Here is a 55802-nt window from a genome sequence, read left to right on the forward strand (position 1 = left end):
GGCCGCGGCCCCCGGAAAAGGTAGGCGGGCCAATAGATTTCGATCCGGAGCTCTTCGGTCTTGCGCGCCGGATTGGAGCCCGCCGTGATCACCTTGCCGTCGGGAGTGAGCAGCGCGATGGAATGGTAGAGCCGGGGCACGCGGCACGGTGCGGTGTGCATCCACATCCCGGTGGCGGGGTCGAAGATCTCGGCGTGCGCCGGTGCGGCGTGCGCCATTTCCTCCATGCCCGAACCGCCGGTGGCCAGTACCGTGCGATCGGGCAGCAGCACGGCGCTCAGGTGCATGCGGGCATGGTCCATCGGCGGCGCGGCCACGTATTCCGGGTGCGCGGCGGTGGTATCGACGATCCGGGCGTCGGCGAGAGCCGGTGCGGGACTGTGCATGTCGAATCCGCCGCCGCCGAGCAACATGACCCGCTGATCCTGCGCGGGCGGCAGCAGCACACTGGCGGCTTGATTGCGGGACCCCGGATCGGTGAGGCCGCCGACCTCGGTGGTGGCCCCGGTGACCGGATCCCAGATGGACGGCCGCATACCGTTATTGCCGCCGTACTGGCCGCCGGTGTAGAACAGCCGTCCGTCGGCGAGCAGCACCAGATGGCCGTACATGGGTATGGGTCCGGGCACCGGCAGCGTGGACCAGGTCCGGGTCTCCGGATCGAACAGCTCCGGCACCACCGACAGGAAATTGTCGGCGCCGAGCCCGGACACCGCCACCACCTTGCCGTCCGGCAGTGCCGCCAGCGACGGATACCACCGCCCGAATGCCATGTCCGGCACCCGATTCCAGGTCAGGTCGGCCGGATCGAAGATGAGGGCGTCGCGCAGGCCGTAGAACGGGTCGTAGCGTTCTGTGCCGCCCGCCGCGAGCAGCCGGCCGTCGGGCAGGAAGGCCTGGCCGACACAGAACAGGTCGATGGGCGTGCTCGGCGCGTCCAGCCCCGGGTGCGGGTAATGCCAGACCCGCGTACGGAATTCGTGCGCCTCGTGCCGGTCCGGATCGTTCCCGGAGCCCGCGAAGAACAGCACGTCGCCGGTGTGCAGCAGAGCGGCGTGCACCGGATTGATCTCGGTGTTGAAGTCGAGGATCCGCCACACCCCCAGATGCGCGGCGTGCGTGAGATCGGTTTCCAGTTCGAGGACCCGCAGATATCCGGCATTGCGTCCCTCGGGCGCGTCGATGGTGCACACCACCAGTTCCGGTTGTGCCCCGCCGGTGTCGAGCAGAGCCGTTGCCGCGCCCTGGTTTTCGGTGAACTCCCACGGCAGCACCGTCCAGGCGCTCCAGCCGTCGAGCGCGTGCCCGGACCCGTCCAGTCCCCAGCCGATGGTGTACACCCCGGAATTGGCGCCGCCGGGATTGTCGACGCCGAACACCACCAGTTCGGGCCGGCCGTCACCGTCGAGGTCGGCGGCCGTGATGCCCGCGCCCTGGTTCTCCCACCCGTACCAGTCCGGCACCGCCACCCACGGCGTCCACGCGCCGACGGTCCCGTCCGCCCGGATGCCTTTGGCCAGCCGGAATTGCCCGGAGTTCGGTCCGGGCGGATTGTCGACGGTCAGCACCACCAGCACGTCCTGCCCGTCGATCCGGGTCAGGCAGATATCCGCGCCCTGGTTCTCCCAGCCGAACCAGTCGGGCACCGCGAGCCACGGCGTCCAGCCGCCGGTCACGGTGCCGTCCGCGGCCAGATCCCGGCCGATCCGGTAGTACCCCTGGTTCTGGCCGGGCGGGTTGTCCACCACGAACACCACCAGATCGAGGCGCCCGTTGCCGCTCAGGTCCGCGAGCGCGACCCCGGCGCCCTGGTTCTCCCAGCCGAACCAGTCCGGCACGGTGAGCCACGGCCCCCAGTCCCGGACCGACCCATCGGCGGCGAATCCATTGCCCACCCGATACAGTCCCGCGTTCTGCCCGGCCGGGTCGTCGACCATGAGCACCAGCACATCCGGTGCGCCGTCGCCGTCGATATCGCCGACGGCTATCCCGCAGTCCTGGTTCTCCCACGCGGGCCAGCCGGGCACCGCCACGAATTCACCTGCCACGCCTAGATCGTCGTCCCTCGGCGATGATCTCGCCCGCCGATCGGCGAGGTTGTCCGCCGATGTCCGCGCGCCGGGTCAGGCGCGGGCGCTGCCGCGCAGCCAATCCGGCCACGGCATGCTCCAGTCGCCGTTCTGCCAGATGTCGAGGGGTTCGCCGCCGGTATTGCGCACCTCCACCACGTCACCGGTGCCGATGAAGTCGTAGAACCAGGCGGCATCGGCCGGCGACAGGTTCAGGCAGCCGTGCGAGACGTTCGTATTGCCTTGCGCCCACATGCTTTCCGCCAGCGCGTGCACGAAGATGCCGTCGTGGCTGATGCGCACCGCGTGATCGATGCTGGTCTTGTAGCCGAGCCGCGAATTCACCGGCAGCCCATAGCTGGAGGAATCCATGATGACCGGGTTCTGCCGGTCCAGCACCGTATAGGTGCCCGGCCGGGTCCAGAACGAGAGCAGCCGCCCGCCCACCACCGCCGAACCGCCCATGCCCATCGAAGTGGGCATGGTGCGCACCAGGTTTCCGTTCTCGAAGACGTCGATCATCTTGGTGTTGTCGTCGGCGATGGCCACCCGTGCCGGCCCGATCAGCACCGAAACCCGCTGATCCCGTAGCCCGTACGCGCCGCCGCCGAGCGGGACGCCGAACAGTTCGGCCGCCACCGTGACCCGGGAACCCGCCGCGTAGTACCGTTCCGGCCGCCAGTGCGCGTTCTGATCGTCGAGCCAGAACCAGGATCCGGGCACCGCCGGCTCGGTGATCACCTTCAGCTGGGTTTCCGCCGTCACCCGGTCGACAGGCTCGGCGAAATGCGCCACCAGCACCAAACCCACGCCGTACGTGTCGTTTTCGGCGAGTTCGACCATGGTCGCCGACCGCAGCGAGACATCGACGAGCCGATCGGGCACGACGGTCGCGCAGTTCGCGGTCGCGGTGATGTCTCCGGTTTCGCCGTGCGCCACGGCTTTCGCGGTGTAGGTGTGGCCGTAGCCGAGCGGTTCGGCGGAGGTCCAGGTCCGCTGATCGGCGCTCAGCGCGCCCGGCAGCGGCCGCCCGGTCTCGTCGATCCACTCCACACTGCGCAGGGCGCCATCGGTGACCGTGACCCGGCCCGGCTGCCGCGCATCCACGTCGCGGGCGTCGAGGGCCGGTTCGAAACGGAGCACCGCCGGTTTGGGCGGCGGCGCGGGTTCCCGGTCGCGTCCGCATCCGGCGAGGGTGAGCCCGCCCGCTCCCGCCAAGCCGATCAGCAGCTCCCGACGTCTCAAACCCACCGTACGTCTCCTTTCGCCTGCCCGACGGCCACGGTCAGCATGCTTTTCGAGACGCACATCCGACACGCCGACAAGCCTGATCTCCACCGATCCGTCGCAGAACCGACACCGGATAGATTCGTTTCCCGCCGCGGCCCGGATCGCGCTTGCCAGTGTGTCCCCGGCCGGGTCAGCCGATATCGAGGTCGGCGTAGACGGCGGCGTGATCCGAGGCCGCCTGTTCCGGTCCGGCGATGGTGTCGAAGTGCGGGAACAGGGTGCCGTGCACCCCGCCCCACACCCCCTTGCGGAAGATGGCGCCGCCGCTGGCTCGCGCGAACAGGCTGGGCGACAACAGGATGTAGTCGATCTTCTGGCGCGCGGTGCCATTGCCCAGGGTGCCCGGGCGGCCGCCGTCGTCGAAGCCCGGCGCCGCACTGATATCGGTGAGGTCGGTGGCGTCCAGCAGTGGTTTCAGCGCGTCGCTGTCGGGGGTGTCGTTGAAATCGCCCAGCACCACCACGTGCTCGACGCCCTCGTCCCGCAGCCGCCGGTAGATCTCGGCCACCCGCGCGGCCTGCTTCTTGCGCCGTTTGTCGCTGCTGGACTGGTGCCCGCCGAACTTGCTCTTGAGATGGTTCACCAGCAGCACGAACGGCTGCCCGGCCAGCGCACTGCCGGCGGGGAATTGGAAGCGATACTCGGGGCAGTCGCGGCTGAAGGTCCGATTGTCGAGGGGGCCGTCGTCCACGTGCGAGCGAATATCCCGCAATGGGTAGCGGCCGGTGGAGATCACGCCGACGTCGATGCCGCGCTTGTCATTGCCGTCGATGAGCATGACGTGCGGATAGCGCGGCTCGCCCTGCTCGTCGCGGATCAGCGTGAACCCGAAGCGCTGCAGCGTATTGCGGTCCTCGGCCTCCACCACGCCGACGATATCGGCGCCGATCTCGGTGAACACCCGGGCGGTATTGCTCATGGCGGCCGAATCGGTGCGGTCCTTGATCAGCTCGACCCAGCCCACCCAATCCTGGCGGCCCTCGGCCACCACGATCACGTCGTCGGCGGTGCCGCCCTGCGGTTTCTTCAGCAGTTTGCCGCGAATCCGGCGCATGACGGCGAAGGTGTCCTCCCGGGTCGCATCGCCGTCATCGAGCAGCAGATCCAGGACTTTCAGCAGGCGCAGGATCTCGGCCTTGTCGGCGGGGGAATAGATCTCGTGCTCGAAGATCTCGTTGACCCTGGCGTAGGCGTCGAGCACCGGATCGGCGACGCCGGGCGGCGCGCCGAGCACCCGGGCCCGGGCGAAGAGGTTCTCCACATTGAAGGAGGCGATTCGAATGCGGTTGGTAGCCATGGCAGCGCTCCACCGGTCGCAGTGCTCGAGCGTGATCGCTCGAGACCAGTCTGGCACCGCCACGGCGGCGGCGAGCGAGTAGTGAGCTACTCGAATCGGTCGCGGGCCGCGGTCACCAGGGCGCGGACGGCGGGCGGCAGCGTCTGCTCCGGATCCGGGGCGAAACGCGGGGAGTGATTGGCCGGGAAGCGTTCCGGCAGCAGATGCTCGGTGAGCATGAGCTGCTGATCGGCCTCGGTGAAGCGGGCCGGGTCGACGCCGCCGATATGCCAGAACACCGACGGGCAGCCCGCCGCCGTGCCGAACAGGCCGAAATCCTCGCTGCCGGTGAGCGGATCGGTCAACGGCAGGGTCGGTACGCCGCCCGCGGTGAGGGCCGCGATCAGGCGTTCGGTGGCGTCGGGGGTGTTCACGGTGACCGGGAACGGATCGTAGAACTCGACTTTCGGCGGCTGCGGGGCGCCCGCGGCCTCGGCTTCGGCGGCCGTGACCCGTTCGACGGCATCGAGCATGCGGCGGCGGGTGGAGTCGGAGAAGGTGCGCAGGGTCAGCAGCAGTTCCGCGGATTCGGCGATGATGTTCGGCCGGGTGCCCACGTGCAGTGCGCCCGGGGTGAGAATCGGCGAATTGGGCAGCGAGGACTGCTGGGCGGCAAGGGTTTGCAGGCGCAGCACCAGCGACGCGGCCATGACCAGCGGATTGACGGCGGCGTGCGGCATGGAGCCGTGGCCGCCGGAACCGGTGAGCAGCACCCGGATCGAATCGGAGGCGGCCATCAGGACGCCGCCGCGGGTGACGGCGAGACCGGCGGGCATCGGGCCGACATGCTGGCCCAGCACGATGCCCGGGGCCGGGAAACGTTCCAGCAGGCCGTCGTTCAGCATGGCCTGCGCGCCCGCGCCGGTCTCCTCGGCGGGCTGGAAGACCGCGACCACGGTGCCGGGCAGGGCGGGGCCGGCGGCCAGTTCGGCGCAGGCGGCCAGCAGCGCGGTCACGTGCACGTCGTGGCCGCAGGCGTGCATGACGCCGGCGGTTTCCGAGGCGTAGTCCAGGCCCGTCTGCTCCTGCACGGGGAGCGCGTCCATATCGGCGCGCAGCCAGACCACCGGACCGGGACCGCCGTGCAGGACGGCCACCACGCCCGTGCCGCCGACGCCCGGGGTGACATCCCAGCCCGGCATGGCGCGCAGTTCGTCGGCGACCAATCGCGCGGTGGCGTGCTCCTGGCCGGAGAGTTCCGGGTGCGCGTGCAGGTGGCGATACACCTGCTGCCAGTGTGCGTCCGGGGTCGGCTGGTTCATGAGGTGATCTCCTTCGCGGTGGCGGGAATGGCGTCGGCGGGCAGGGGAGTTCGGGAAGTGACGGCGGCGCGGAAGGCGTCGGCGGACTGCGGCACCAGGAACGCGGCCACGATCGCCACCAGCGGTCCGAGGGCCATCACCTCGAAAGCCGTGGTGTAGGAGACGTGATCGGTGACCACGCCGAACGCCAGGGGACTGAGCACGCCAGCCAGCTGTCCGCCGAAGATGATCACGCCGGTGGCCACGCCCAGGAAACTACTGGGCAGGGCGCGCAGGGGCACCGCGAACGCGGGCATATAGCAGAGCGACGCCACCAGCCCCATGATCGAGGCGGTCACGATGAACAGCGGGAACGATTGCACGCGCGGCAGCAGGAACAGCAGTGCGACCACGACGGTCATGGCGGGCGCGACGATCAGCCGGGCCCGTCCGCCCAGCCGATCCGACAGCCGTGCACCCAGCACCACGCCCACCGCACCGGCGGCGGTCGACGGCAGCGACGCCCACGCGATCACACTCATCTCTATACCGCGTACCTCGTGCAGATAGGTGGGAGACCACGCGGTCACACCCCACACCAGCACGTCGTAGCCGAAGAACATGGCCGCGAAACCCAGCAGCGCGGGGGCGCGCAGCACGGCACGGCGGGCGGCGGGATCCAGCAGTGGGGCCGCGAGTTCGTTGTGCGGCAACGGTTCCGGCATCCAGCGCCGCCACGCCAGCACCACCGCCACGCCCAGCAGCGAGATGACCGCGAACATGACGCGCCAGCCCGCGGCCGGCAGCAGCATCGCCGCGATCACCGACGCGAACAGGATGCCTGCCGCATTCGAGGAGTTCACCCAGCCCGAGGCCGTGGTGCGCTGCTCCGGCGCCGTGCGCTCCGACAGCGCTTTCAGCGCGGCCGCCGGGAACACCCCCTGCACCAGGCCGAACAGGAATCGCATGGCCAGCAGCACGCTGAAAGACCAAGCCAGCGCGGTCAATCCGGTGAACACCGACCAGGCCAGCAGTCCGATGCCGCCCACGGTGAGCGCTCCGAACCTGTCCGCGAGCAGCCCGCCCGGCACCTGCATGCCCGCGTAGGCGAGGAAGAACACCGACACCAGCAGGCCCTGCTGGGTGTGGTCGAGCCCGAGATCGTCGCCGATCGAGGGCAGTGCGAAATTGATGACGATGCGATCGATGTAATCCACCACCCACGCCGCGAACAGCAGCAGGACGGTGATCCGGGTGGTGCGCGGCATCGGCTGGCGAACCCTTTCGCGGCGGGGTGCGTAACTCGTGCCACAATGACCGCCATGCCGCATGAGTCCGCGGATTCGCCGGATATCGGCATTCCCGACATCGATCCGCCGGGATCCGCCATCCCGGTGTTCGGGGAGCGCGATCTGGACCTGGTGAACGCCCTGCAGATCAATCCCCGTGCGCCCTGGGGCCGCATCGGCGCTTCCCTCGGCATGGACGCCACCACCGCGGCCCGCCGCTGGCGCCGGCTGACCGAGAGCGGGCTGGCCTGGCTCACCGCCTACGCGCCGGAATTCGCCACGGTCGCCTACCTTCGCCTGCACTGCCGCACCGAGGCCATCGCCGAGATCTCCGGCCGTGTCTGCGCCTGGCCGTGGGTCGTCAGCGTCGAACGCATCACCGGCCATTACGCGCTGCAACTCACCGTCGCCCTGGAAAACCCGGGCGCCCTGGACGGTTTCGTCACCGGAGCGCTGGCCGCCCTGCCCGGCGTGCTCGCCGTGCGGCCCGCGATCGGCCTGCACACCTATCTCGAAGGCAGCCACTGGCGGCCCCAGGCGCTCGACCCCGCCCAGCGCACCCTGCTCACCGATGCGCCCGACCGTCCTCGGCCGGCCTCCACCCGCCGCCCCGGCGACCTGGATCTGTTGCTCGCGCTCGGATCCGACGCCCGCCGCACCAATACCGACCTGGCGGCGGACACCGGGCTCACCGAATCCACGGTGCGCCGCCGCATCACCGAGATGACCCGCTCCCAGCGCCTGCTCTTCCGCTGCGATTTCGCCGAGGCGCATGCCGGCTGGTCGGTCATCATGACCTATCGGGCCAGCCTGCCCGCCCATGATCTCGACACCGTCACCGCGGCCTTGCGCGCCTGGCCGGAAATCCGGCTCTGTGTGGCGACCGCCGACGACGAATCCAACCTGCTGCTCATCACCTGGCTGCGCACGCCCGCCGAAACCCTGCACACCGAAACCCGCCTCCACCAATCCTTTCCCCACCTGCGCATCACCGAACGCCAGTTGACCCTCCGCACGCTCAAACGCATGGGCCGACTCCTGAACCCCGCCGGACTGGCCACCACGCACGTCCCGTTCGGGCTCTGGACCGCGACCGGCGGCTTCCGTCCCGGGGCGGCGAACTCCTGACCGAATCCGGTGGCGGGCCGGGTCGCGGACGCCCGGCGGCGCGATCGCACAGCATGATGGGGTTATGCGCGGATTGCTGATTTTCCTGGTCGTGGTCGGGATCGCACTGGTCGTGGGGGATCGGGTGGGAGTGGTGGCGGCGCAGAACGAGATCGGGCGGAAGATCGCGGAGGAGTACGGGCTCGCGCAGCAGCCGAGCGTGACGATCGGCGGGTTTCCGTTCCTGACGCAGGCTTTCGACGGGAAGTACGAGGATGTCGAGGTGCGGGCGGACGAGTGGAGTGATCAGGGGATGTCGGTACGGGATCTGCGGGTGAAGCTGACGGGGGTGTCGGCTCCGCTGGGGGATCTGGTGCAGAGCCGGACCTCGAATATCGAAGCCGCCGATGCGACGGCGACCGCGCTGGTGCCCTACGAGACGGTCAAGGGTTATGCGCCGTCGGGAGTGGAGTCGATCTCCGACAGCCCGGAGGGGTTGCGGGTCACCGGGAAGTTCGAGGTGGAGGGGATTCCGGTGCCGGTGCCCGCGACGGTGGTGGTGACGGTGAATCCGACCGTCGGCGGGATCGAGGTGGTGCCGGTGTCGGTGCAATCGACCATGGGCGGGCCGGCCATCTCCCTGGCGTGGTTGCGGGAATCGCTCACCTTCACGGTGCCACTGCAGAAGCTGCCGCTCGGTGCGCAATTGACCTCCATCGAACCGAGTGCGGACGGATTGCTGGTGACGGCCGTCGCGCACAATGTGCGGTTCTCGGACCTGCCGTAGTCCGGGCTCTCGCCGCCCCGGCTATGTTGGATCCGATTGCACGGGCGGCGGTTTCGTGGCCGGCCGGGGAGGAATGGAGACGGGTATGGCTGGCGATGAGGCCGGGCGTTTCGGTGGCCGGGTGGCCGTGGTGACGGGAGCGTCGTCGGGACTGGGAGCCGCCGTGGCGCGGACGCTGAGCGCGGGCGGGGCCCGGGTGTTCGGGGTGGGGCGGGACGAGCAGCGGCTCGACGCCGCGCTCGCCGGGGCCGAAAGCGCTTGGCTGGCAGCGGATCTCGCCGACCCCGGCGCCGGGGACGAGATCGTCCGGGTGTGTGCCGAGCGGTTCGGCGGGATCGACATCCTGGTCAACGCGGCGGGTGCGCACACCATGCGGCATACCGGGGAAGTCACCGACGCGGAATGGCAGCGCGATCTCGCGGTGAATCTGAGTGCGCCGTTCTTCCTGTCGCGGGCGGCCCTGCCGTTCCTGCTCGCGGCGGGCGGATGCATCGTCAATGTGGCCTCGATCGCCGGGCTCGAGGGGCAGGCGTATTCGGCGGGATACTGTGCGGCCAAACACGGGCTGATCGGGCTCACCCGGGCCATGGCGCTCGAATTCGACGGCAAGGGAATTCGGGTGAACGCCGTATGCCCCGGCGGGATGACGACGCCGCTGCTCGAGAACTTCACCTTCCCGGCGGACCCCGACTACACGCTGATCATGAAGACCGCCACCGCGCGCGGGCTGATGGATCCGCAGCAGGTCGCGAATGTGATCGCGTTCCTGTGCTCCGCGGAAGCCTCGGCCGTGCACGGCGCGGTCTACACCGTCGACAATGGAAAGATGGCGCTCTGAACCGGATTCAGTGCGCGCCCGGGCGGACGATCATGAGCACGACCACCACCGCCCACAGCAGGTTGTAGATACCCGCCAGCATCGACAGCTGACGCAGGCGCTGACCTTCGTCCGGCTGATCCAGGGCCTGCTTCTGGATCGGGTGGATGAAGGCCGCCAGCAGCCCGCCCGCGATGAAGGTGAGCGCCATGGCGACGGTGATCCAGATCTCGCCCATCCGCCCCTGCACCGCCGCCAGCGCGATGCCCACCACCGGCACGATCAGCGCCAGCACCGCGTAACTGCCGGTGATCCGGTGAAATGCCTTGGCCACCGCCACATTTCGCACTTCCCCGGCCTGCTCCGCGGTCTCCGCCACCGGCGCATAGCGCGGAAACAGGCTCGCGGCCACCGCGGATCCGCCCACGAAGACGATCGCGGCCAGCACATGAATCGACAGCAGTGCGCTCTGCATTGCTCTTCCTCCCACCTTCAGTCTGACTGAAGCATAGCCCTAAGCTTCAATTCGGCTGAAGGTTGTGGGAAAGTTCACCGCGGCATCGAAAACCGCTGTATCAGGACACGTTCCGCCCCGTGTACGCGGCCACCACCGCCGCCCCGACCTGCCGCAGCACCGCATCCCCCGCGGCCCCGAACAGCCGCTCGTCCACCTCCGCCACCACCGCCTCCGCCGCCCGCAGCAAGCGCCCGCCCTTGGCCGTCAGCTCGATATTCGACGCCGACCCCGCCCGCGCCGTCCGATCCCGCACCAGCCCGTCGGCCACCATCGCCTTCACCCCCGTATGCACGCTCTGCACACTGATCCCGCCCATCCGCGCCAGCTCACTGAACGAAATCCCCGGCACACTCGCGATATGCCCGAGCAGCGCCAGCCGCGCCACCGTCAGATTCAGCCCCGCCAGCGCCGCCCCGAGTTCGGCTTCGACACGATGCGCCAAGGTCAGCACGAGGACGGAAGCGCTGACCGGCGGCGGCACGGGACGATCGTTGACGGTACTCACCCGCCCATTTTCCAGCACCGGCCTCTAAGGTCGATCTCGAGTACTCCCCAGCTGGAAGGCACGACTTGATGAGCAAGGTCGAACGGATCGAGGTCTCGCGCCTGATTCCCGCTCCCGCCGCCGATATTTTCGCCGTCCTGGCCGACCCGCAGGGCCACGTGGACATCGATGCCTCGGGGATGCTGATGGACGCCGAGGGCGATCCGGTGCGGCAGGCCGGCGATCGCTTCACGGTGTTCATGGATCGGGAAGCGCTGGGCGACTTCGATCTCGGCAAGTACACCGTCGAGGTCATCATCACCACGCTCGTCCCTGACGTCGAGATCGCCTGGACGGTCGAGGGCAGGCTCCGCCCGCACGTGCGCCACATCTACGGTTACCGCCTGGAATCCGTGGCCGACGGCACCCTCGTCACCTCGTACTACGACTGGTCCGAGATCGACGAAACCTGGAAGCAGCGCCTGACTTTCCCGATCGTCCCCGAGTCGGCGCTCAAGGCCACCCTCGGCATTCTCGAGCGTACGGTCCGCCGCGTCAAGTGATAGCCTGCGGTTAGCCCGTCATCGGATAATCCATTGGCGGGCAACCGATTGCGCGGCGGGTGGTCCGATACCCGCGTGTCGTCTTCCCGTAACGCCGACACTGATTTTCATGCGCCGTTCCTGACGCAATTCATCAGCTCTCTGGGGAGATGATCGACATGATCAACCTGATCCGGAATCGGAAGCCGGCCCTCACCGCTCTGCTCTGCGCCGCGGCGGCGGCGCTGCTGTGGACCGCTCCCGGCGCTTCGGCCTATGTCACCAGCGTGGCCGTGTCATCCGGCAGCAGCATCAATCTGGGTGGCGGGAACTACGGCACCAACTGCTCGTACACCGTGACGGTGAACGGCAGCCCGAACGAGTACGTGTGGCTCTACGACAGCGCCACCGCCACTTTCGGTACGCAGCAGTTCTCGCTGGGCTCGGGCGGGACCGGTACTTCCAGCTGGACACCGACCTCCACCGGCACCCATTACATCCAGGCCTGGACCTATAACGGTTCCCAATGGGCGGTCGTGCAGGTGGGCACCGGTATCAACCTCGGGAGCGCCTGCGTGGTCAGCTCGTAACGACCTGAACCGTTTTCGCCCCGCGCAATTGCGCCAACTGCTCGGCTTCGGCCTGGAGTTGCTTGCGCAGCGCGGGTTTCAGCGGCCGGAATGTGGTGATCGTCAGGGCCAACGAGCTATTGGTCTTGCGCGGCCGCCAGATTCCGGCCAGTTCACCATCGGCCAAGACGGTGCCCGGAGCTCCGACCGTTTTCCAGACTTCGCGATGATGCTTCTTGTCGATGAGGGTTTCGCGGTCACGGGCCTGGGTGTAGGGGTCGCCGGGTGGGAGGAGGCGGAGTCCGTGTGACGGCGGGGGAGAGGTCAAGGCATCGAGATCATCGGTGTGGATCCAGGTTCGGTTGCCCGCGAATTCGATGGGGGTGAGCTCGTTTTCGAGGCTGTTCCACCACGGATCGACGTCGCCGGCGGAGACGCCGACCCAGGCGGCGAAATCTTTGCGGGTGGACGGGCCGTAGCAATGGAGGTAGCGGCGCAGCAGTGCGGCGCGGGCGGTTTCCGGATCGAGTTGCGGTGGTGGCGCGCCGATCCTCGACGAGGACGAACGGGGACTTGTTGCCGGTGCGTTCCGCGAAGCAGATCAGGCCGCGGAGGGTGAGGATCCGCAGGCAGAAATGCACGACGCCTTCGCCGAGCGGTTGGCCGGCGGCGTAGGGACCCGCCGCCTGCCACGTCTTGCGTTGGGCGGGTGACAGTTTCGGGGCGATGCGGTCGGCGAGTTCCTGGCCGAGTTCGTTGATCGCGAGTTGCCTGCCTGACAGAACCGCGTCGATCTCGGCGGCGGTGTGATCGACGGCTTCGTCCAGGCTCAGCCCGAGTTCGGCCAGGGCCGGGTCTACGCCGGTGATGAGGTGCACGCGGGCTTTTTCGGTGGGCGGGAGTACGCCGGTGGTGAAGATCGGGGTGTCGGCGGTGGGAAAGAAATACGGTGAACCGCGCATGCACCACGTTTGCAGGAGCGTCTTGTCCGCGCCGATCAACGCGTCGACATGGTCCGGCGTGACGCCTTCGACCCGGGCGTGCAGCGCCAGCAGCGCAGAACCGGGTGGGCTGTTCTGGATTCCGCAGGCGCCCGCCACGTCGGGCAGCGCGTCGAGGGGCTGACGCCGGGTGAGGTGGTGGGCGTGCAATCGGAACGCTCGCACGGCGCCCGCGGACACCTCGACGGTGGTGCCGGACTTTCGACCTGTCACTGATCGCCTCCCGGGAACGGGTTCGATTGCGCTGGACGAGCCTATTCCCCGGTCGACCGATGCCGGTCGATCGAATCCCACAGCCAGCGCGGGCCGGCCGTGGTGGCGCCGAGCGCTTCGACTCGGGCGCGCAGGCCGCGGTCGGCGGTGACGACGGTGACCGGTGGCGAGGCCGCCGCGACGACATCGACTATGGCGTCGTCGCCGGAACCGCCGGCGTGCACGAGGCGCAGGGGAGCGAACCGCGGCTCGTTGCCGGCCGCCGCGGACTTGGCGGCGCCTTCGAGTACGACCAGGATGTGGGCGGCATCGGGGAGGTCGGCCAGATCGGCGAGCAGCCGCCGGGCCGCGCCGGCTCGGTCCCGCCACCAGCCGTCGGGTTTGGAGCCGACGACATTGGCGGCGTCCACCACGATCAGCTGTTCGGGGGTGTCCATGGATCAAGTGTCCCCGCAGCGGTGTCAAGCGAGCGCGGCGACCTGGGATTCGGTGCGACGCCAGGCGTAGGTGAGGAAGGCGATCAAGGCCAGTAGCGGGAGGCTGCTCACGCCCCAGCTGAGGCCCAGCGGCGGCCCGGGCTGTTCCAGGACCGGGAGGGCGCGTAGTTCGCCTTCGCCGTGACCCTGCGGTCCGTCGATGGCGAAGCGGAAGATCCAGTCGCCCTGCTTGTCCAGTGAGCGCACGTCCAGGCCCCAGTCCTCGCGTTTGCGCGGATGCCGGGACAGCGGTTCGGCGCGCCGCACCTTGCCGTCGGGCTGGATCTGGGTGAGCTTGCCGGTCTTGTCGGCGATGCCGCCATCGGGGACGAAGGTGAAATCCAGCGATTGCATTGCGCGCAAAGGCCATTCGCTGAAGCCGATGGTCACGTGATACGGGCCCGCCTGCACCTGTTCGGTGTGCACGATATCGACCGGCTGATACGCGACGGCCGTTCCGGTGGCCCCGGCCAGCAGATAGACGAAGGCGAGCAGCGTCGCGGCGGTGGGGAACAGGCGGCGGATCATGCGTGGGCCTCTGCGGTCGGGGCGGTCAGGCGGAGCATGGCGCCGAAACGCCAGCCGAGGAAACCGCCGAGCGCGCCCAGGACGGCGCCGGCGACGGTGGTGGCGATGATGATCGTCGCGGCGGGGAAGCGGGCGTCGTAGACGATGATGTTCTGCACCGGCGAGAGCCCCGCGATGAGCGCGCCGCCGACCGCACCCGCCAGCGTGGGCAGCAGCCGGGCCGCGGGCGTACCCCGGCGCATCAGCAGATCGATGACCAGACCCACCGGTACCAGGCAGAACGGGATCAATGCCGGCGTGGTCGGGATATTGCGAAGGTGTTCGCGCAGCGGCAATCCCACCGCATCGGCATAGACGTGCGCGGCCCACGGCGCGAACCACCAGAACACGCCCTGGATCGCCGAGGCGAACACCGCGGTGAGCGTGGCCCCGAACCGCCGGAACGCCGCGCCCGCGAGGAGCAGCAGCACCGCCATGAACGCGGTGACCGCGACCGTCCAGCGCACCGAACCCACACCGAGCCGCTGCACCGCCAGCGCGGTGACCGTACTGGAGGTCAGCAGATGCGCGAGCGAGAACACCGCGCCGATCCGGCCCCAGGTGTGCGCGCGGGCGGCGGCGAACACGATCACGGTGCCGACCGAGATCACCGTGCTGGACAGGAACAATCCGATGTGCGGCGGCGAATCGATGACGGCGTCGAACCCGTACAGGCTGTGCCACCACAGATCCCACAGCCCGTACAGCAGGAACGAGGCCGCGCCCAGCGCGGCGACCATGTAGCCGAGCGGCGCGGTGAAAGTGCGCCCGAACACGCCGATTCCGGGCCCGCCGAGCGCACCGTCCACCCGCCGCCCCGCGCGTCCCGCCGCGGTGGTGGCGAGAATGACCGCGAGACTGACGAATCCGGCGATGGCGGCGCTGGCGTAGATGAACAGGTGCGGGAGCGTGAAGAAGGTGTCCGGCCCGACATCGGCGTGCCATTGGATATCCCAGGTGGAGCCGACCGCGAAGGTCATGCTGGCGGCGAACAGGATCGACGCCGGCACCCAGGGTTTGACGGTGATCGGCGGGCTCGCGGTGACGGTGTGCGTATTGGCGGTGAGGTCCATGTGCTGCTCCTGATCCTCTTTCCTTCGATTCAGTTGGCCGGCACGGAGATTCAGTTGGCCTGGACGGAGAACGTGGCGGCGCCCGCGCCCTGCGGGCCGGAGACCTGGACGGTGATCTCCCATTGGCCGGGCATCGGCAGGTTCACGGTGGCGCGGTAGTGGCCGGGCGTGACCGCGGTGGCCGTGCTGGGCGGCAGGGCGTGGCCCATCTGCGGCATGGACGGGGCGAGGGAGACCTTGTCCGGGGCAGCGGAATCGCCTTGTGCCGTGGTGATTTCGAGATTCACGGCATTGTCCCCGGTGCGAGGTTCACCGGCGTCGAGCCGGATACTGTAGGGGCCCGCGCTCATGCGGGACACCGCGTTCGCGCTGTCGCCGGGCCACAGCCACCACGCCAGCAGCGCGGCTACCACCAGGACAGCGGCGGTGAGTAGTCCACGTTTCGCGGTCATCGCGTCGCCTCCGCTCGGACATCGACCGTGGCGGGCACGGTCAGCACCGAGTAGCCACGTTCGGCCTGCACCCAGACCAGATAGCGGCCGGGCAGGGGAAAGGTGAAGGTGAAAGCCACATTCGGGCCGTAGGCCGCGACCGTCTCGTCCGGCGGCTGGGAGCCGTTCCGCAGGGGCGCCATGGCGTGCGCGTGCGCCCAGATCGGGGCGGTGGCGGCGGCCGCGCCGGTGGGCGTGTTGTCCGGCAGCGGGCCGACAGCGATGAGATGGCCGAGCATGCCCAGCCAGGGTTGCAGATCGGCGGGGCCGCCGAACTTCGCGGTGAGCGTGGTGGGTTCGCCCGCGATCGGGTCGGTGGTGGCGAGTTCGGTGGGGGACAGGGAAGTGCCGGTACCGGAACCGGATTCGGTGGATCGGAAACTGGAGCGCAGCAGCTGTACGCCGCCGCCGCGCCGTGCGATCTCGGCGGCCAGGGCGTATTCACCGGATTCCATGCCGCCCAGGCTGACCCGGAACTCACCCGGCCCGGTGCGCACCGGATGGCGATGCCAGAACCGTCCGGACGGCCCCACCACCATCAGATGCAGCAGGGCGTCATCGGTGATCAGCAGATCATCCACCGGGCGGCCGGTCGCCGAATCGGTCAGCGACAGGGTGAGTTCACCGGTCCGGCCGTTCGCCGGGGGCGCCGATCGCACCGTCATATTCGCCGGTGGCCGTGAGTAATTCGTGGTCAAGGGCAGATCTCGCTCGGGGTAGGGGTTGCCGATATTGCCCGAGGTCGGATCGAGCAGACTGCCCGCCGGCCGGGGCGCCGGTGCGCGGCCCGACAGCACCGCCCCGGTGACGCCGACTGTCAGTGCGGCGATCAATGCTCCCGCGGGTAGCAGCGCCATCCACCCGCGCCGGGCCACCAGTGCCGTCCCGATCGCGACCAGCAGCAGGACGCCCGCCGTGAAGAAGCCACCGTAAGCCGCACGCTCCCAGGGCGTTACGACGCGCGCCGAGACCAGGAACGGAATCCGGGCCGTGCGCTCGCCATCGGAGACGGTCAGCTCCCACGGCCCGGCATGATCGACCCGCAGCCTCGCCGGATACGGTCCCGCCTGATCGCCGAGTTCCACTGTGGTGGAGGACGATTCACCGCCGCTGTCCACCGGCGTCGCCCCCAGCGTCAGCGTGCCCGCCGCGGTCCCGGTGTGCGTGACCACCTCCACCCGCAGCGGTCCCGGCTCGGCCCGCCGCACGATCACCGTCAGCTCCCGATCGCCCAGCGACTGCGCCACCGACACATCGCCTCCGCTCACCGCCCCGTCCGCGTGGGCCGGGGGAGCGGTCACCAGCATCGGCAGGCAGGCGGTGAGCACAGCCACGAGTAGGCAGGCGCGTAGGCGAGGGGTCGACGGGGGCTGCACTGTTCCGAACCTACCGAAAGACCCCGGCGCGGGAATCCCTCCGGAGAGTGATGCCGTCCGGACCCGGTCTCGGGGTAAGGTGCGCCGATTTCCACATTGGCCTGCGGTTGGTTCGCGATTACTTCACACTGATCTTCTGGCAAACGCCGTGTGAGGGCGGCGTTTTCACGCGGGAGCAAGAATGACCGAAAATCAGCGCCCATCCGCCGATGAACAACGGCTCGCCGAACTCGGATACAAACAGGAACTGGCCCGGTCCTGGTCGGGATTCTCCAACTTCGCCATCAGTTTCACCATCGTCTCCATCCTGACCGGCGGACTCGCCAGTTACGGCATCGGATTGGCCAATGGCGGGCCGATCACCATGGCCTGGGGCTGGCCGCTGGTCTCGATCATGGTGCTGTTCGTGGGCCTGGCCATGGCGGAATTGGCGTCCGCCTATCCGACCTCGGGCGGATTGTATTGGTGGGCTTCGGAATTGGGCGGGCCGATCTGGGGCTGGTTCACCGGCTGGTTCAACTTGATCGGGCAGATCGCGGTGACGGCGGCCATCGATTACGGCGCGGCCATTTTCACCACCGTGGTGCTGAATGTGATCGGTATCGATATCGGCACCGACCGCACCGCGATCTTCTTGGTGTTCGCGGTCATTCTGGTGCTGCACGCGGTGCTGAATGCGGTCGGGCCGCACCTGTCGGCGCTGATCAACAATATTTCCGCCTGGTGGCACGTGGGCGGTGTGGCGATCTTCGTGCTGGTGCTCGGGATCGGCGCGGAACACCATCAGAGCGTCGGGTTCGTGTTCACCGAGACCGTGGACAACAGTGCGGTCGGCTTCGGCGGCGTGGCGTTCAGCTTCCTGCTCGGATTGCTGCACGCGCAGTACACCTTCACCGGATACGACGCCTCGGCGCACATGTCGGAGGAGACGCACGACGCGTCCCGGATGGCGGCCAAGGGGATCATCAACACCATCATCGTGTCGGCGGTGGCGGGGTATCTGCTGATCCTGGCGGTGACCTTCGCGATCCCGAATCTGGACGACGCGCTCGATCCGGCGAAGAACAGCGGTTACCCGGTCATCTTCATTCTGGAGAACTCGCTGAATTCGTTCTGGTCGGGCCTGCTGCTCGTCATCGCCGCCATCGCCCAATTGTTCTGCGGCTACGCCTCGGTCACGTCCGCGTCCCGCATGCTGTTCGCGTTCAGCCGCGACGGGGCGGTGCCCGGTTCGGCATTGTGGTCGAAGCTGTCGGCGCGCAAGGTGCCGGTGAACGCGGTGCTGTTCATCTCGGTGTTCGCCTTCATCCTGCTGATCCCGTCCATGCTGGTGCCCGCCGCCAACGCCCCCACCGCGTACGCGGCCGCCACCTCGGTGGCCACCATCGGCCTGTACATCGCCTACGGCATCCCGGTCCTGCTGCGCCAGCTCCACGGCGCTCGATTCCACACCGGCCCTTGGCAACTCGGCGGCTGGTATCGCCCGATCGGCATCATCGCGCTGATCTGGATCGTCTTCATCAGCCTGCTGTTCATCCTCCCCATGGACGATCGCGGCTACCCCTGGAACGACGAATTCACCTGGAACGCAGTAAATTACGCTCCACTCACCCTGATCGCCGTCGTGGGCGCCATCGCCGTGTGGTGGTTCGCCTCCGCACGCCGCTGGTTCACCGGCCCCAAGCGCACCGTCGCCGACACCCCCGAAGCGGAGGCTCCCGTCACCGGGTGAGTGACCGGGGCCGGGTGGGCGCCGACGCAGCGGGGCTGAGCCGGACTTTCGCAGTATGCTGGCGGCCGCCACGAACTGCGAGAGATCCGAGCGTATGACCGAATCAGCTGCCTTCCCGTTGCCTTTCCTTGCCTCCCATCGGGTTCCGGTCGCGCCGGCGAGGACGGTGCGGGAACGGGAGATGATGCGACTGAGCGCCGGCATTCGCGGGAAGTCGCGGTGGTTCGACAAGATGCACGATGCGGAAATCGTGGCCGGGTGGACGCGGGAGGCGGCCGAGCAGGGGCTGACCGATGCGCAGATCCGTTATGTACTGGCGGAATTGGCGCATTACGCCGAGCTCCGGGACGAGGCCGACGGGATCGAGGTGTCGGCGGTGGACGGGGTGTGGCAGTCGGACTCCCTGATCGGTGACGGGCTGAGATCCCGTCTGCGGGAAGCGGTTCGGGTGCTGGAAGAAGTACCGGCAGAGGAGCTGGATTGGCATCCGGGGTCGGATGAGCAGGTTCTGGACCTGGTTCATCCGTCCCTGTTCTGCCTCGTGCGCTCGGTGAGTCCGGTCGACGACGCGGTCTGGCAGGGGCCGCGGGAGCGCGACGCTCGCTATGCGCACTCGGAGAAGTTTCAATGGCTGCCGACCGATGTCGAGGTCGGCGCCGACGGTGTGGCCGTGTTCCGGTCCTACGTCAACAATGTCGATCCCGTCGCGCACGCCGAGCTGGAATCGGTGCTCCCACTGCTCTTCGCGCGCGTTCGGCCCCTGTTCGAGAACGTGCTGTCCGACCTGCGCAACCCGAAACCGGTTCGTATCAAGACCAATCCGTGGAGCTGGTACGACAACGCCCCCGACAAGCCCGTCGAACCGGACGAGGACGACGAGGATCAGGACGAGGATGCCTACGACGAGTATCGGCAAGCCTACGAAGAGTGGTGGCACCACCGCCGCCCGGTCGTTCCCGACGCCCCCGAATACACTCCGCCGGCCGCCGTCGACCGCATCGACCTACGCGGCCGCCTCCAGGTCATCGTCAAGCTCGCCAATATCCATCTGACTCCCGAAAAGCCCGAATACCTGGGCGGCAGCTGGCATGTCGAAGGAATGCTGAACGAGAGCATCGTCGCCACCGCCATCTATTACTGGGAGAGCGAGAACATCACCGACAGCCACCTGAGCTTCCGCGCCGCCATCGACGAACCGAACTATGAACAGAACGACCATCCTGGCATCAGCGAAGTCTTCGGCCTTTCCGACGAAGACCCCCTCAACCAGTTCCTCGGCTCGGTGCCCACCACTCCCGGCCGCTGCCTGGCCTTCCCCAACATCCTTCAGCATCGAGTGGGCCCCTTCGCGCTGGCAGACCCCACCCGCCCCGGCCATCGAAAGATGCTGGCGTTCTTCCTGGTCGACCCCGCCACGACCATCACCTCCACCGCCGACGTGCCACCGCAGCAACCCTGGTCTCCCACCTCGACCATGACCCTGGAACAAGCCCGGACCTACCGCGAGGAACTCATGCGAGAACGCAAGTTCTTCATCGGTGCGCACAACGAAGAGCTCTACGAACGCGAGTTCTCCCTCTGCGAGCACTGACCCGGGACGATCATGCGATGCCTGCGGTCAACCGGTCGAGCAGACCGGCCAGACCACTTCGCACGCTCTCGGCATCGCCCGTGTCCAGCCCATAGGTCACCTCGTACCACGGCCCGAGCTGATGCCAGGTCAACGCACGCCGTCGAACATCATCGGTAACCCCGTAAGCAGAGGCCACCCCCTCCGCGAAAGCCTCGGGAGCCCCGAACAACGCCCACGCCAAGTCAATTGCCGCATCCCCGACATGCGCATCCCCGAAGTCGATCACCCCGCTGACCCGCCCGTCATCGACCAGCACATGCTCCGGCCCGAGATCCCCGTGCACCACCGTGTCCGCGGGCGTCGCGGCAGCAGTATCGAGCATGGCGCCTGCGGCCGCCCGCACGTCTACCGGAACCAACGGCAAAACCTCCGACCGAAACCGGCCGAGCGTCTCCACCCGATCCCGCCGAGTCTCCTCCGCCCCCGGCAACCCCCGCCGCACCGCCTCCGCCACGGGACAGCCATGCAACGCCCGCAGAAACGCCCCCACCGCCGCCCCCTCCCCGAACCCGCCTCCCTCGAGCGCGTTCCCACGCACCAGCGCATGCCGCACCACCAACGGCTCCTCCCCGGCCACCCACGGCACCGGCACCGCCAACGGCAACAACGGCGCCAGCCAAGGCATCACCCGAGCCTCCCGCCGCAACTGCCCGGCCACCTCCGCCCGCCGCGGCCGCCGCTCAACCCACTCGCCATCGACCAACGTGGCCAAGCTGTCCCAGCCGTCCTCGAATCCCACATCAACACCTTCGCATCCCGTTGGATCTACCTATCGTTGGTTCATGTGTACCGATTTCCGTGCGGACCGGATCGGCAGTGCCCTGCGCGGTGAGAATCCGACGGTGATCCGGAGATTGAACGCCGGTTTCGCCGTCATCGGCGACGTTCAATTCCTACCCGGCTATTCGGTCCTGCTCGCGGACGATCCCGCGGTGCAACGGCTGTCGGAGCTGCCCGCACCCCGCCGGCGGGCATTCCTCGCCGATATGGATCGGCTGGGCGAAGCGATCGAACGTGCCTGCCGCCGCCTCGATCCGGGCTTCCGCCGCATCAACCTGGAGATCCTCGGCAACACCGACCACTTCCTGCACGCTCACGTGTGGCCCCGATTCGACTGGGAGCCGGAGGATTTGGTCGGTGGGCCGGTGTGGTTGTACCCGCGGGACCGGTGGAGCGACCCGCGGTATGCGCTCGGGTCCCGGCATCACGCCGTGCGGCGGGCGATCGGGGAAGAACTGGATCTGCTCGCCGCCGGGTGAGCGCGGACGGCGGGCTACTTACCGCCGGGCTGGACGTCGAAGACGACCTGGTAGACGCCGGGGCGGGCGGTTACGTGCAGGTCGGGGTCGTCGAGGATGGATTTGACGGAGGCCAGCCATTCGGGGTTGGTGCGGGCTTCGGCGAGGGCGTGGCCGCTTTCCCATTGGGCGACATTGACGAAGCTGATGGCGTCGCCGGCGATGGTTTTGTGCATGACGGCGCGGATGAAACCTGGTTGTTCGGACATCATCTGGGCGTTGTAGGTGCGCCAGCGGTGCAGGAACTTCTCGGATTCGTCCAGGGGGACGGAGAAGACGTTGATCATCGTCACGGGTTCGTCGACGGCTACCTCGGTCCAGGTGCTCGCCGACTGTGAACCTTGCACTGACCTTGTCATCACTCGACTCCTTCTATCGGTACGAGACTGTTTCGATAAATAACGGTACGCTCCTGGTTCGATGGGTGACAAGACGATTCGTGAAGCCGGTGCGCCGATTCCGCGTGGCGAGGCGGCGAGGCGGCGCGTGCTGCAGGCTGCGCTGGAGTTGCTGGCCGATGAAGGGCTGTCCGGATTCACCATGGACGCGGTGGCGCAGCGGGCGCGGGCCAGTAAAGCGACGGTGTATCGGCGGTGGTCTTCGCGCACCGAACTGCTGATCGATGCCCTGCCGTTGGCGGCGCCCGTGCTGGTGCCGCCCGACAGCGGGGACCTGCGGGCGGACCTACTCGAACTGTTGGTGGAACTGCATGCGGCGCTGCGTAATCCGCCGATGGCGCGAATGCTGGCGGCCTTCGTCGATGCCGCCGAACGGGATCCGGAACTGCGCAGCCTGCACGCCGATCTGACCAACCGTCAGCGCGAACCGTTCCGCCAGGTACTGGCTGCCGCCCGCACCCGCGAGGAGATCGCCGATGCGGTCGACCTGGAATTGGCCATCGACTTGCTGGCGGGACCCTTGTTCTTCCGCCGCTTCATCACCCACCACGAAACCGGCGTTGACGAGCTCGCACCGCTGGTCGACGCCGTCCTCGTCATCCTGCGGACAGCGCCGATCTGATTCAGAACTTGCCGGTGTGATGCACGATCCGGTGCCGGAGCCGCGCGGTGAGCTCGGCGATGAACTCCTCGCGCAGCGGCGGCCAACCCCAGAAGTCGAAAGCCAGGGCGCCCAGGGCGAAATCGTCCGCCCATTGCCAATCGGTGACGGGGCTCGAAACGCCGCAGGACGCACAGATTGCCGCACCGCCGCCGGTTCGCTCCCAGCCATCGATGGCATGCGAGAACGGCTGCCACACAACAGGATCGGCTTCCCATCGATTCGGGTAGTCGATGATCACGGTCGTGGTCCGGCAGCGCGGGCAGGCCGCGTATGCCGGTTCGATGCCCCCTTGCCCGGGGAAATGCGCGTGCCGGCCGACGACGACGGCGACCGGTCCCGGAATCCAGTCATCGCCCCATTCGCTGGTGATCCGCCCCCAGTCCGGACCCGGCAGATAACCCGCGTCGGCGTACAGGCTGTACATCGCATCCCGTGAGGTCTCCCTGAGCAGCCATCGCCGCGAGACCATCCACTCCACCACATCCGCGCCCAGCGAACCCGCGTCCTCGGCACTCACCTCGATATCGACAATGCGTTCGAAATAGTCACCCACCCCCGCACATTCCCCGCCGCCGGCCACCGCCGTCAAGGTCCCAAACTGACAAATCACCCGTGTCGGGCGATGCGCCATCCACTCCACCCCTAGAAAATCGGCGTGACCAGTACCGTAACCGAACCCGAGGAGCTGATCCGGGATGGCTTTGGACTACGAGGATCGAACCGATTTCGAGAACGCCGACCGAGGATTCATCGCGACCCTGACCCCGATGACCATCCGCGACGCGGACGGCGCGATCGTTTTCGACACCTCCGGATACGCCTTCCTGGACGGTCCGTGCCCGGACACGGTGAATCCCAGCCTGTTCCGCCAAGCCCAGCTCAATGTGAAGAACGGGCTGTATCAGGTGGTCGAGGGGATCTATCAGATTCGCGGGTTCGACATCTCGAACATGACGATCGTCGAGGGCGATACCGGCGTGATCATCATCGACCCTCTGATCTCCACCGAATGCGCGGCGGCGGGCCTGGCGCTGTATCGCGAACATCGCGGCGACCGGCCCGTCACCGGGGTCATCTACACGCATTCGCACGGTGATCACTTCGGCGGCGTGGCCGGTGTGCTCCCGGACGGGCCGGGGCAGGTGCCGATCCTGGCCCCGGCTGGATTCATGGCCGAAGCCGTCTCGGAGAACGTCTACGCCGGCAACGCCATGACCCGCCGCGCCAGCTACATGTACGCCATCGGATTGGGCCCGGCTCCGGACGGTCAGATGAGTACCGGCCTGGGTATTCAGACCTCCACCGGCACTTTGAGCCTCTACCCGCCGACCATCGACATCACCGCGACCGGGCAGCACGAGACGGTCGACGGGGTGCCCATCGTGTTCCAGATGACGCCCGGCACCGAGGCGCCCGCGGAGATGAACTTCTATTTCCCGAACCATCGCGCCCTGTGCCTGGCCGAGAACGCCACCCACAATCTGCACAATGTCTTGACGCTGCGCGGTGCGCTCGTCCGCGACGCCCGGGTCTGGTCGCATTACATCGACGAGGCGATCGACATGTTCGCCAGCGATTCCGATGTCGCTTTCGCCTCCCATCACTGGCCGACCTGGGGCACGGACAATCTCATCGAATTCCTCAGCGTCCAGCGGGATTTGTACTGTTATCTGCACGACCAGACCCTGCGGTTGCTCAATCAGGGTCTGACCGGCACGGAGATCGCCGAGCAGATCGAACTGTCGCCGGGGCTGGAGGACTCCTGGTGCGCGCGTGGGTATTACGGTTCGGTCAGCCATAACGTGAAGGCCATCTATCAGCGATATCTGGGCTGGTTCGACGGTCATCCCAGCTCGCTGTGGCAGCATCCGCCCGAGGCGGCCGCCGTGCGCTATGTCCAGGCCTTCGGCGGCATCGACACGGTCATCGAGAAAGCCGCCGGTTTCACCCGTGACGGCGACTTGCGCTTCGCCGCAGAGCTGCTCAAGCACGCCGTTTTCGCCGAACCCGGCAACACGGCAGCCAAGAACGCACTCGCCGAGGTCTACACCACGCTCGGCTACGGGTCCGAGAACGCGACCTGGCGCGGCTTCTATCTGATGGGCGCCAAGGAACTTCGCGACGGCATCTACCCGACCGCGCTGAACCTGGCAGGTGGTATGGCGGCGGCGCTGTCGGTCGAGCAGCTCTTCGATACTGTGGCCATTCGCGTGAACGGTCCGCGCGCCGCCGCCGAATCCTTCGTGATCGATTGGCAGTTCACCGATCTCGGCACCACCGTGCGCTTGACCCTGTCCAATGGTGCGCTCATTCGCACCGTCGACCCGCGGCGCAAGGCCGAGGTCGATCTGACGCTCACGCTCACCAAGCCGCAGCTGCTGGGGTTGCTGGCCGGGCAGGGGCTGGAGGGTATCGACCAGGTCGGCGATAGCACTGTGCTGCAACGACTTCTGGGCCTGCTCGAACAGCCCGATCCTGATTTCGCCATCGTCACGCCCTGACGGATGCCGCCGCACGCGTGCCCGCCGATGCTGCGGGCACGCGTCGCTCGGATCGAAGATATAGCAGCGCTAGACAACCTACCGCTCGCAGTGTTACCTTTGCTCCATCATCTAGCGCAGCTAGATTCGAGAAAGGGTAACGACCATGACCTTCACCGCCAACGAACAGCAGTTCCTCGCCGAAGCCGGAATCGGCCGCCTGGCAACGGTTTCGCCCGACGGCGTGCTGCAGAACAACCCCACCGGCTACCGCGTGAACGCCGACGGCACCATCGATATCGGCGGCATGCGCATGCGCGGCAGCCGCAAGTACCGCAATGTCGAAGCGGGCAGCCGCGTGTCGTTCGTCATCGATCAGCAGGTGTCGTTGGACCCGTACGTGATTCGCGGTATCGAGGTGCGCGGCACGGCCGAGGCGCTCCAGGACGAAGAGCCGCCGTTCCCGCCGCAGGAACGCGCCGTCATCCGGATTCGCCCGGAGCGGATCATCTCCTGGGGCATCGACGGCGGATCGTTCGATTTCGCCGGCCGTAGCGTCGAATAGTTCTGTCACAGGGCGAGCATCGCGGCGGCGACCCGGTCGGCCGCCGATCGGCGCAGGGCGGTTCCCATCTCGTCGAGTACGAGCAGTACCGCCCCGGGGATCTCGGCGGCGAGCGCCTCGCCGTTGCCGACGGGGAAGAACGGATCCGCGCGACCGTGCACCACGAGCGTCGGCAAGTCGAGTTCACCGAGCCGCTCCCGCCAGCGCGGGGCGCAATCGATCCGGGAGAACACCATTCCGAGCTGGTTCGCCTGGTGTACCGCGGGATCAGCCGACGGTGTCCGGTCCCACACCCGAACGGCCATGGCCCGCGCCTCCTCCGGATCATTACCCAGCAACTCGGCTCCCGAGGCCGCGAACGACCCCACCGCATCCCGATCGGTCCAATCCGGCATCGGATGCGAAAACAGCACCCCCAGCACGGACATGTCATGGTCCGGCAGATCCGCGTCGACGGGCCCCGGAGCCACCGCTCGTGTCCCGACCAAAGTCAACGCGGAGAACGCCTCCGGATGCTCGAGCGCCGCAACCTGAGCAACCATCCCGCCGACCCCTACCCCGCCGAGATGTGCTCGCCCGGCCCCGAGCGCCTCGACCAGCGCCGCCGCATCCGCCGCGAGATCCCGCAAGTCGTACCCCGGACGCTCCGGATCGATGGTCGTAGACGCCCCGGAATCTCGCAGGTCATACCGCACCACGCGCCGCCCACCCGCCGCCAGCTGCTCGCAAAGTCTGTCCGGCCAAGACAACATCGTGGTCCCCCCGACCAGCAGCACCAGCGGATCCTCCACCCGCCCGAAGCTCTCGATCCCCAGATCCACCCCATTCACCCGAACCACACCCGCCTGAACCGGTTGCACCATGCCGTACTCCTGCCTGTCGATAGTCCTGGAGGTACAGACGACCGCACGACCGGAAAGTTATCGGCGCAACCGCATGCGTCCCCCGCGATCGAGTGGCCTCAACCCAGCGAACGCTTGCTAGATTTCGACCGTGGATGCGGTCACCCTTTTCGGAGAATATGTCGACTGGCTTCGAGCCAATGTGCCGCTGGCGTTCGAGAACCTGGCTCCGCCCGCCACCTCGACGGAAATAGCAGACCTCGAACATGCACTGGGCCAACACCTTCCGGACGACGTCAAAGCGGTTCTCCAACTGCACAACGGCCAACGCGCCACCGATATCGCCACCGGCGGCGACGGTGCGGTGCCCTGCATCCCCACCCTGTCGTTCCTGTCGACACATCTGATCCTGGAGTGCTGGTCGGCCTGGGTCGATATCCGGGAAGACCCCAATATCGAACAGCTTCAGTCCATGGGCGAAGTCATGCCCGGTGCGGAAGGCCGCGTCAAACCGCTCTACAGCTCGCCGGGCTGGATTCCCCTGTGGTCGGATCCGGCGCGTTCGGACTACATCGGCCTGGACCTCGATCCCGATACCGGCGGAATCCCCGGCCAGATCATCAATTTCGGCCGCGACGAGGAGCGGCATTTCGTCTGCGCCGACAGCTTCACCGACCTACTGGGCTTCCTGCTGGAGGAGGTGCGGTCGGGACGCTGGCCGGCATCGACTCTCGTCGAGGGTGAAGACGACGACGAGGATTACGACGATGCCGGCGGCTACCAGCCCGAGGCGTACCCGTGGTTCGGGCCTCCCGGCGAGCATTTCTTCAACGCCCTCTACACGCGCGCGATGCACTCGGCTCGCTGACCGGAGGTTCAGCGGGTCCGAGCGCGAAGGCCGCCGATTGTTCCGATTCGTACAAGCGATCTCCGCGCCCCACCCGCCAAGATCATCACATGATCGAACGCATCCACCCCTACATCGATGGTGACGATCCCGCCGCTTTCGCGGAGTTCTATTCCGGCGTCTTCGGACTCGAAGTCGCCATGGAGACTCCCGTGCTGGGGCTGCGCGCACCCGATAACCCGGCAGCGCAGGTCATCGTGTTGCGGCCCGGAACCGAAACTCCCACGCCGCGATTCGGGATCGACATGGGCGATCCGGCCCTGGTCGATGCTGCTTACGCCGAGGCGATTCAGCGGGGAGCGAAGGTCGTCTATCCGCTCACGAACGAACCGTGGGGCGTGCGGCGGTTCTTCGTCGAGGATCCGGGCGGCACCGTGATCAATGTGCTGGCGCATATCGAGCCGCTGGGCAGCTGACCCGCCATGCGCGGCTAGGGTTCACCTGCACACCCACCCTGAGAAGGAACGGACGATGACCTCACCGGGCAACCGGCAGCGCTACCTCGACGCGGTAACCACCTATATCGCAACGCATTTGGTGCGAGCGCACGAATCCGGCACGGATGACGCATCCAGCTGGTTCCGAACCGGTGCCCCCAGCGACGAACTGAACGGAGTCCTGCGGCTCAGCGGCGACCTGCCGCTCGAGGTGAAGCGGCTGCGGGACTTGTTCGGCGAAACCCCCTCGTCATGGCACTTCTGGCCGGACATCGATCCGCCGGAGCTCCCCGAGCTGCTGACCCGAAACGGTCTCTCCCACTTCGAAACCGAGCCGCTCATGGTCCACACCGGCAACGACGAGACCGCGCCCCTCGCACTCCACCGATCCGACCTCGCGCAAATCGAGGAAGTCACCGACAGGCCGGGCCTCGCCCAATGGGCGGCCGTCTGGTCGGGCATCCCCGATTCGAATGCGTTGGTACCGGGCCTGTGTCAGGGCCTGGACCTGGCTTCGACCCGCTACCTGTTGTGGCGCGAGCACGGCGAAGCGCTCGGCTGCGCGGCCGTGGTGACCAGCACCGCGGGCGCATCGATCGAACACATCGTCACGCGAGCCGATCACCGCGGCCGCGGGATAGGCACCGCCCTCACCGAACGAGCCCTCGCTCTGGCCCTCGAATCCGGAACCAACCAAGTAATTCTCACCGCCTCCCCCGACGGCGAATCGATCTACCGCCGCCTCGGATTCACCACCGTCGGCCGAGTCGACCGGTACGCGTGACGCATTCGCGGGGCTGGTCGATAGACGGTGCTGCTGGGTGGCTCCGGCGTCTCTACAGGGGGATGCGGACAATGTCGCCGGTCATGCTGGTGGCGAACAGATCGCCGGTGGCTGCGCCGAATTCGATGGCGAAGCGGACGCTGGTGACCGGTTGGCCGGAGTAGACGACGGTGGCGTCGTGGCTGGTCGGATCAATGCGGAATACGTTGCCGCTGAACGGAGAGGTGACGGCGCCGAGGTAGATGGTGCCGTCCGGGGTGATGGTCAGGTCGTCGAGGGCGCGGAAGGGCGGGGCATAGCCGAGACGGGTGTAGGGCTCGAAATCCTGCGGGCGGTCGAGGGGCACACGGTAGATCGGGTTGGTCGTGTCGAAGGTGACGCTGGTGTAGATGGCGTCGTCGTGGACTTCGATCCCGTTGGTGCCGAACAAGTTTTTCGTCGCCTGCGTCCAGGCGGTGTCGACGGTGCCGTCGACGCGAATCTTGGTAATGCCGAATTGGGCCATGTCGGTGACGTAGAGGTTGCCGCCGTCGTCGACGGCGAGGCCGTTGGCCATGACGAGGCCGAGATCGGTGGCGAAGGTTTCCGCGATCGGGTTCGGGACACCCGGGTCGAAGCGGATGATCTCGGCCGCGTGCACGGGTGTCCACGGGATCGCCACGTACATGCGTCCATCGGAGGAGTGCACGATGCCACTGGGCGAGGCGTAGCCCAGTCCGGGAACGGTGACGCTGGCGGTTTCCCGGCCGGACGCGTCGTATCGAGCGATCCGGGCTTCGGAGACGCGCGAGACCCACAGGCCGCCCAGTCCGTCGAACGCCAGATTCTCGGTCCAATTCACGATGGGAATGTTGTTGCCCTCGAAGACGGTTGGCTCCGCGTGCGCGGTCGCCGGCACAGCGAGCAAGATCGCTGCGGCGACTGCCCAACGACCGACGCACCCGGATAACTTCATGCCAATTCTCCGTTCCCCAGCCGGATGTCAACAGCAACAAACTACGACCGTCCGAGACGGGTTCGATTGTCTGCGGGCGCCATCCTCTTGGCGGAAATTGCTGGCATGAAACAGGTTTCGCGGCTCCGTCACCGCCTCGCGTCGGCTACCCCCGCGTAGTCGGGCAATTCGATGCCGTTGAGGGCGCGGCCGACGAGGTCCATGAACCAGTCGCCGGTGAAGTCGGGGGCGGGTTCGGAGTCGGGGGTGGGGAGGTCTCGGCTGCGGGCGTTCAGGCGGCCGATTTCCTGGTTGGCTTCGACGAAGGGGCGCATGCGGTCTTCGTAGCGGGCGTAGCCGAGTTCGGGATCCCAGTTGGCGGAGGCGAGTTCGCCGGCGAGGATGTAGGCGCCGACGAGGGCTAGGCCGGTGCCTTGGCCGGACATGGGGGAGGAGCTGAAGGCGGCGTCGCCGAGGAGGGCTACGCGGCCGTTGGACCAGCTGTCCATGACCACCTGGGCGACCTGGTCGAGGTAGAAGTCGGGGGTGTCGTCCAGGTGGGCGAGGATGGCGGGGGTCAGCCAGCCGAGGCCTGCCATGCGTTCCCGGAGCAGTTGTTTCTGGGCGGGGATGTCGCGGTAGTCGACGTCGAATTCGCCCGCGGTGAAATAGAACATGGACATGGCGCGGGTGGCGTCCTGGATGGGGCGGAGCAAGGCGGTGCGGCCGGACTCCTGGTATTCGAGAAGCCAACGGTCCAAACCGAATTCGTTGGGCACACTGTAGAAGGCCAGCACGTGCCCGAGGTGGCGCAGGTACTTCTCGTGCGGGCCGAAAACCATGGCGCGCAAGGCGGAATGCAGGCCGTCGGCGCCGATCACCAAATCGAAACGACGCCGATTGCCGCTGGCGAAAACCACGTCCACACCGCTCGCATCCTGCGTGAGCTCGTCGATCCGGTCACCGAAGACGTATTCGACATCCTCGCGGGTGTCGTCGTAGAGCACGCGCGAAAGATCGCCCCGCAGAATCTCGATCTCCGCGATATACCCGTCCGCATCGGCCGGGAACGTCTCCAGCACCTCGCCGTTCTCATCCACCGTGTACGCGCCGGCGGTATCGGTGCACGCCGCGCGAACCGTCGCATCGAGCCCCATCCGCTCGATCACGTCCTTGGCCACGCCCCGCGCATCCACCGCCTGCCCACCGGGCCGCAACTCGGGCGCGCGCTCCACCACGGTCACCTCGGCACCCCGCCGATTCAGCCAGTGCGCGAGCGCCGGACCAGCGATACTCGCTCCAGCCACCAGCACCCGAGGCGGGTTCGACCGCGCCCCCTGCTCACCGGCCGTGTCCGCCTGCTCTCGTGTGGATTCGTCGCCGCTCATCACTGCCTCCATGTGTTTCCTCCCGCGCTGGAATCGTCCAGCACAGATCCACCGCTCCCGGTGCATTCAGCCATACAGACTGCCGCTCGCCGCGAAAATCATCGGTACGGCCGGAATCGAATTCTTGACGGATCAGCGGCGGGTTGCCGGAACGTCGATTCCTGTTCGCGCAATCGTCTGTTCGGCGAAGGCCCGGATGCAACCATTGAGACGTAATCCTCGGTAGGCGTGATTCGGCGTCGGGGTCGGTGGGTGGTCATGAATGGTGCAGTGCGGGTGGGGGACCGGGGGGTCGCTTTGGTTACGGGGGCGGCCAGTGGGTTGGGGGAGGCGGCGGCTCGGCGGTTGGTGGGTGAGGGGTGGCGGGTGGTGGGGGTGGATCGGGATGTGGTGAAGGTGGGTGGGGTTCGGGGTTACAGATGCGATGTGACGGATTCGGGGGCGGTCGAGGCGGTTATCGGGAGGGTGGTGGAGGAGTTCGGGGGTGTTCGGCGGGTGGTGCATGCGGCGGGGGTGGCTGCGAGTGGGTTTGTGAGTGAGATGGATTCGGGGGCGGTTCGGGGGGTTTGCGAGGTGAATTACTTCGGGACGGTGAATGTGGTGGGGGCGGTGTTGCCGGGGATGCGGGCGGGTGGGGGTGGGGAGATCGTGTTGTTCGGGTCGATCGGGGGGTGGATTCCGGTGCCCGGGGGTGGGGCTTATGCGGCGGGGAAGGCGGCCGTGCACATGTATGCGGAGGTGCTGGGGCTGGAGTGTGCGGGGATGGGGGTGCGGGTGGTGTGTGCTTGCCCGGGGATGGTCGAGACGCCGATGCTGGCGGCGATTCGGGCGTCGGCGCCGGAATTGTTCGGGGAGCGGAAGGGGGTGGCGCCGGAGGTGGTGCTGGATTCGATCGAGCGGGCCCTGCGGCGAGGCGAGTTGTGGGCGTTTCCGGATCGGGCGACGCGGGCCATCTGGACCGTGCATCGGATGTTTCCGGCCGCAACGCGCGGGCTGGTCGCCAGGAAGGTGCTCGGGGGACGTCAGGGGAAGCAGGTGTGAGCATGGTTGTCACCGAGCGAGCAGGGGTTTCGGGGCGGATCGGCGGGGAGATTCGATTGACCGGTCGGTTCTTGCGGTATGACCTGTTCACCGGGGTGGTGCCGCCGTTGTGCATGACGATCGGGGTCGCCGTGTCCTCGGGGCGAACCGAGCGAATCGTCTTGGCCGTGCCCTATTTCCTGCTCTACCTGTACGGGTTCGTGGTCGGGAATCAGCTGGCGGGGGAGGCCGAGGATCGGATCAACAAACCGGATCGCCCATTGGTGCGCGGACTGGTTTCGCGGCGCGGCGCGTGGATTCGGCTGATCGTGGCGGAGTCGGCCTTCCTGGCTTACGGGCTATGGCTGGGGGTGGGTGTCTGGGCCGCCACCTGGGTGGCGGTCACCTTGCTGCACAACCAATTTCATTGGGCATGGCATTGGTGCGGCAAGGACCTGATCATGGGTATCGGGACGTTCGTACAGCTGGCCGCCGCATGGGAGATCGTGCGGCCCTTGAACGAGACCGGATGGCTGTGGTGCACGACGTTCGGGCTCGTCATGACCGTGCTGGTGCCGTTGCAGGATCTGCGTGACCAGCCCGGCGACGCCGCGGTGGGACGCCGGACCTTTCCGCTGGTATTCGGTGACCGTGCGACGAGATGGTTTGTGGCGGTGGGCTTCTCGCTGCTGCCCGCAGCAACCGCGGTGACGATCTACCGAGAGTCGGCGCATCCGGTAGCCGGTCTGGGGATTCAAGCGGTGGCACTGGCGATCTGCGGGGCGATCGCCGTCCGCGTGGTCACCTTGCGCCGCAGCCGCCAGGACCATCTGACCTATCGAATGTTCGGGTATTGGTACACCTGGACTCTCGCGTGCTCGTTTCTCGTTCTGTGAAGATGCCTTGGACCAAGGAGTCGGTATGAGCCTGGCAGCGGTCGACCGGATTCCCCTCGCGACGGGGTCCCGCCCGCTCGTCGGGCACGGCCTGGAACTGTTCCGAAACCCGGTGGGCCTGTTGTCCGCCCTGGCGAAGCAAGGACCGCTGTGCCGGATTCGGGTGGGCCCGCAGCACATCGTGGTCGCCACGGATATCGCCGCCGCCTGGCAGGTCTACCGCGATGACCGGACCTTCGACAAGGGCGGCCCGTTCTACGATCGCGCCCGCGAAATCGCCGGAAACGGTCTGGGCACTTGCCCTTACAGCGCACACCGCCGACAACGCCGACTGTGCCAGCCCGCGTTCAAAGCCGATCGGGTCGGCGCGTACACCCACCTGATGACCGGACCGATCGAGGAGATGGCCGCCGGCTGGACCGACGGGCAGACCATCGACATCGGCGCGGAACTGTCCGCGATGACGTTCGCGATCATCACCCGCACCATGTTCTCGACTTCCCTGTCCGAGAACGTGACCCGGCAACTGTCCGCCGACCTGCAAGCGCTCGGCAGCGGACTCTTCCGCCGGATGATCCTGCCGCCCGCACTCACTCGGCTGCCCGTACCACCCAATCGCCGATATACCGAAGCGGCACAACGAATGCGGCGGACGGCGGGCGAGGTGATCGCCGACCGGCTGCACAGCGGCGAGGATCGCGGCGACCTCATGTCGGCCCTGCTCCAGGCGAGCGCATCCGATCAGCAGCAAGGATGGCTGTCCGACGACGAACTGATCGACCAGATCTTCACCTTCTTCCTGGCCGGCGCCGACACCACCGCCGGCACCATGGCCTGGGCATTGCGACTGCTCGACCAGCACCCCGACGTGCGGCACCGAGTGCACAAAGAAGTCGACCAGGTCCTGGACGGCAAAACCCCTGTGACACAGCAGGTTCTGGCCGATCTACCCGAACTGCACCGCGTCATCGCCGAGACACTCCGGCTGTACCCGCCCGCCTGGCTGGTCACCAGGCTCGTCACCACGGACACCGACCTGGCGGGCTATCGCCTGCCGCCCGGAACCGCGGTCGCCTTGAGCCCGTACACGATTCACCGCGACCCCCACCATTACCCGAACCCCGACGAATTCGTGCCCGACCGCTGGCGCGACACCGAACCCGGCTCCGGCACCTATCTCCCCTTCGGCGCCGGCGCCCGCAATTGCATAGGCGAACGCTTCGGCCTGCTCGAGGTCGCGATGACCCTGGCGACCGTCACCCGCCGCTGGCGGCTCGCCGCAACGAGCCGCCCCGGCGCGGTCACGCTCGCCCAGATCCACGCCCCGAAAGGCCTGCGCATGCGAGCAACCCGCCGCGCGAATCACTCCACGACATAGCGCTGCAGCGTCACCGTGCTGAACTGCCTGGTCTCGACCAAGCGCAGCGGAATGCGCTTCTCCAGCGCCGGGAACATCGGCGTGCCGCCGCCGAGCAGCACCGGCGCGATATAGACCTGGTACTCGTCGATGAGATTGTGCGGTATCAGCGAGGCCGCCAGATCCGCGCCGCCGACCTCGATGACCCCGTCACCGTCCGCTTTGATCGCCCGCACTTCCTCGACCGCGTTGTCCCGCACCAGCCGGCTGTTCCAATGCACTTCCGGCAGGGTCCGCGAGAACACCACCTTCGGCTTGTTCGTCCACAGCTCCCCGAACTCCCGCATGATCGGCGAAGCGTCCGCGGGCACCGTCGGCCAGTAGTCGGCCATCAGCTCGTAGAGCCGCCGCCCGTGTATCCCGACCTCGAGTTCGCGATACCTGTCGTTGTGGAACTGGTGCAGTTCGTCATCCGGTTCGGTCCAGTCGATCCGGCCGTCCCGATCGTTGATGTAGCCGTCCAGAGACACGGTTATCCCGTAGATCAGTTTCCTCATGCTGGGTAGACCTCCTGGGCGCGCGAGATTCATCGGTTCGCGATGGGCGAACTCGCCGACGGCCCACCACCGCCGGCGAGCCGTGCCGGATCAGAGCGGGGTGACGTAGGCCCCGGAGATACCGCCGTCCACCAGGAACTGCGACGCGGTGATGAAAGAGGAGTCGTCACTGGCGAGGAAGGCCACGGCGGCGGCGATCTCCTCCGGTTCGGCGAAGCGACCGGTCGGGATGTGAACGAGGCGGCGAGCGGCCCGTTCGGGATCCTTGGCGAAGAGTTCTTGCAGCAGGGGCGTATTGACCGGGCCGGGGCACAGAGCATTGACGCGAATGCCCTGCCGCGCGAATTGCACGCCGAGCTCGCGGCTCATGGACAGCACCCCGCCCTTGGACGCGGTGTAGGAGATCTGAGACGTGGCCGCGCCCATGACGGCCACGAAGGACGCGGTATTGATGATCGAGCCCTTGCCCCGCTCGAGCATGTGCGCAATGGCGTACTTGCTGCACAGGTACACCGACGTGAGATTCACGTCCTGCACGCGCCGCCACGCCTCGAGCCCCGTGGTGAGAATGGAATCGTCGTCGGGCGGCGAGATTCCGGCATTGTTGAAGGCGATGTCGAGGCCGCCGTAGGCGTCCACCGCCGTCTGGAACATCGCCTCCACCTGGGTCTCGTCGGTGACGTCGACCTTGACGTACAGACCGCCGACCTCGGCCGCGGCGGCCTCGCCGGAAGTGGCGTCGATATCGGCGACGACGACTTTCGCGCCTTCGGCCGCGAATCGCCGGGCGGTGGCGAGGCCGATGCCGCTGCCGCCGCCGGTGATTACCGCGACCCGATCCTGTAAGCGCTGCAACGTATCTCCTTCTCGGGTTAGTCGGTGGCGATGAAGACGTTCTTGGTTTCGGTGAACGCGCGGGCCGCGTCGGGGCCGAGTTCGCGGCCGAGGCCGGACTGCTTGTAGCCGCCGAACGGGGTCCAATAGCGCACGGAGGAGTGCGAATTCACCGACAGATTGCCCGCTTCGACACCGCGGGCGACCCGCAGCGCGCGGCCCACATCGGAGGTCCAGATGGAGCCGGACAGCCCGTACTCGGAATCGTTGGCGATGCGCAGCGCATCGGCCTCGTCGTCGAACGGCAGCACCGCCACGACCGGGCCGAAGATCTCCTCGGTCAGCACCCGGTCCCGCGGCCCGGACGGCAGCACCACCGTCGGCGGGAACCAGAATCCGGGGCCTTCGGGACGTGTGCCGGTGAAGGCGATCTTCGTCGACGGCTCCAGGAACGAGGCGACCCGTTCGCGGTGCGCCGCGGAGATGAGCGGACCCATCTCGGTGTCCTGATCGCCCGGATCGCCGACCTTGACGCCCTGCACCGCCGGTTCGAGCAGCTCCAGGAAGCGATCGAAAACACTGCGCTGCACCAGGATTCGCGACCGCGCACAGCAGTCCTGCCCGGCATTGTCGAACACCCCGTACGGCGCGGTGGCGGCGGCCTTCTCGATATCGGCGTCCGCGAACACGATATTGGCGCTCTTGCCGCCCAATTCGAGGGTCACCCGCTTCACCTGTTCGGCGCAGCCGGCCATGATCTGCTTGCCGACTTCGGTGGACCCGGTGAACACCACCTTGCGCACCGCGGGATGGGTGACGAACCGCGCCCCGACCACCGAACCGCGCCCGGGAATCACCTGGAAGACGTGCTCCGGCAGGCCCGCTTCCAGGGCCAGCTCACCCAGCCGGATGGCGGTCAGCGGGGTCAGCTCGGCGGGCTTGAGCACCACCGTGTTCCCGGCCGCCAGCGCGGGCCCGAAACCCCACGCCGCGATCGGCATCGGGAAGTTCCAGGGCACGATGATGCCGATCACGCCCAGCGGTTCGCAGAAGGTGACGTCCACGCCCCCGGCGACCGGAATCTGATTGCCCAGCAGGCGTTCCGGCATCCCGGCGCTGTAGTGCAGCACATCGCGCACATTGCCCGCCTCCCACCGCGCATTGCCGATGGTGTGGCCGGCGTTGCGCACCTCGAGCTCCGCGAGCCGCTCCAGGTCGGCGTCCACCGCCTCGGCGAACCGCCGCAGCAGCCGCGCCCGATCACCCGGCGCGACGGCCCGCCAGCCCGGCAGCGCCCGCTGCGCCCGTTCGATGGCGGCGTCCGTCGCGGCCGCGTCGGCCGCTGCGACGGTCGCCACCAGCTCTTCGGTCGCCGGATTGAACACCTGCGTCACCGATTCCGCTCCCTTCCATAGTTTTCCGCCTGCTCCACCAGCGCCGACATGAGCCGGTGGTCGGTCGCGTTCTCCTCCGGATGCCATTGCACGCCGACCAGGAACGGTCCCTCGCTGGTCTCGGCGGCTTCGACGGTGCCGTCGGGCGCGTGCGCCGACACCACCAGTCCGGCCGCCAGTTCATCGATGGCCTGATGGTGATGGCAGTGCGCGTCCAGTTCCGGTCCGGCGATGGCCGCCACCCGGCTGCCCGGCACCGTCGTGACGGTCGTGACCCCGAAGACTCCCGGCGCGCGCCCGTGCCCGGTGTGCCCCAGCACGTCCGGCAGATGCTGCACCAGCGTCCCGCCGAGCGCCACATTCACCAATTGCAGTCCGCGGCACACCGCCAGCACCGGCATCCCGGCTTTCCGCGCCAGCTCGAACAGCGAGAATTCGAATTCGTCGCGATCCGGCCGGGTGCCCTTGGTCGCCGGATGCGGTTGCGCGTGATACCGCGCCGGTTCCAGGTCCGCCCCGCCGGTCAGCACCAGCCCGTCGAGGCGTTCCAGTAATTCCGGCCGCGCAATACCCATGGGCGGCAGCAGGACCGGAATTCCCCCGGCGCGCTCGACCATATCCGGATAGGTGCGCGGCAGCACCGCGGCGTCCACGTCCCAATGCCCGAACCGGGTGCGTTCGGCATAGGTCGGCAGCCCGATCACCGGCCGCCGCCGCATTTCAGAGTCGTTCGAAGCCACGTACCCGCTCCCAGTCGGTCACCGCGGCGTCGTAGGCATCCAATTCCACCTGCGCCGCATTCCGGTAATGCCGCACCACTTCCTCGCCGAACGCCTTGCGCGCGATCTTGCTCTCGCCGAACAATTCCGCCGCTTCCCGCAGCGTACGCGGGACGCGCGGGCGCTGCGAGCGATAGGCGTTGCCGTGGAATTCCGGTTCCAGCGGCAGCTGCTGTTCGATGCCGTGCAGCCCGGCCGCGATGGTCGCCGCCACCGCCAGATAGGGGTTGACGTCCCCGCCCGGCACCCGGTTCTCCAGGCGCAGCCCAGCCCCGTGCCCGACCACGCGCAGCGCGCAGGTCCGATTGTCCTGGCCCCAGGCGACGGCGGTCGGCGCGAAACTGCCTTCCTGGAAACGTTTGTAGGAATTGATGTTCGGCGCCAGAAAATAGGTGAACTCGCGCAGGCAATCCAGCTGGCCGGCGATGAAATGCCGGAACAGTTCCGAGGGGCCGTCGCCGTCGCTGAACACCGGCTCGCCCGCGGCATTGCGGAAACTCATGTGGATATGGCACGAATTGCCCTCACGTTCATTGTATTTCGCCATGAACGTGATACTGCGGCCCTCCTGCGCCGCGATCTCCTTGGCCCCGGTCTTGTAGATACTGTGATTGTCACAGGTGACCAGCGCCTCGTCGTAGCGGAAGGCGATCTCGTGCTGGCCCGGATTGCATTCACCCTTGGCCGATTCCACGTACATGCCCGCGCCGTCCATCTCGTTGCGGATGCGGCGCAGCAGCGGCTCGATGCGCGCGGTGCCGAGCATCGAATAGTCGACGTTGTATTGATTGGCCGGTGTCAGCGACCGGTATCCGTCGTTGAACGCCGCCTCGTAACTGTCGTCGAACACCAGGAATTCGAGCTCGGTCCCGACATAGGCGTACAGCCCGTGCTCGGCGAGCCGGTCCAGTTGCGCGCGCAGCACCTGCCGCGGCGAGGCCACCACCGGTTTCGCCTCGGCCCCCACCTGTTCCACATCGCACAGCACCAGGGCGGTGCCCGGCCACCACGGCACCAGGCGCAGCGTGCTCACGTCGGGGCGCAGTACGAAGTCCCCGTACCCGGTGTCCCAGGACGACATGGCGAACCCGTCCACGGTGGCCATCTCCACATCCACCGCGAGCAGATAGTTACAGGCCTCGGTGGCGTGGTTCAGCACCTCGTCGACGAAAAACCGTGCCGAGCAACGTTTTCCCTGCAATCTGCCCTGCATGTCGGTCATGGCGACCAGGACCGTGTCCAGCATTCCCGCCTCGACCCGCTGCACCAGATCGGCAACGGTCAGCATCCCGGTTCGCATCAAGGGCCCCTCTCGACGGCAACTCGCTCACGCTAAGCGAACCGGGGGCCGCACGTGTCCGAATCGGCCAGGAGTCTCCCGGCGGGTCGCAGTTCGGCTGCCGCGATCCGTGCGCGTGTCGCGCGTCCGGGCGTTCACAGGTTCGGGTGGTAGGGTCCTGCACCCGGATGAGGGCGATCGGTCGGTTGTGCCGGGTGGGCCGCGGGCGATCGCCGGAGAGTGTGGCGTAGGAGGGTTCGGTTCTGTTGCAGGGCAATGCTTTCCGGGGTGAGTCGGCTGGTGGAGGGAACGATCGGCGCGGAGGCGGGGGTGCGCGCCGCCGGGGCGCGCATCGGCGGCCGTCGGCGCTGAGCCGGTTGCGTGGGCGAGCGGTCATGGCGGCCGTGGCCGCGGGCGCCGCCGTGGCGGCGGTGCAGGCCGGGTTGCAGGAGCATGCGGCCGAAGCCGAGATCCATACCGCGGCACAGGAGATCGCGGCCGTGCCGCAGTCCAGCGCGGCCGGGACCGACGCGCACTTCCCGGAGATCCTCGACGCCGCACCGGTCGAGGACCTCGCCCAGTTCCAGGACATCCTGCGCAATGGCGAGCATTTCGCCGCCGACGACCAGGCGCGCGCCGAGGCGGGATTGCGCCCGCTGTTCACCAAATTCGCCCAAGGCGTCTTCACCTCGGGTTTCGGAGCCCGCTGGGGCGTGGAACATCTGGGCGTCGACGTGGCCGCCCCGATCGGTACGCCCATCTACGCGGTCGAGGACGGCCGCGTGATCAGCGCCGGACCCGCTTCCGGATTCGGTATGTGGGTGCGGCTGCTGCACGACGACGGCACCATCACCGTCTACGGGCACGTCGATACCGCCACGGTATCCGTCGGACAGCGAGTTCTGGCGGGCGACCAGATCGCCACGGTCGGCAACCGCGGCTTCTCCACCGGCCCGCACTGCCATTTCGAAGTCTGGCTGAACGGCGCGAACAAGGTCGACCCGCTGCCCTGGCTCGCCAGCCGCGGCATTTCCCTGGGCCCCGAACGGGACTGACCAGCCCGCACCCGCACGACCCGGCCCGCCAGTACCTGTCAGGTTCGCCCTCTCAGCACGCGTAATGCGCGTTGACGCCGTCCTGCCCCGTGTAGTTCGGCCCGGCATGATCGTCCGCGCCCAGGTAGGCGAATTCCCAGTGTGGTATGCCGTGCCCGTCCCGTGCGATGCGCCGGTTCCGGGAGTCGTATCGGAACCCGTTGTCCCGCAGGGCGGCGTTCAGTTTCCGGCCGATCGGCGATCCGTCCGCGCACAGTACCGAGGCGGTGTCGAAGTTGGCGGTGAACCGGCCGTCGGCGGTCAGCCAGGACGCGATCCGGCTCAGCGCTCCCAGTTTGTCGCCCACGTAGTGCAGTACGTGAACGCCGGTCACGAGATCCATCGGCCGGTCCGGCGCATAGTCGAGAACCGAGCCGATCACCAGCTCGACGCCCGGCCGCGCCGCCCCGTGGAAGTAGCCCACCAGATCCAATCCGATGATCTCGGCTCGCCCGGAGAGTGTTTCGGCCGCCTCGAACAGCGCCAGCCCGCTGCCGCATCCCACATCCAGCCAGCGCTGTGGTCCCGGGCGCGCGGCCAGCCAGGCCACCGGATCGAACCCCAGCTCGCGGCGGTAACCGGCCAGCCGCCGTTCCCGGTTCATCTCGGAATTGGCCACCACCGCAGACTGTTCCAGACCGGCGTCATCGAGCAATTCGTGCACTCGACCATCTTGCCCGCCCGTCTCGATTGCGCAGTGAACCGGGGATTGGGGGAGAGGCGGTGAAGCCACCGGTCGGACTTGTCCGCTCGTACGGTGTCTAGTGCAACTGAAGGCTCGTGGCCTCGTAACCTGCTGGCATGACTTCGATTCCACCGTCGATGATCACCCTGCCGGACTGTCCCGTCGGCGTCGCCGAATACGGCAGTTCGATGGGTGAACCGGTGATGTTCTGTCATGGATTGCCCGGATCGCATGTGGAGGCAGCGGCTTTCGACGAGGCGGCCGCCGCCGCGGGTATGCGGATCATCGCGATCGACCGGCCGGGTATCGGCGCGTCGCCGCTGGCGCGCCGCGAACGGGTGGCCGATTGGTCCGGAACGGTCGCGGCGGTGGCCGATCAGCTCGGGCTGGATCGTTTTGCGGTACTGGGTGTTTCCGGCGGCGGCCCGTACGCGCTGGCCTGCGCGTACGGGCTGCCCGAGCGGGTCACGGCGACGGTGCTGGTCAGCGCACCGGCCCCGTTCGATCACGAGGCCGCCGCGTCGGGTGAGAGCGCCCGCCAGCGCGGTATCGGATTGCGATTGATGCACCGGTTCCCGTTCCTCGCCCGCCCGGTCGCGGCACGCATGTCCACGCTGGTCCGCAAGCCGAGCGGGCTCGCGGCCCTGATCGCCCAGATGGCCCCGGTCGACCGGACCCGGCTCGAAGATCCCGCCTTGGCCGCCGAACTCGAGGCCAATCTGACTCAGGCTTTCGCGAGCGGCAGTCGCGGCGTGGCGGTGGACACGCTGCTGTTGTTCGCACGCCCGTGGGGCTTCGATCTGGCGGATATCACTGTGCCCGTGCACATCTGGCACGGCGACGCCGACAACAATGTCCCGGTCGGCGACGGCCGGCAGCTGGCGGCGGCGCTGCCGAATCACACCCTGAACATCGTGGCGGGCGCGGGGCATCTGATGTTCGTCGATCATGCCGCCGCCATCCTGAACTCGATCCGCGCCGGCGAGACGCGCGGCTAAGCGGAATAGGCCGGCCAGTCCGACAGCGTGCGATGCAGCGCGTCGACGAGATGCGGCCAGGTGTCGTCGGTGGCACGCGAGTGGGCGAATCCACCGGCGGCCTCCAGGGTCGCGAAACCGTGAAAGGTGCTGCGCAGCAGGCGCGCCGCGTCCAGGGCCTCGGCATCGCCGAGGTGATAGCCGCGCAGGATGGCGGTGGTCAATTCGATACTGCGCAGCAAGGCGGGCTCCCCGGCCACCTCGGCCGGATCCATCCGAATCTGGGTGGCCGCGTAGCGCTCCGGATACTCCAGGACGTACCCGCGATACGCTCCGGCGAAGGCCACCAGCGCCTCCCGCCCCGACCGTCCCGCCACCGCCGCGCCGATCCGATCGTTGAGTTCCGCGCTCGCCAGCAGCGCCACCTTCACCCGCAGGTCGTGCAGATTCCGGACGTGGACGTACAGGCTCGGATCCTTCACCCCGAACTTGCGGGCGACCGCGGACAGCGTCAGCTTCTCGAAGCCGATCTCGTCGGCCAGCGCGGCCGCGGCGGCGACGACCCGCTCGGTGCTCAAACCTGCCCGGGGCGACATGCCCACCTCCCTGCGATGACTAGGCCGAAACCTAATCATCGTAGGTCATGGCTGCTGCGGCGCCTGGATCTGCTTGTGCAGGAGCGGCAGCGATTCGGTGGCCGGGCCTTCCAGGAGGGTGCCGTCGGCGGCGAACCGGGAACCGTGCAGCGGGCAATCCCAGGACTGCTCGGCGGCATTCCAGCGGACGATGCCGTACAGGTGCGGGCAGACCGCCGAGAGCTGGGTCGTCACCCCGCCGACCGTGCAGGTCGCGGTGGGCCGCAGCAGGCGGCGTTCGACCCGGCCGCAGCCCTCCGGCGGCGGGACGTCGTCGGCCGCGGTGCGGGCCAGGCGGATCCAGCCGGTCGAAAGACTCCGCGCGACAGCGGCATTGGTGGTCACGGCATGGGGGAGCGAAGCCAGATCGGAGCGCCGCCAGGAGGCCAGCACCGGCGACCATTCGGGCGGCTTGCCGGTCAGGCGGCCGGACAGCGCGAGGGCGGCGGCGATCGCATTGGTCATGCCCCACTTGGCGTACCCGGTGCCGACCAGAATGCCGTTCACGCCCGGCAGGATCGGGCCGACATAGGGCAGTTCGCCGGTGGGCTCGTAATCCTGGGCCGACCAGTTCGTGATCGGCTCGATCGACGGGAACCAATGACGGGTCCACTCGATCAGATCGTTCACGCACTCCTCGGTGTGCGTCTCGCGGCCCACCACATGACCATTGCCGCCGACCAGCAGGATGTCGCCGTCCGGATCGGGGACGTAGCGCAGCGACCGGGTGGGCTCGCCCGCGCTGAGATACATGCCGTGCGGCAGCGGATCGGTGGTGCGGAAGGCGGCCAGATACGACCGCTGCGGAATCAGGCGCGCGAAGAAACCGCCGCGATCCAGAATCGGTGTGCCGGTGGCCAATACGACCGTCTCGGCGTGCAACGGGCCGTGCTCGGTATCGACGACGTGATCGCCGCCCCGGCCGAACCCGACGCCCAGCACGCGGCTCGACTCGTAGATCGGCACGCCCCGGGCCTCGATATCGGCGGCCAGCATGGACAGCAGCCCCATCGGATTCAACTGGGCCTGCCCGGCCAGCCGGACCGCGCCGAACGACGGGAACGGCGTGTCGATCCGCTCCAGATACTCGACCGGCAGCCCGGCCGCACGCAGCACCTCGTGCTCGGCGCGTACCGAACCCACCTCGCTCTCGGCCTGTGCGTAGGTGAGCGCGTCGGCCATCTGGAAGGGGATGTCGTTCGCCTCGCAGTAGGTGAGCAGCCACTGCTGGGCCGCCGCATTGGCGTCCAGATACTGCCGCAGCGCCGCGCCGGAATGCCGCTCCCGGATCCGCTGTGCGCGAACACCCTGCAGCAGCGACACTTTCGCGGTGGTCGCGCCGGTCGTGCCGTCGCCGATGCGCCGGGCCTCGACCACCGCCACCCGCACCCCGCTCTGGGCCAGCAGCAATGCGGTCGTCAGCCCGGTCAATCCCGCGCCCACCACGACCACGTCGAAACGCAGCCCGGGCGTCACGGGTAGCCGGGCCGGGGTCGGGGTGTCGATCAACCACAGTGATGTCATAGCTCGGCCATAACCATCGCGGTGCGCCCGAAACGCCTACCTTGGTTTCATGATCATCGAATACCTCCGGTACCGGATTCCCGCCGACCGGGCCGCCGGCTTCGAAACGGCGTATTCCCGTGCGGCACAGCAGCTCGCGGCGGCGCCCGAATGCGTGGACTACGAGCTGGCGCGTTCGGTGGACGAACCCGGATGTTTCATCCTGCGCATCACCTGGACCTCCGCGCAGGATCATCTGAAGGGTTTCCGGGAGGGGGAGCATTTCCCGCCGTTCCTGGCCGAGATCGAGCCGTATATCGAGCACCTCGAGGAGATGCGGCACTACGAGCGGACCCCGGTGCACGGCACCGGCGGTTCGGTGCCGACCCTTTATGAATGGGCCGGCGGGGCCGAGGCGTTCGATCGCCTGACCGACGTCTTCTATCGCAAGGTGCACGCCGACGAGCTGATCGGGCCGCTGTTCGCGCACATGAACCCGGACCATCCGCACTTCGTGGCGCTGTGGCTCGGCGAGGTGCTGGGCGGCCCGGCCGCCTACAGCGCCGAACGCGGCGACTACCGGCACATGGTCTCCGCGCACCTCGGCAAGCACATCGCCGAACCGCAGCGCCGCCGCTGGATCAACCTGCTCATGGACGCCGCCGACGAAGTGGGACTGCCCGCCGATCCGGAATTCCGCGCCGCCTTCGCCTCCTATATCGAATGGGGCACCCGGCTGGCCGTGATCAACTCCGCGCCGGGCGTGGAAGCCTACGACGCGCCGATCCCGCACTGGGGCTGGGGCGTGACGCCGCCGTACCGCGGCTGACCCCCGCCTGATTGACTCGGGGGCATGAGCCTTTCCGCGCACCTCGAGAAACTGGGACGCCCCCTGGTCGACCAGCAGCTCGCCCACCCCACCGTGGCCGGCATCGCCACGGGCGAGCTGCCGGAACCGATCTTCCGGTCCTGGCTGGAACAGGACTACCTGTTCCTGCTCGACTATGTGCGCGTGTTCTCCCGCCTGGCCTGGCAGGCGCCGGCGGCGCACCTGGGCGATCTGGTGGACCTGGCGCACGCCACCTTCCACGACGAGCTGTCGCTGCACCGTTCCCTGGCCGCGGAATTCGGGGCCGACCTGGACGGCGCGGTGAAAGGCGAACCGTGCCGGGCGTATACGGCGTTCCTGCTCGATGCCGCCGCCTCGTACACCGACGGCCTCGCCGCCCTGTACCCGTGCATGTGGGGCTATTCCACGCTGGGCAAGCTACTGGCCGAGGACCTTCCCGACGACCCGCGCTACCGCCGCTGGATCGACACCTATTCCGATCCCGGCTTCGCCGCGCTGACCCGCCGCTGCGCCCAGATGCTCGACGAATCGGACGCCAATCCCGTTCGCGCCGAACGCTTCTTTCTCGAAGGCATGGGCCACGAACTGGCCTTCTGGGATGTGCCCGCCTGATCGAGCTAGCGCGGGCCGACCCGCACGTAGTCGAAGGTGCGGCTCTGCCGATCCAGTGCGGTGAACGAGCTCACCACCGAACTCGGCGCGTCGCAATGGAACGTGGTGCTCTTGAAAGCCTGTGTGGCGCTTTCGGGCTGGGGCCCCTCGGTGCCGAAGTCCGACATGGTCACGGCGGACAGGAAGCCGCCGGACGGAACCACCGCGTAGGGCCCGGTCCCGGTGCCGTGTTCGGCGCTGCTGAAGGTCAGCCCGCCGTTGCCGTCGAACACCAGCGAATTGGACGGCTCGTTCGCCACGGTGAACTCGCCCCCGAAATCGGTGAGGCTGGTCCCGCAGGTCGCGGCGCTGGACGGGGCCATGCCCGTCACGGCCGCGGCCGCGACGACCACGAAGGCGGTGAGCGCGGCGGTTTTCGGCGATGCTGCGGAAATCATGTGCGTCCCTCCCGGATCCGAACGATGGTCGATGCGGTCGCGCGCCCCCACTGAACCGCACCTGGCCCACGCGCCGGGAGCCGACACGCCGGACCGTTACCGAGGTGAGGGCGTATCGAGGAACCCGTTGATCAGCGGCAGCAGCAGATCGGGCCGGTACATGAGGTCGTAGTGGGTGGTGCCGGGCACGATCTGCAGCGCGGTCTTGCTGATCCGTGCGGCCAGATCCTCCGAATGCGGGCGCAGCACGGCGTCGTTCTCGGCATTGATCACCAGCGCCCGGGCCTTGACGGCCGCGAGATCCGTTGTCCAGTCGTAGTTCTCGCCCAGCAGCTGCCGCGTCTTGGTGACCAGCGCGGTCCAGCCGGCCGGATCGGGAGCGGCCTGGACGTACATCTCGTGCAAGGGCGTGGCTTGCATGGCGACCGGATCCATGGCGGCCATGCCCGCACGCGATTCCGCCGACCAGCCGTCGCTGCGGAAGGTTGCGGAGGTGACGATCAGGCGGTTCACCGCATCCGGATGCCGGGCGCTCAGTTGCAGCGCGACGCCGCCGCCGAGCGAGTAGCCGAAGACATCCGCTTTGCCGAGGTTCAAATGGGTGATCAGGCCGGCGATATCGTCGGCCATCGATTCGAACCGCATCGGGCGGTCGGCGTCCGGGGTGTGCCCGTGCGCCTGCAGGTCGACGGTGATGACCTTGCGGGTCTTGGCGAGCTCGGGCACGTACGCGGCGAAGGTGGAGTCGGCCGCGACCAGACCGCCGTGTAACAGGATGATCGGATCGCCGGTGCCCTGGACGGTGTAGAAGAGCCGCACATTGTTGACGTTCGCGTAGAAACCCTTGCCGTCGGCGCTCGGGGCGTCCGCGGCGGCCTTCTGCGTGCTGGAGACGCTCGCCGCCTGGTCTCCGGCGCTGTCGCAACCTGCGCTCAGCAAGCTCGAAACCGCTAGTGCCGCAACAATACTCACTGTCTTGATGGTGTTGTTCATGTCTCCGCCTTCGCGTCTTCGGGGTACATCCATCCAGACGGCGCAGGCGCGCAGAACTAATCGGACACTTGGCCAAACTACTGTGGGGTAGGTCACAGTTCGATAAGGGTTCGCCTCATCTGTTCCGAAAACCCTTTTCAGATTCTTTGCCGGTTCTTTACGATTACCGACGGTCCGCTACCGCGGACGATCTTCACAGCGTCGTGCTCTCACAGCCTCGCCCGCCGCTCGCTCTCGATGCCAGTACATGTTGACCGATGAACCGGGCGGACTCCGTCCGGCGAAGGAGAGATATGTCCACCGACACCGATCAGCCTCCACGGACGTCGCTTCCCGGACTCCCGGCTCTGGTGCGCCACGATCTGCCCGCCTCGCTCGTGGTCTTCCTGGTTTCTTTACCTTTGTCGATCGGCATCGCCGTTGCCGCCGGAGCGCCGGTCGCCGCGGGGCTGATCGCCGCCGTGGTGGGCGGGGTGGTGGCCGGCCTGCTCGGCGGCTCGACCCTGCAGGTCAGCGGGCCCACCGCCAGCCTCACCGTGGTGGTCGCGGAATCCATCAACCAATTCGGCTGGGCCGCGACCTGTTTCATCACCGTGCTGGCGGGCGGGCTGCAGATCCTGTTCGGGCTGAGCCGGATCGCGCGCGGGGCCCTCGCGATCGCGCCGGTGGTGGTGCACGCCATGCTGGCCGGCATCGGCGTGGTGATCGCGCTGCAGCAGGTGCACGTACTGCTGGGCGGCAACTCGCTCAGCTCCTCGTGGGACAGCATCACCGGCCTGCCGCATCAGCTGGCCTCGGTACGGCCGGGCGACCTGTTCGTCGGGCTGCTGGTGATCGTCATCATGGTCGGCTGGCGGCGGCTGCCCGCACCGGTGCGCATGGTGCCCGCGGCGCTGGTGGCCGTGCTGGTCGCCACGCTGCTCGCGCTGGTGCTGCCCACCTCCGTGGAGCACATCACCCTGAACGGGTCGCTGCTGGACGAACTGCGGCTGCCGCAGGTGCCCGGCGGCGGCTGGGCGACGGTGGCGCTGATGGCCGTCACCATCGCGCTCATCGCCAGCGTGGAGACCCTACTATCGGCCGTGGCGGTGGACCGGTTGCGTCAGAACTCTTCGCGCCGAACGGATCTGGATCGCGAGTTGCTCGCGCAGGGCTCGGCCAATATGGTCTCCGGCCTGATCGGCGGCCTGCCGATCGCGGCGGTCATCGTGCGCAGCATCACCAATGTCAAAGCGGGAGCGCACGGTAAGGCCTCGACCATGCTGCACGGGCTGTGGATCCTGCTGTTCTCGGTGGCGCTGGTCGGCGTGGTCCGGCAGATCCCGAAGGCGGCGCTGGCGGGGCTGCTCATCGTGGTCGGCATCCAGCTGATCAAGCTCGCGCACATCCGATTGGCAAAGCGCACCGGCGATCTCGTGGTGTACGCCGCCACTATCACCGTGGTGGTGTTCTGGAATCTGTTGCTGGGCATGCTCGTCGGGCTCGCACTGGCCGGCGCGCTGCTGCTGTGGCGGGTGGTGCGGGTCTCGGTGATCGCCGAACCGGTCGAGGCGGGGCGCTGGCGCGTCACCGTCGACGGCACCTGCACTTTCCTTGCGCTGCCGCGACTTTCGGCCGAACTGGCCAAGGTGCCCACCGGCGCGGACGTCACCATCGAGATGACGGTGGACTTCCTCGATCACGCCGCCTGCGACGCCATCGAGGAATGGGTGCGCCAGCATCGCCTCGACGGCGGCGAGGTGCAGTTCGTCGAGATGGGCACCGCGCGCATGGCCGGCGCCGCCGACGCCCCGCCCGCGCGCGGGCACTCCCGGCACATGCTCGACGAGGTGCTGGGCCCGTGGCGGCGCACCGCCGCGCACGTGGACCCGATCACCGCGGGCATCGCCGCCTATCACCGCAGCCACGCGCATGTCATGCGCCCGCACCTGGGCGTACTGCGCGACGGTCAGGAACCGGATTCGCTCTTCGTCACCTGCGCCGACTCCCGCATCGTGCCGAACGTGATCACCAATTCCGGGCCGGGCGACCTGTTCACCGTGCGCAATGTCGGCAATCTGATTCCCGCCGACCGGCAGGACTCCTCCATGGAGGCCGCGCTCATCTACGCCTTGGACAAGCTGGATGTGCGCTCGGTGGTGGTGTGCGGTCATTCCTCTTGCGGCGCAATGGAAGCCCTGCACGCCGAAGCCGTCACCGGTTCGGGGCTGGACGACTGGCTCGCCCTCGCGCGCCCCAGTCTGGAGCGCTTCCGGCTCGGGCATCCGGTGGCGCGGGCGGCCGCGGCGGCCGGATTCGGGCCGGTCGATCAGCTCGGCATGGTGAACGTGGCCGTGCAGCTGGAGACGCTCTACTCGCATCCGGTGGTGCGGCGCGGCGTCGACGAGCGCGGCGTGGTGCTCTCGGGCCTGTTCTTCGATATCGCGACCGCCCGAGTGGTGGAGGTCACTGTGGCCGGAATCGCCGAGATCGATGACGCCCGGCGGCCGGTCGCGGCGCTCCCGGCCTGATGGGCGCGATTTCCTGAGCCTTGTGAAGGATGCTTGGCGAGTCTTTCACCAAGGCGTAACATTCAAGCACGCTTTTTCTCAGCCTTTGCTAAGTCTTTACTCTTAGCCTGGCTCCACTCGTCCGGTGAGTTCTGTGGACAGTGCCGTCCACAGTGTCAATTCGATGCCCGCAGTACATGTTCGACATCTTCCGGAGCCGTCCAACTCCGGAGCAAGGAGCCGAAATGTCTCTCGACACCGATTCACCGCCAGGTAGAGCCAACGGCTGGTCCGCCAATCTCCTGCGCTACGACCTGCCCGCGTCCATCGTGGTGTTCCTGGTCGCCCTACCCCTGTCCCTGGGTATCGCCGTCGCCTCCGGCGCGCCCATCGCCGCCGGGCTCATCGCCGCCGTGATCGGCGGCGTGGTGGTGGGACTGCTCGGCGGATCCCCGCTCCAGGTCAGCGGTCCCGCCGCCGGCCTGACCGTGGTGGTCGCCGAAACCATCAACCAATTCGGCTGGAAGACAGCCTGTTTCATCACCGTGGCCGCGGGCCTGCTGCAGATCGTGTTCGGCCTGAGCCGGATCGCGCGCGCCGCCCTGGCCATCGCACCGGTCGTGGTGCACGCCATGCTCGCCGGTATCGGCGTCACCATCGCGCTGCAGCAGCTACACGTGCTGCTCGGCGGCGCGTCGCACAGTTCGGCCTGGCAGAACCTGATTCAGCTGCCGAGCGAACTGCTCAATCTGCACGGCGACGACTTCTTCATCGGCCTGCTCGTCATCGTGATCATGCTGAGCTGGAAGTATGTGCCGGGGAAGCTGCGGGTGCTGCCCGGACCGCTGGTCGCCATCGTCACCGCCACGCTGCTGTCGCTGGTGCTGCCGGGCAATCCGGAGCGAATCGTGTTGAGCGGCTCGCTGTTCGACGCCATCGGGCTGCCGTCGCTGCCCAGCGGTAACTGGGGCGCGGTCGCGCTGGCCGTGCTGACCATCGCGCTCATCGCCAGCGTGGAGAGCCTGCTGTCCGCGGTCGCCGTCGACAAGATGCACACCGGCCCGCGCACCAACTTCGACAAGGAACTGGTCGCCCAGGGCGCGGCCAATATGACCTCCGGCCTGCTCGGCGGCCTGCCCGTCACCGGCGTCATCGTGCGCTCGGCGACCAATGTGCAGGCCGGGGCCAAGTCCCGCGCTTCGGCGTTCCTGCACGGCATCTGGGTGCTGGTGTTCTCGGTCGCGCTGGCCGGCCTGGTGCAGCAGATTCCCAAATCGGCGCTGGCCGGCCTGCTCATCGTGATCGGCATCCAGCTGGTCAAGCTGGCGCACATCCGGCTCGCGCAGCGCACCGGCGACCTGCTGGTCTATGTGGCGACCGTGCTCGGCGTGGTGTTCCTGAACCTCCTCGAGGGCGTGCTGCTCGGGCTGCTGCTGGCCTTCGCCTTGCTGCTGTGGCGGGTGGTCCGCGTGGTCATCACGGCCGGGCCGGTGACCGGTACCGATCGCTGGCTGGTGAGCATCGACGGCACCTGCACCTTCCTGGCGCTGCCCAAGCTGTCCAAGGAACTGGGCAAGGTGCCCGCGGGGACCACGGTACTGGTCGAGATGAGCGTCGACTTCCTCGATCACGCCGCCTACGAGGCCATTCACGATTGGGCGCGCCAGCACGAGAGCACCGGCGGCACCGTCGAATTCGTCGAACTGGGCACCGCGCCCATGGCCGACGCCGTCACCGGTCCGCCGGTGCGCGGCCGGGCCCGCGGCCTGCTCGACGATGTGCTGAGCCCGTGGAAGGAAGGCGAGAACCCGGTCACCACCGGTGTGGCGGCCTTCCATCGCCGCAACGCGCACGTGGTGCGCCCGCACCTGGACGAGCTACGTGACGGGCAGAACCCGCATTCGCTCTTCCTGACCTGCGCCGACTCCCGCATCGTGCCGAACGTGATCACCAGCTCCGGTCCGGGCGACCTGTTCACGGTCCGCAATGTCGGCAACCTGGTGCCCGAGCAGGGGCGCGACAGCTCGATCGAGGCCGCCATCGCCTTCGCCATCGACGAACTCGGCGTGGATCACGTGGTGGTGTGCGGGCATTCGTCGTGCGGCGCCATGAAGGCGCTGCTGGCCGGACCGCCCAGCGGCCCCGGTCTGGGCGACTGGCTCAAGCACGGGCGCTCGTCCCTGGACGCATTCCGCGGCGGTCATCGCGTCGCGTACGCCGCGGCGCGCGAGGGCTTCGGGGTGCCGGATCAGCTCGCCATGGTGAACGTGGCCATGCAGCTGGAAACCCTGCACGCCCACCCGGTGGTGCGCCGCGCCATGATGGAACGCGGGCTCACCGTGACCGGTCTGTTCTTCGATATCGGCACCGCCCGGGTGCTGGAGGTCAGCATGGACGACCTATCGGAGATCGCGGACGCCGACCTATCGGCCTTGGCGACAGCTCTGCGCTGATCGATTCCCGCGAGTGCGCGAAGTCCGGCAACGGGTTTCGCGCACTCGCGCTTTTCCGGGGCGCTAGCCGGTGGTCGAACCGCGCCAGGCCAGATGCAGTTCGCCCGCGCCCGGTGCGGGCCGGAAGGGGCTCAGGGCCGGGCTGCACGCGGTTTCGAAAGCGGCTGCGCGAGTAGGTGATTGCCAGGTCTGCACACCGTCGAACACCGAGTACCACAGCTCCGGCCCGCTCGCGGACTTCCACGCCAGATGCAGCTTGCCGTCGTAGGCGGCGAGCGCCGGGCTCAGTTCGGTGTAGGCGTCCGGCGGACTGGTGCGCGAGGTCCAGGTGACGCCATCGGTGGTGCTCCACAAGCGAATCCAGGTGTCGTCGTCCAGCAGCGCCTTGCGCCCGCGATGCGCGAGATACAAAGTGTCGCCCAACACGGCCACGGCCGGAGTGTCGGCGGCGGTCATCCCCGGCAGCGGCGTCGGAGCGCTCCAGCCGTTTTCGCCCCGCACCGCCGTGTAGAGGTTCTGGTTCGAGGAGACCAGGCTTTCCCCGCCCCGCCAGAAGATCTGCGGCACGCCCTGGAACACCACCAGGCTGGGCCCGCGCGCCGTCTCCGCCCCGCCCAGCAACTGCTGGTCCTCCCACTTGTGCCCATCGGCCGAACTGGACCAGTAGATGCTCTGATCCCGCCCCGCGCCCTTCCACGTCAGATACAACGTCTCCAGCCCCGGCTCCTGCACGGCCGCCAGACTCGGCCGCTCGGACGTACCCACATACGGCAGATTCCACGGCGTCGTCCAGGTGTCCCCGTCGCCACTGCTCGCGAACCAGATGCTGTCCGTGCTGTCCTCGGCACGCCAGGCCATGACCAACTGCCGCTGGAACACGGCCAGCGCCGGCCCATCGGGTGAGGTGGCCCCGGGCAGCGGCGCCTGGTCGGACCAGGCCCCGCCGGTGGCCGAGCCTGAGGCCCAGAGCCGGGTATCGGAATTTCGGCGGAGATGAGAAGACATGAGAACGCACCGCGGCTTTCTACGAGACGGCGGGTGGTGCTCAGTGTAGGTGCGGGAAATCCTAGATCACCCGAAAATCCTTCGGCCCGAACCTGTTTGGCACAGACGGTCCGTGTTGGTACGTGCATACCACTTAAATGATATGCTCATATCATCAACGGAGATGAAGGGGAGACCATGGGCAAGATCGGGCGATTCAAGAACGACGCCGCGCGCGAGACCTACCTGGCCGCGTATGCCGCACTGGAACCGTCATGGCCACTACCGGCGCGAATCTACGAGGTGCCCACCTCGTTCGGGGCCACGCATGTGCGGCAGTCCGGGGCGGGTGACGGGATTCCGCTGGTGCTGCTGCCGTCCCTGGGCGGCAACGGTCTGTACTGGGGTTTCATCGCCGAAGCTCTTGCGCGAGATCGGGTCGTGTACGCGCTGGACATGATCGGCGCAGCGGGGAAGAGCGTGCAGACCGCGCCGCTGGAATCCGAGGCCGATATCGCGGTGTGGTTCAACGAGGTGCTCGCGGGGCTCGATGTCGATCGGGTGCACGTGCTGGGCATGTCGCAGGGCGCCTGGCATGCCTCGGTGATCGCACTGCACGGCCCGGAGCGGCTGGCGAGCGTGACGCTCATCGAACCCAACGCGATCTTCGGGAAGATGAAGTGGCGAGTGCTGTTCAAGATAATGAAGTTCGCCGTGAACCCGTCGGATGCCAGCTGGCGCAAGATGACCGCCTGGCTCACCCCGGGCGTCGAGATGAGCGCGGAGCAATTCGCCTGTGCGCGTGCGGCTATGGCGTACCGGACCGGTCTCGGCTGGGCGCGGGTGCTGAAAGACGAAGAGCTGCAATCGATCACGACGCCGCTGCTCGCCATCTTCGGCGGCGATTCGGTGGCTTGTGAGCCGGTCCGCGACGTCGAGCGCATCACCGCGCATCTGCCGAACGCCCAGACCCGGATCTATCCGGGCATGGGGCACGGCGTTCTCGATCGGATTCCCGAGCAGGTCGTCCCGCGCATCCTGCGATTCCTCGCGGAGCGGGACCGGGTCGGCGCCGTCGGCTGAGTCAGTCGGTGCTGCCGGCCGAGGCGGAGCCGGAGACGGTGCAGTCCGGGGACTGGGCGGCGGGCTGGGTGGCGGTGCCCGGCGCGACGGTGACCGTGATGGATTTCGAATTGCCGCCGTGGGTGGCGGTGAGGGTGTGCTGGCCCGCGGTGGTGGGGGTCCATTCCACGTGCGCCAGCCCGTTGTTGATCATGGCCGGGCGGGCCTTGCCGATGCAGGCGCCGTTGTCGGTGAACACCACCGGGGCCTTGAGGAAGCTCGAGCCGGTGTCGAAGCCGGTGCCGGTGCCCTCGGTCTGGGACAGCAGCTGGAAGGTGCCGCCCACGGTGGGTTCGCCGTTCTTCTTCGACACCGCGATGTTGATGACGTCGGCGGAGGCGGGCGGCGCGGTCAGCCCGACGGCGGCCAGGCCCGCGACTACGCCTGCGCCCCAGGCGATCCGGCGATTCAGGTTGGTTCTCGGCTGCACTCTTCGACTCCCATGCTCGGCCCGCTTCCCGGGGTTCGCCGAACACTATCGTCACGGGAGTGTGAAGTGCTAGGGTTTCACCTCTTTTGGGTATGCCCCGAATCCGTGGGGCGCGGGCGGGCACGGGCGCGCCTGCGGGGCGGGCCGCGGCGGGCGAACTAGCCTGTCCCCGTGCCGCCGCGATCGGTACGGGGGGACGGGGAGCGGCCGGGCGGCGCGGATCGTGACATCGTGGTAGGTACACGCACCCTGTGGTCGGCGGCTGGATCGGAGTGGGATGGAAATGGTTGCGCAGTCCCCGGTTTCGATGAGCGTGGTGCCGGGCACCGTGTTGCTCGATCCGCAGTGGCTCACCGAACGCATCGCCGACATGGGCGTTTCGTGGGGAACCGGGGATTCGCGGGTGTCGGGCACGCTGTGGTGGTGCATGGCGGCCTCCTCGCTCGTCGATGCCGTGGTGGGCGCACAGGTGGGGATGCGGCCCGAGGTCGACCCGGTGCTGGAGCGGATCACCTGCGAAGTGCGCCCGGACGGCGGCATCGAACGGGTGCTCCCCGTCGACGACGGGGGCAATGCGGCCGAACCGGTCGGGCACGCCCTGCGGCACACCCTCTCGCGGGTGATCCCGGTGGTGGCCGAGGTGTGCGGGGCCGGCGTCGCCGCCCTCTGGGCGATCGTCGCGGACGCCATCGGCAACCGGGCGCTGGACGCCGGTGACCAGGAAGCGGGCGCACGCCTGGCCCGGGACGTCGCGGGCCGGCTGCCGGTGCCGCGCTTCAGTGATATCGGCGGCCGCACTTTTGTGCGCCGCATCTCCTGCTGCCTGGTTTTCGAGGTGCCCGGCTGCGAAATGTGCACCAGCTGCCCGAAACGACCTGCGGCGCAGCGCGAGCAATTGCTGGCGGAGCTCGCCGCGCGGGGCTGACGCCCGCGTGGGCGCAGCGTAGGACCCTCCCGATAGCATGGTCGCGCCGGGGGTATACCGGCACGCGAACCAGAACCGGCGGGTAAGTCGCCCGTCTATGACGATGCCAAGGAGTGTCCAGCCGTGACCACCACAGCCGCGAACAGCCCAGTACCCCTGATCCGGGTGCCCGCTGGGACTACCGCGGGCA

At 67.9% G+C, this 55802-nt stretch carries 56 protein-coding genes and 1 pseudogene (2 of these 57 cut by a window edge); 26 read left to right on the forward strand and 31 right to left on the reverse strand.

What is annotated here, in order from left to right:
• The 5 genes from LTV02_RS05400 to LTV02_RS05420 all read right to left on the reverse strand — a co-directional run.
• Positions 1–2048 carry the 5' portion of a galactose oxidase-like domain-containing protein gene (locus LTV02_RS05400; RefSeq protein ID WP_233038794.1) on the reverse strand. Its footprint begins 283 nt before the window's first position, so the window shows 2048 of its 2331 coding nt (coding positions 1–2048); it begins with the start codon at positions 2046–2048; its stop codon lies beyond the left edge, outside the window.
• A gap of 75 nt (positions 2049–2123) precedes the next feature.
• Complete coding sequence (locus LTV02_RS05405) at positions 2124–3320, reverse strand: L,D-transpeptidase (protein WP_233038795.1); 1197 nt, start codon at positions 3318–3320, stop codon at positions 2124–2126.
• 169 nt (positions 3321–3489) lie between these two features.
• Positions 3490–4656 (reverse strand): endonuclease/exonuclease/phosphatase family protein, encoded by a 1167-nt coding sequence (locus LTV02_RS05410; RefSeq protein WP_233038796.1) that lies wholly within the window; start codon positions 4654–4656, stop codon positions 3490–3492.
• A gap of 86 nt (positions 4657–4742) precedes the next feature.
• A complete protein-coding gene (locus LTV02_RS05415; protein WP_233038797.1) occupies positions 4743–5957 on the reverse strand; it encodes an amidohydrolase in 1215 nt (404 codons plus the stop codon).
• Positions 5954–7204, reverse strand: a complete 1251-nt coding sequence (locus LTV02_RS05420) for an MFS transporter (RefSeq protein ID WP_233038798.1) — start codon at positions 7202–7204, stop codon at positions 5954–5956. The genes LTV02_RS05415 and LTV02_RS05420 overlap by 4 nt, the downstream gene beginning before the upstream one ends.
• Before the next feature lie 54 nt (positions 7205–7258).
• Here LTV02_RS05420 and LTV02_RS05425 point away from each other — a divergent pair, with 54 nt between their 5' ends.
• The 3 genes from LTV02_RS05425 to LTV02_RS05435 all read left to right on the forward strand — a co-directional run bounded on the left by LTV02_RS05425 (position 7259) and on the right by LTV02_RS05435 (position 9957).
• Positions 7259–8353, forward strand: a complete 1095-nt coding sequence (locus LTV02_RS05425; protein ID WP_233038799.1) for an Lrp/AsnC family transcriptional regulator — start codon at positions 7259–7261, stop codon at positions 8351–8353.
• 64 nt (positions 8354–8417) lie between these two features.
• Positions 8418–9119, forward strand: coding sequence for an LmeA family phospholipid-binding protein (locus tag LTV02_RS05430; protein WP_233038800.1), 702 nt, complete (start codon positions 8418–8420; stop codon positions 9117–9119).
• An 85-nt stretch (positions 9120–9204) separates the two neighbouring features.
• Positions 9205–9957: an SDR family NAD(P)-dependent oxidoreductase gene (locus LTV02_RS05435; protein WP_233038801.1), complete on the forward strand. Its 753-nt coding sequence runs from the start codon at positions 9205–9207 to the stop codon at positions 9955–9957.
• Between the two features lie 7 nt (positions 9958–9964).
• Here LTV02_RS05435 and LTV02_RS05440 read toward each other — a convergent pair whose 3' ends face one another.
• Both LTV02_RS05440 and LTV02_RS05445 read right to left on the reverse strand, forming a co-directional pair.
• Positions 9965–10411: a hypothetical protein gene (locus LTV02_RS05440; protein WP_067723271.1), complete on the reverse strand. Its 447-nt coding sequence runs from the start codon at positions 10409–10411 to the stop codon at positions 9965–9967.
• A gap of 100 nt (positions 10412–10511) precedes the next feature.
• Positions 10512–10958, reverse strand: a complete 447-nt coding sequence (locus LTV02_RS05445; RefSeq protein ID WP_233038802.1) for a MarR family winged helix-turn-helix transcriptional regulator — start codon at positions 10956–10958, stop codon at positions 10512–10514.
• A gap of 68 nt (positions 10959–11026) precedes the next feature.
• Between LTV02_RS05445 and LTV02_RS05450 the strand changes: the two genes are divergently transcribed.
• On the forward strand, positions 11027–11500 hold the full coding sequence (locus tag LTV02_RS05450; protein ID WP_233038803.1) for an SRPBCC family protein: 474 nt from the start codon (positions 11027–11029) through the stop codon (positions 11498–11500).
• A gap of 149 nt (positions 11501–11649) precedes the next feature.
• On the forward strand, positions 11650–12069 hold the full coding sequence (locus LTV02_RS05455; protein WP_067723269.1) for a hypothetical protein: 420 nt from the start codon (positions 11650–11652) through the stop codon (positions 12067–12069).
• On the opposite strand, the pseudogene LTV02_RS39465 reads toward LTV02_RS05455, so the two are convergent.
• The 6 genes and pseudogenes from LTV02_RS39465 to LTV02_RS05490 form a co-directional block, all read right to left on the reverse strand.
• Positions 12059–13343 (reverse strand): annotated as a pseudogene (locus LTV02_RS39465) (winged helix DNA-binding domain-containing protein). The gene LTV02_RS05455 and the pseudogene LTV02_RS39465 sit on opposite strands and share 11 nt — an antisense overlap.
• Entirely contained in the window at positions 13304–13699 is a 396-nt protein-coding gene (locus LTV02_RS05470; protein ID WP_233038804.1) for a hypothetical protein, read from the reverse strand. Before LTV02_RS05470 ends, LTV02_RS39465 begins: the two are co-directional and overlap by 40 nt.
• Before the next feature lie 24 nt (positions 13700–13723).
• Positions 13724–14266, reverse strand: a complete 543-nt coding sequence (locus LTV02_RS05475; protein WP_233038805.1) for a hypothetical protein — start codon at positions 14264–14266, stop codon at positions 13724–13726.
• A complete protein-coding gene (locus tag LTV02_RS05480; RefSeq protein ID WP_233038806.1) occupies positions 14263–15378 on the reverse strand; it encodes a hypothetical protein in 1116 nt (371 codons plus the stop codon). The genes LTV02_RS05475 and LTV02_RS05480 overlap by 4 nt, the downstream gene beginning before the upstream one ends.
• A 50-nt stretch (positions 15379–15428) precedes the next feature.
• Complete coding sequence (locus tag LTV02_RS05485; RefSeq protein WP_233038807.1) at positions 15429–15830, reverse strand: FixH family protein; 402 nt, start codon at positions 15828–15830, stop codon at positions 15429–15431.
• The gene (locus LTV02_RS05490) at positions 15827–17203 is read right to left on the reverse strand and encodes a hypothetical protein (protein WP_233038808.1); all 1377 of its coding nucleotides are present in this window, start codon (positions 17201–17203) and stop codon (positions 15827–15829) included. Before LTV02_RS05490 ends, LTV02_RS05485 begins: the two co-directional genes overlap by 4 nt.
• A 223-nt stretch (positions 17204–17426) precedes the next feature.
• On the opposite strand from LTV02_RS05490, the gene LTV02_RS05495 reads away from it, so the two are divergent.
• Both LTV02_RS05495 and LTV02_RS05500 read left to right on the forward strand, forming a co-directional pair.
• Entirely contained in the window at positions 17427–18977 is a 1551-nt protein-coding gene (locus LTV02_RS05495; RefSeq protein ID WP_233038809.1) for an amino acid permease, read from the forward strand.
• A gap of 94 nt (positions 18978–19071) precedes the next feature.
• Entirely contained in the window at positions 19072–20568 is a 1497-nt protein-coding gene (locus LTV02_RS05500; RefSeq protein WP_332909559.1) for a DUF4246 domain-containing protein, read from the forward strand.
• A gap of 10 nt (positions 20569–20578) precedes the next feature.
• Here the strand turns inward: LTV02_RS05500 and LTV02_RS05505 are convergent, their stop codons facing one another.
• Positions 20579–21349, reverse strand: coding sequence for a phosphotransferase (locus tag LTV02_RS05505; RefSeq protein ID WP_233038811.1), 771 nt, complete (start codon positions 21347–21349; stop codon positions 20579–20581).
• Between the two features lie 43 nt (positions 21350–21392).
• Here LTV02_RS05505 and LTV02_RS05510 point away from each other — a divergent pair, with 43 nt between their 5' ends.
• A complete protein-coding gene (locus LTV02_RS05510) occupies positions 21393–21869 on the forward strand; it encodes a diadenosine tetraphosphate hydrolase (protein WP_233038812.1) in 477 nt (158 codons plus the stop codon).
• 14 nt (positions 21870–21883) lie between these two features.
• Here the strand turns inward: LTV02_RS05510 and LTV02_RS05515 are convergent, their stop codons facing one another.
• Positions 21884–22267 carry an antibiotic biosynthesis monooxygenase family protein gene (locus tag LTV02_RS05515; RefSeq protein WP_233038813.1) on the reverse strand — a complete coding sequence of 128 codons (384 nt, stop codon included), beginning with the start codon at positions 22265–22267 and terminating at the stop codon, positions 21884–21886.
• Between the two features lie 61 nt (positions 22268–22328).
• Between LTV02_RS05515 and LTV02_RS05520 the strand changes: the two genes are divergently transcribed.
• Complete coding sequence (locus LTV02_RS05520; protein ID WP_233038814.1) at positions 22329–22928, forward strand: TetR/AcrR family transcriptional regulator; 600 nt, start codon at positions 22329–22331, stop codon at positions 22926–22928.
• A gap of 1 nt (position 22929) precedes the next feature.
• On the opposite strand, the gene LTV02_RS05525 is transcribed toward LTV02_RS05520, so the two are convergent.
• Positions 22930–23523 carry a hypothetical protein gene (locus tag LTV02_RS05525; RefSeq protein ID WP_233038815.1) on the reverse strand — a complete coding sequence of 198 codons (594 nt, stop codon included), beginning with the start codon at positions 23521–23523 and terminating at the stop codon, positions 22930–22932.
• Positions 23524–23665: 142 nt separating this feature from the next.
• Here LTV02_RS05525 and LTV02_RS05530 point away from each other — a divergent pair, with 142 nt between their 5' ends.
• A complete protein-coding gene (locus LTV02_RS05530; RefSeq protein ID WP_233038816.1) occupies positions 23666–25471 on the forward strand; it encodes an alkyl/aryl-sulfatase in 1806 nt (601 codons plus the stop codon).
• 145 nt (positions 25472–25616) lie between these two features.
• Complete coding sequence (locus LTV02_RS05535) at positions 25617–26015, forward strand: PPOX class F420-dependent oxidoreductase (protein WP_233038817.1); 399 nt, start codon at positions 25617–25619, stop codon at positions 26013–26015.
• A gap of 5 nt (positions 26016–26020) precedes the next feature.
• Here the strand turns inward: LTV02_RS05535 and LTV02_RS05540 are convergent, their stop codons facing one another.
• On the reverse strand, positions 26021–26878 hold the full coding sequence (locus tag LTV02_RS05540) for an alpha/beta fold hydrolase (protein ID WP_233038818.1): 858 nt from the start codon (positions 26876–26878) through the stop codon (positions 26021–26023).
• Positions 26879–27008: 130 nt separating this feature from the next.
• Between LTV02_RS05540 and LTV02_RS05545 the strand changes: the two genes are divergently transcribed.
• The 3 genes from LTV02_RS05545 (at position 27009) to LTV02_RS05555 (ending at position 28985) form a co-directional block, all read left to right on the forward strand.
• Positions 27009–27725: an SMI1/KNR4 family protein gene (locus LTV02_RS05545; RefSeq protein WP_233038819.1), complete on the forward strand. Its 717-nt coding sequence runs from the start codon at positions 27009–27011 to the stop codon at positions 27723–27725.
• An 89-nt stretch (positions 27726–27814) separates the two neighbouring features.
• Positions 27815–28180, forward strand: coding sequence for a VOC family protein (locus LTV02_RS05550; protein ID WP_233038820.1), 366 nt, complete (start codon positions 27815–27817; stop codon positions 28178–28180).
• Positions 28181–28235: 55 nt separating this feature from the next.
• A complete protein-coding gene (locus tag LTV02_RS05555; protein ID WP_233038821.1) occupies positions 28236–28985 on the forward strand; it encodes a GNAT family N-acetyltransferase in 750 nt (249 codons plus the stop codon).
• Positions 28986–29037: 52 nt separating this feature from the next.
• Here LTV02_RS05555 and LTV02_RS05560 read toward each other — a convergent pair whose 3' ends face one another.
• Positions 29038–29826, reverse strand: coding sequence for an SMP-30/gluconolactonase/LRE family protein (locus tag LTV02_RS05560; RefSeq protein ID WP_233038822.1), 789 nt, complete (start codon positions 29824–29826; stop codon positions 29038–29040).
• A 242-nt stretch (positions 29827–30068) separates the two neighbouring features.
• On the reverse strand, positions 30069–31307 hold the full coding sequence (locus LTV02_RS05565; protein WP_233038823.1) for an FAD-dependent monooxygenase: 1239 nt from the start codon (positions 31305–31307) through the stop codon (positions 30069–30071).
• Between the two features lie 258 nt (positions 31308–31565).
• Between LTV02_RS05565 and LTV02_RS05570 the strand changes: the two genes are divergently transcribed.
• The 3 genes from LTV02_RS05570 to LTV02_RS05580 are packed head-to-tail and all read left to right on the forward strand — an operon-like array spanning position 31566 to position 34601.
• Positions 31566–32348, forward strand: a complete 783-nt coding sequence (locus LTV02_RS05570; RefSeq protein ID WP_233038824.1) for an SDR family NAD(P)-dependent oxidoreductase — start codon at positions 31566–31568, stop codon at positions 32346–32348.
• Positions 32349–32350: 2 nt separating this feature from the next.
• Positions 32351–33223, forward strand: a complete 873-nt coding sequence (locus tag LTV02_RS05575; protein WP_233038825.1) for a UbiA family prenyltransferase — start codon at positions 32351–32353, stop codon at positions 33221–33223.
• A 25-nt stretch (positions 33224–33248) separates the two neighbouring features.
• A complete protein-coding gene (locus LTV02_RS05580) occupies positions 33249–34601 on the forward strand; it encodes a cytochrome P450 (protein WP_233038826.1) in 1353 nt (450 codons plus the stop codon).
• Here LTV02_RS05580 and LTV02_RS05585 read toward each other — a convergent pair.
• The 5 genes from LTV02_RS05585 to LTV02_RS05605 form a co-directional block, all read right to left on the reverse strand.
• Positions 34586–35137 carry a dihydrofolate reductase family protein gene (locus LTV02_RS05585; RefSeq protein ID WP_233038827.1) on the reverse strand — a complete coding sequence of 184 codons (552 nt, stop codon included), beginning with the start codon at positions 35135–35137 and terminating at the stop codon, positions 34586–34588. The two genes, LTV02_RS05580 and LTV02_RS05585, sit on opposite strands and share 16 nt — an antisense overlap.
• A 90-nt stretch (positions 35138–35227) precedes the next feature.
• A complete protein-coding gene (locus LTV02_RS05590) occupies positions 35228–35992 on the reverse strand; it encodes a 3-oxoacyl-ACP reductase (protein WP_233038828.1) in 765 nt (254 codons plus the stop codon).
• A gap of 17 nt (positions 35993–36009) precedes the next feature.
• Positions 36010–37365, reverse strand: coding sequence for an aldehyde dehydrogenase family protein (locus LTV02_RS05595; protein WP_408639335.1), 1356 nt, complete (start codon positions 37363–37365; stop codon positions 36010–36012).
• Positions 37362–38105: a gamma-glutamyl-gamma-aminobutyrate hydrolase family protein gene (locus tag LTV02_RS05600; protein WP_332909560.1), complete on the reverse strand. Its 744-nt coding sequence runs from the start codon at positions 38103–38105 to the stop codon at positions 37362–37364. The genes LTV02_RS05595 and LTV02_RS05600 overlap by 4 nt, the downstream gene beginning before the upstream one ends.
• Positions 38086–39444 carry a glutamine synthetase family protein gene (locus LTV02_RS05605; protein ID WP_233038829.1) on the reverse strand — a complete coding sequence of 453 codons (1359 nt, stop codon included), beginning with the start codon at positions 39442–39444 and terminating at the stop codon, positions 38086–38088. The genes LTV02_RS05600 and LTV02_RS05605 overlap by 20 nt, the downstream gene beginning before the upstream one ends.
• A 374-nt stretch (positions 39445–39818) precedes the next feature.
• Here LTV02_RS05605 and LTV02_RS05610 point away from each other — a divergent pair, with 374 nt between their 5' ends.
• Positions 39819–40478: a M23 family metallopeptidase gene (locus LTV02_RS05610; protein ID WP_408639336.1), complete on the forward strand. Its 660-nt coding sequence runs from the start codon at positions 39819–39821 to the stop codon at positions 40476–40478.
• Between the two features lie 52 nt (positions 40479–40530).
• On the opposite strand, the gene LTV02_RS05615 is transcribed toward LTV02_RS05610, so the two are convergent.
• Positions 40531–41181, reverse strand: a complete 651-nt coding sequence (locus LTV02_RS05615) for a class I SAM-dependent methyltransferase (RefSeq protein ID WP_233038830.1) — start codon at positions 41179–41181, stop codon at positions 40531–40533.
• Positions 41182–41318: 137 nt separating this feature from the next.
• On the opposite strand from LTV02_RS05615, the gene LTV02_RS05620 reads away from it, so the two are divergent.
• Positions 41319–42200 (forward strand): alpha/beta fold hydrolase, encoded by an 882-nt coding sequence (locus LTV02_RS05620; protein WP_233038831.1) that lies wholly within the window; start codon positions 41319–41321, stop codon positions 42198–42200.
• Here LTV02_RS05620 and LTV02_RS05625 read toward each other — a convergent pair.
• A complete protein-coding gene (locus LTV02_RS05625) occupies positions 42197–42775 on the reverse strand; it encodes a TetR/AcrR family transcriptional regulator (RefSeq protein WP_233038832.1) in 579 nt (192 codons plus the stop codon). The genes LTV02_RS05620 and LTV02_RS05625 overlap by 4 nt on opposite strands.
• 45 nt (positions 42776–42820) lie before the next feature.
• Positions 42821–44338, reverse strand: coding sequence for an FAD-dependent oxidoreductase (locus LTV02_RS05630; protein WP_233038833.1), 1518 nt, complete (start codon positions 44336–44338; stop codon positions 42821–42823).
• A 49-nt stretch (positions 44339–44387) separates the two neighbouring features.
• On the opposite strand from LTV02_RS05630, the gene LTV02_RS05635 reads away from it, so the two are divergent.
• Entirely contained in the window at positions 44388–45146 is a 759-nt protein-coding gene (locus LTV02_RS05635; RefSeq protein ID WP_233038834.1) for a group II truncated hemoglobin, read from the forward strand.
• A 24-nt stretch (positions 45147–45170) separates the two neighbouring features.
• The gene (locus LTV02_RS05640) at positions 45171–45779 is read left to right on the forward strand and encodes a TenA family protein (protein WP_233038835.1); all 609 of its coding nucleotides are present in this window, start codon (positions 45171–45173) and stop codon (positions 45777–45779) included.
• A gap of 5 nt (positions 45780–45784) precedes the next feature.
• Here LTV02_RS05640 and LTV02_RS05645 read toward each other — a convergent pair whose 3' ends face one another.
• Complete coding sequence (locus tag LTV02_RS05645; RefSeq protein ID WP_233038836.1) at positions 45785–46216, reverse strand: hypothetical protein; 432 nt, start codon at positions 46214–46216, stop codon at positions 45785–45787.
• A gap of 96 nt (positions 46217–46312) precedes the next feature.
• Positions 46313–47155 (reverse strand): alpha/beta fold hydrolase, encoded by an 843-nt coding sequence (locus LTV02_RS05650; protein ID WP_233038837.1) that lies wholly within the window; start codon positions 47153–47155, stop codon positions 46313–46315.
• 347 nt (positions 47156–47502) lie between these two features.
• Between LTV02_RS05650 and LTV02_RS05655 the strand changes: the two genes are divergently transcribed.
• Together LTV02_RS05655 and LTV02_RS05660 are read left to right on the forward strand one after the other, a co-directional pair.
• Entirely contained in the window at positions 47503–49719 is a 2217-nt protein-coding gene (locus tag LTV02_RS05655; RefSeq protein WP_233038838.1) for a SulP family inorganic anion transporter, read from the forward strand.
• Positions 49720–49943: 224 nt separating this feature from the next.
• Positions 49944–52151 (forward strand): SulP family inorganic anion transporter, encoded by a 2208-nt coding sequence (locus LTV02_RS05660; RefSeq protein ID WP_233038839.1) that lies wholly within the window; start codon positions 49944–49946, stop codon positions 52149–52151.
• Positions 52152–52214: 63 nt separating this feature from the next.
• Here LTV02_RS05660 and LTV02_RS05665 read toward each other — a convergent pair whose 3' ends face one another.
• Complete coding sequence (locus LTV02_RS05665; protein ID WP_233038840.1) at positions 52215–53156, reverse strand: hypothetical protein; 942 nt, start codon at positions 53154–53156, stop codon at positions 52215–52217.
• A gap of 177 nt (positions 53157–53333) precedes the next feature.
• On the opposite strand from LTV02_RS05665, the gene LTV02_RS05670 reads away from it, so the two are divergent.
• The gene (locus LTV02_RS05670) at positions 53334–54218 is read left to right on the forward strand and encodes an alpha/beta fold hydrolase (protein WP_233038841.1); all 885 of its coding nucleotides are present in this window, start codon (positions 53334–53336) and stop codon (positions 54216–54218) included.
• Between the two features lies 1 nt (position 54219).
• On the opposite strand, the gene LTV02_RS05675 is transcribed toward LTV02_RS05670, so the two are convergent.
• Positions 54220–54687 carry a hypothetical protein gene (locus LTV02_RS05675; RefSeq protein ID WP_233038842.1) on the reverse strand — a complete coding sequence of 156 codons (468 nt, stop codon included), beginning with the start codon at positions 54685–54687 and terminating at the stop codon, positions 54220–54222.
• Between the two features lie 283 nt (positions 54688–54970).
• On the opposite strand from LTV02_RS05675, the gene LTV02_RS05680 reads away from it, so the two are divergent.
• Positions 54971–55612 carry a (2Fe-2S)-binding protein gene (locus LTV02_RS05680; protein ID WP_233038843.1) on the forward strand — a complete coding sequence of 214 codons (642 nt, stop codon included), beginning with the start codon at positions 54971–54973 and terminating at the stop codon, positions 55610–55612.
• Positions 55613–55735: 123 nt separating this feature from the next.
• On the forward strand, positions 55736–55802 hold the 5' portion of the coding sequence (gene thrS, locus LTV02_RS05685) for a threonine--tRNA ligase (protein WP_233038844.1). The gene runs 1985 nt beyond the window's last position; 67 of the gene's 2052 nt are visible here — the first part of the coding sequence; its start codon is at positions 55736–55738; its stop codon lies off the right edge, out of view.

This window comes from Nocardia yamanashiensis, from assembly GCF_021183565.1.
Taxonomy (GTDB): Bacteria; Actinomycetota; Actinomycetes; order Mycobacteriales; family Mycobacteriaceae; genus Nocardia; species Nocardia yamanashiensis.

Bases quoted from the DNA above. Each gene is read 5' to 3' on its own strand.
- LTV02_RS05575 (WP_233038825.1), top strand. From the start codon at position 32,351: ATGGTTGTCACCGAGCGAGCAGGGGTTTCGGGGCGGATCGGCGGGGAG.
- LTV02_RS05565 (WP_233038823.1), bottom strand. From the start codon at position 31,307: ATGAGCGGCGACGAATCCACACGAGAGCAGGCGGACACGGCCGGTGAG.
- LTV02_RS05585 (WP_233038827.1), bottom strand. From the start codon at position 35,137: ATGAGGAAACTGATCTACGGGATAACCGTGTCTCTGGACGGCTACATC.
- LTV02_RS05430 (WP_233038800.1), top strand. From the start codon at position 8,418: ATGCGCGGATTGCTGATTTTCCTGGTCGTGGTCGGGATCGCACTGGTC.
- LTV02_RS05555 (WP_233038821.1), top strand. From the start codon at position 28,236: ATGACCTCACCGGGCAACCGGCAGCGCTACCTCGACGCGGTAACCACC.
- LTV02_RS05415 (WP_233038797.1), bottom strand. From the start codon at position 5,957: ATGAACCAGCCGACCCCGGACGCACACTGGCAGCAGGTGTATCGCCAC.
- LTV02_RS05550 (WP_233038820.1), top strand. From the start codon at position 27,815: ATGATCGAACGCATCCACCCCTACATCGATGGTGACGATCCCGCCGCT.
- LTV02_RS05625 (WP_233038832.1), bottom strand. From the start codon at position 42,775: ATGTCGCCCCGGGCAGGTTTGAGCACCGAGCGGGTCGTCGCCGCCGCG.
- LTV02_RS05515 (WP_233038813.1), bottom strand. From the start codon at position 22,267: ATGACAAGGTCAGTGCAAGGTTCACAGTCGGCGAGCACCTGGACCGAG.
- LTV02_RS05540 (WP_233038818.1), bottom strand. From the start codon at position 26,878: ATGGTGCAACCGGTTCAGGCGGGTGTGGTTCGGGTGAATGGGGTGGAT.
- LTV02_RS05610 (WP_408639336.1), top strand. From the start codon at position 39,819: ATGGCGGCCGTGGCCGCGGGCGCCGCCGTGGCGGCGGTGCAGGCCGGG.
- LTV02_RS05670 (WP_233038841.1), top strand. From the start codon at position 53,334: ATGGGCAAGATCGGGCGATTCAAGAACGACGCCGCGCGCGAGACCTAC.
- LTV02_RS05660 (WP_233038839.1), top strand. From the start codon at position 49,944: ATGTCTCTCGACACCGATTCACCGCCAGGTAGAGCCAACGGCTGGTCC.
- LTV02_RS05450 (WP_233038803.1), top strand. From the start codon at position 11,027: ATGAGCAAGGTCGAACGGATCGAGGTCTCGCGCCTGATTCCCGCTCCC.
- LTV02_RS05420 (WP_233038798.1), bottom strand. From the start codon at position 7,204: ATGCCGCGCACCACCCGGATCACCGTCCTGCTGCTGTTCGCGGCGTGG.
- LTV02_RS05520 (WP_233038814.1), top strand. From the start codon at position 22,329: ATGGGTGACAAGACGATTCGTGAAGCCGGTGCGCCGATTCCGCGTGGC.
- LTV02_RS05620 (WP_233038831.1), top strand. From the start codon at position 41,319: ATGACTTCGATTCCACCGTCGATGATCACCCTGCCGGACTGTCCCGTC.
- LTV02_RS05530 (WP_233038816.1), top strand. From the start codon at position 23,666: ATGGCTTTGGACTACGAGGATCGAACCGATTTCGAGAACGCCGACCGA.
- LTV02_RS05665 (WP_233038840.1), bottom strand. From the start codon at position 53,156: ATGTCTTCTCATCTCCGCCGAAATTCCGATACCCGGCTCTGGGCCTCA.
- LTV02_RS05680 (WP_233038843.1), top strand. From the start codon at position 54,971: ATGGTTGCGCAGTCCCCGGTTTCGATGAGCGTGGTGCCGGGCACCGTG.
- LTV02_RS05425 (WP_233038799.1), top strand. From the start codon at position 7,259: ATGCCGCATGAGTCCGCGGATTCGCCGGATATCGGCATTCCCGACATC.
- LTV02_RS05510 (WP_233038812.1), top strand. From the start codon at position 21,393: ATGTGTACCGATTTCCGTGCGGACCGGATCGGCAGTGCCCTGCGCGGT.
- LTV02_RS05570 (WP_233038824.1), top strand. From the start codon at position 31,566: ATGAATGGTGCAGTGCGGGTGGGGGACCGGGGGGTCGCTTTGGTTACG.
- LTV02_RS05410 (WP_233038796.1), bottom strand. From the start codon at position 4,656: ATGGCTACCAACCGCATTCGAATCGCCTCCTTCAATGTGGAGAACCTC.
- LTV02_RS05655 (WP_233038838.1), top strand. From the start codon at position 47,503: ATGTCCACCGACACCGATCAGCCTCCACGGACGTCGCTTCCCGGACTC.
- LTV02_RS05435 (WP_233038801.1), top strand. From the start codon at position 9,205: ATGGCTGGCGATGAGGCCGGGCGTTTCGGTGGCCGGGTGGCCGTGGTG.
- LTV02_RS05495 (WP_233038809.1), top strand. From the start codon at position 17,427: ATGACCGAAAATCAGCGCCCATCCGCCGATGAACAACGGCTCGCCGAA.
- LTV02_RS05640 (WP_233038835.1), top strand. From the start codon at position 45,171: ATGAGCCTTTCCGCGCACCTCGAGAAACTGGGACGCCCCCTGGTCGAC.
- LTV02_RS05645 (WP_233038836.1), bottom strand. From the start codon at position 46,216: ATGATTTCCGCAGCATCGCCGAAAACCGCCGCGCTCACCGCCTTCGTG.
- LTV02_RS05475 (WP_233038805.1), bottom strand. From the start codon at position 14,266: ATGATCCGCCGCCTGTTCCCCACCGCCGCGACGCTGCTCGCCTTCGTC.
- LTV02_RS05485 (WP_233038807.1), bottom strand. From the start codon at position 15,830: ATGACCGCGAAACGTGGACTACTCACCGCCGCTGTCCTGGTGGTAGCC.
- LTV02_RS05630 (WP_233038833.1), bottom strand. From the start codon at position 44,338: ATGACATCACTGTGGTTGATCGACACCCCGACCCCGGCCCGGCTACCC.
- LTV02_RS05480 (WP_233038806.1), bottom strand. From the start codon at position 15,378: ATGGACCTCACCGCCAATACGCACACCGTCACCGCGAGCCCGCCGATC.
- LTV02_RS05580 (WP_233038826.1), top strand. From the start codon at position 33,249: ATGAGCCTGGCAGCGGTCGACCGGATTCCCCTCGCGACGGGGTCCCGC.
- LTV02_RS05470 (WP_233038804.1), bottom strand. From the start codon at position 13,699: ATGGACACCCCCGAACAGCTGATCGTGGTGGACGCCGCCAATGTCGTC.
- LTV02_RS05605 (WP_233038829.1), bottom strand. From the start codon at position 39,444: ATGCGAACCGGGATGCTGACCGTTGCCGATCTGGTGCAGCGGGTCGAG.
- LTV02_RS05440 (WP_067723271.1), bottom strand. From the start codon at position 10,411: ATGCAGAGCGCACTGCTGTCGATTCATGTGCTGGCCGCGATCGTCTTC.
- LTV02_RS05535 (WP_233038817.1), top strand. From the start codon at position 25,617: ATGACCTTCACCGCCAACGAACAGCAGTTCCTCGCCGAAGCCGGAATC.
- LTV02_RS05635 (WP_233038834.1), top strand. From the start codon at position 44,388: ATGATCATCGAATACCTCCGGTACCGGATTCCCGCCGACCGGGCCGCC.
- LTV02_RS05500 (WP_332909559.1), top strand. From the start codon at position 19,072: ATGACCGAATCAGCTGCCTTCCCGTTGCCTTTCCTTGCCTCCCATCGG.
- LTV02_RS05455 (WP_067723269.1), top strand. From the start codon at position 11,650: ATGATCGACATGATCAACCTGATCCGGAATCGGAAGCCGGCCCTCACC.